The organism is Pantoea sp. Ft-CA_14, assembly GCF_024520875.1.
GTDB lineage: Bacteria > Pseudomonadota > Gammaproteobacteria > Enterobacterales > Enterobacteriaceae > Pantoea > Pantoea agglomerans.
Genome location: NZ_JALNPM010000002.1, coordinates 491980 through 549552 on the forward strand (window position 1 = coordinate 491980; position 57573 = coordinate 549552).

Sequence of the window (57573 nt, forward strand, 5' to 3'; positions counted from 1 at the left end):
TCAACGGGGCTGTAGGGAATTACAACGCCCACATTGCCGCCTATCCCGAAGTGGACTGGCATGCGCTGAGCGAGAACTTCGTCACCTCGCTGGGGATCACCTGGAACCCTTACACCACCCAGATTGAGCCGCACGACTATATTGCCGAAATGTTCGACTGCATCGCCCGCTTTAACACCATCCTGATCGATTTCGATCGCGATATCTGGGGTTATGTGGCGCTGAACCATTTCAAACAGAAGACCATTGCGGGCGAGATTGGCTCGTCGACCATGCCGCACAAAGTGAACCCAATTGACTTCGAAAACTCCGAAGGCAATCTGGGCCTGGCGAACGCGGTAATGCAGCATCTGGCCAGCAAACTGCCGGTCTCACGCTGGCAGCGCGATCTGACCGACTCCACCGTGCTGCGTAACCTCGGTGTGGGCGTCGGTTATGCGCTGATCGCCTATCAGGCGACGCTGAAAGGCATCTCGAAACTGGAAGTGAACCGCGATCGTCTGCTGGACGAACTGGATCACAATTGGGAAGTGCTGGCAGAACCGATCCAGACGGTAATGCGCCGTTACGGCATTGAGAAACCTTATGAGAAGCTGAAGGAGCTGACGCGCGGTAAACGCGTCGATGCCGCCGGCATGCAGGCCTTTATCGACAGCCTGGCGCTGCCAGAAGAGGAAAAAGTCCGTCTGAAGCAGATGACGCCTGCAAACTATATTGGTCGCGCTATCCAGATGGTTGACGATCTGAAATAATGCCCGCCGCAGACCGGCCCAGTCCGGTCTGCGTTAACATCTTGTTTAATACATTTCGCGTATACTTTCTGCAGGTTGACTCAAACAGAGTGTAAGGAATTTCTATGCGTGTTCTGGTTGTTGAAGACAATGCCCTGCTGCGCCATCATCTCGCCGTCCAGTTACGTGACATGGGCCATCAGGTCGATGCCGCCGAAGACGCCAAAGAAGCTGACTATTTTCTTCGGGAACATCTGCCCGATATCGCGCTGGTGGATCTCGGCCTGCCGGATGAAGATGGTATGTCTCTGATTCGCCGCTGGCGCAGCGATGCCGTGCGCCAGCCGATTCTGGTGCTGACCGCCCGTGAAGGCTGGCAGGCCAAAGTTGAGGCGCTGGAAGCCGGCGCGGATGACTACGTCACCAAACCGTTTCACATTGAAGAAGTCGCGGCACGCCTGCAGGCGCTGATGCGTCGTAACAGCGGACATGCCTCGCAAATCATCGATATGGCCCCGTTTCAGGTTGATCTCTCCCGCCGTGAACTGACGGTCAATGAAGAGCCAGTGAAGCTCACGGCCTTTGAGTACACCATTGTCGAAACGCTGATCCGTAACGCGGGCAAAGTGGTGAGCAAAGACTCGCTGATGCTGCAGCTCTATCCTGACGCCGAACTGCGTGAAAGCCACACCATCGACGTTCTTATGGGCCGTCTGCGCAAAAAAATTCTGGCGTTGCATCCTACTGACGTGATCGCCACCGTGCGTGGCCAGGGCTACCGCTTTGATCTCTGACCATGTCCTGGTTTAATCGTTATCGCCCTATTTCGCTGCGCGCCCGCTTTCTGCTGGCCTCCGCAGCGATCGTCCTCTTCCTCTCACTCTCCTACGGCATGGTGGCGGTGATTGGCTATGTGGTCAGTTTCGATAAAAACACCTATCGCGTGATGCGCGGCGAGAGCAACCTGTTCTTTACGCTGGCGCAATGGCATGACAACAAACTCACCATCGCCCAGCCGGAACGGATGACGCTCAACTTCCCGACGCTGGTGTTTATTTACGATGAGCACGGCAAGCTGTTGTGGCAGCAACGCGACGTGCCGGAGATCCGCAAGAAGATCCGCCGTGAATGGCTGCTGAAGCCTGACTTCTACGAGATTGATACCAGTAACCGTACCAGCATGGTGGCGATGGGCAATAACCTGAATGCTCAGCAACGACTCAACGACTGGGACAATGACAGCAACGATACCTTTACCCATTCGGTCGCCGTTAACCGTTACGATGCCACCACGAATCTGCCCGCGCTCACCATTGTGGTGGTCGACTCTATCCCGCAGGAGTTGCAGCATTCTGATGTGGTCTGGTCGTGGTTCAGCTATGTGCTGGCGGCCAACCTGATACTGATCATTCCGTTGCTGTGGCTGGCGGCGCACTGGAGTCTGCGGCCGATTGGCGCGCTGACGCAGCAGGTGCGCGAACTGGAGACCAGCCAGCGCGAAAATCTGGCGGATAATCCGCCGCAGGAACTGCGCAGTCTGGTGCGTAACCTCAATCTGCTGCTGACCAATGAGCGACAACGCTATACCCGCTATCGCACCACGCTTTCAGACCTGACCCACAGTCTGAAAACGCCGCTGGCCGTGTTGCAGAGCACCCTGCGCTCGCTGCGCAACGGCAAGGAACTGACGGTGGAACAGGCTGAGCCGGTGATGCTGGAGCAGATTAGTCGAATCTCGCAGCAGGTCGGTTATTATCTGCATCGCGCCAGTATGCAGGCCGATCACAATCCGCTGCAGCGCGATCTGCATTCCGTTTCCGGTCTGCTCGACAAGCTCTGCTCAGCCCTGAATAAAGTCTATCAGCGTAAAGGCGTGGCGATTTCGCTGGATATCTCACCGGAGCTGACCTTTGTTGGCGACCAGAATGACTTTATGGAAGTGCTGGGCAACGTGCTCGATAACGCCTGCAAGTACTGCCTGGAATTTATCGAAATCAGCGCTTTTCAGAGCGAAAATGCACTCCATCTCTATATTGACGATGATGGTCCGGGCATTCCCGAGAGCAAGCGCGATTTAGTGTTTGTCCGGGGTCAGCGCGCCGACACCCTGCGTCCCGGTCAGGGACTGGGTCTGGCGGTGGTGCGCGATATTCTTGAGCAATATGAGGGCAACGTCATCGCCTCCGGTAGCGCACTCGGCGGAACACGCATGGAAGTGGTCTTTCAGCGCCAGGAAGTCGAACATCGCCGCGAGTAGAAAACCCTCAGGGCTGTTATACTTGCTGGCATTTACAGCCCTAAGCGGAACCCTTTTATGGACTATCAGCTCGATATTAACTGGCCCGATTTTATTCAGCGTTACTGGCAGAAACGCCCGGTAGTGCTGAAGCGTGGTTTTAAAAACTTTGTCGATCCTCTTTCACCGGATGAACTGGCCGGTCTGGCGATGGAAAACGAGGTGGATAGCCGCCTGGTCAGCCATCAGGATGGCAAATGGCAGGTCAGCCACGGCCCGTTCGAGAGCTATGATCATCTGGGTGAAAACAACTGGTCGCTGCTGGTACAGGCGGTCAATCACTGGCATGAAGCCTCTGCCGCACTGATGCGCCCTTTCCGTTTCCTGCCTGACTGGCGTGTTGATGACCTGATGGTGTCGTTTGCCGTGCCTGGCGGCGGCGTCGGTCCTCATTTTGATCAGTATGATGTCTTTATTATTCAGGGTGCCGGTCGCCGTCGCTGGCGCGTCGGTGAAAAGGTGCCGCTGAAGCAGCACTGCCCGCACCCGGATCTGCTGCAGGTTGAGCCATTCGACGCCATCATCGATGAAGAGATGGAGCCGGGTGATATTCTCTATATTCCGCCAGGGTTCCCGCATGAAGGCTACTCGCTGGAAAACGCCCTGAACTACTCCGTGGGTTTCCGTGCCCCCAGCGGACGCGAGTTAATCAGCGGCTTTGCAGATTACGCGCTGGCTAATGAGCTGGGCAGCCTGCGCTTCAGCGATCCGGATGTCCCTGCACGTGATTGCCCGTCGCAGATTCTGCCGCAGGAGATTGAAGGCGTACGTCAGTTGATGCTGGATGTGGTCAATCAGCCGGAGCAGTTCGCTCAGTGGTTTGGCGAATTCATTTCCCAGTCACGCCACGAACTCGATGTCGCGCCGCCGGAACCGCCTTACCAGCCTGATGAAATTTATGATGCGCTGCAACAGGGCGATACCCTGAGCCGGTTAGGTGGCCTGCGTGTCCTGACGATTGGCGATGCGGTCTATGTCAACGGTGAGCGTGTTGAGTGTTCACATCCCGATGTGATGGCGGTACTGGCGCGCCACTATCGCATCACACTGGACGATCTGGGGGATGCGCTGGATGACCCGTCGGTACTGGCGCAGATCGCTGATCTGGTCAATGCCGGTTACTGGTACTTCGGCGACGAATAATCTGAGCTGATAATGAATCAGGCTCTCTTGCCACCGTGGCAGAGAGCCTTTTTTGTGTCTGCGGGTTAATTCTTCTTCTGCGCCGCCAGCTCTGACAGCCGCACAATCACTTCCACCGATTTCGCCATGATATTCAGCGAAGCAAGCTCATGCTTGCCGTGATAGTTATAGCCACCGGTGAAGATGTTCGGGCAAGGCAGCCCTTTCCAGGACAGCGCCGATCCATCCGTACCGCCGCGAATCGGTTTCACTACCGGCTCAATGCCGCAGTCACGCATCGCCTGTAAAGCCAGTTCGATGATGTGCGGGAACGGCTCAACCTTTTCACGCATGTTGCGATAGCTGTTGGTGATCTCGACGGTGACCGAACAGTCCGGGTGCAGGGTTTTGTTGATCTCTGCGGCAATCTGCAGCAGCGTCTGTTTACGCTGTTCAAAACTCTCCGTTTCGAAGTCACGAATGATATAGAGCATCTCGGCGTGTTCAACGCTGCCTTTGATCTGATGCAGATGATAGAAGCCCTGATAGCCGTCAGTATATTGCGGTTTTTCGCTGGCCGGGACCGCGGCATGAAACTGGTTTGCCAGATCCAGCGCATTGACCATCACCCCTTTGGCGGAGCCAGGGTGCACGTTGTTACCGACGATTTTGACGGTGGCCGAAGCAGCGTTGAAGTTCTCATACTCGAACTCCCCTAAATCACTGCCATCAATGGTGTAGGCCCAGTCAGCGGCAAAGCCTTCCACATCAAAGTGAGAAGTGCCGCGACCAATCTCTTCATCGGGCGTAAAGGCAACGCGGATCGCACCGTGCGGCGTATCGCTCGCAGCCAGTTGCGCCATCGCCGTCATGATCTCAGCGATACCCGCTTTATCATCCGCGCCCAGCAGGGTTTTGCCATCGGTGGTAATCAGCGTATGCCCAATCAGCTTGTGCAGCACCGGGAACATCACCGGCGAGAGAATTTCGTTGCCATTACCCAGCGCAATGTCTCCGCCGCGATAATTTTCAATGATCTGCGGATTCACATGTTTCGCCGTAAAGTCTGGCGAGGTATCCATGTGAGAGATGAAACCGATGACTGGCGTCGGCCAGTCAACATTGGCAGGCAGTGTGCCCATGACGCAACAGTGATCGCTTAAGGAGACATCGACAAAACCCAGTGCCAGCAACTCCTCCTGCAGCTGACGCGCCAGCGTCCACTGCCCTTCACTGCTGGGCACCTGGCGCGCCTGCGGCTTAGCCTGGGTCTCAACGGCCACATAACTTAAAAAGCGCTCAAGTAACTGTTCCATATCCCATCCTTTAAAAGTGCCATCCGGTATTATTAACAGACCAGCCGGTTACAACGTTGCGTAAAATCATTCGCAGACAGGTTAGCGCTGTCGATAACCTTTGGGAAAGCAATAAGCCCGAAAAAAACGGCTGATTACGAGATTGTTGCGGCAAACCTCGCAATGTTGATAAACACCGGGCGGCTGGAATCAGCATGACGGTCAAGAAACGGCGAGGCGGCCATAGCCGCCCCTGCTTACTTATAAAGCGCGCGCAGCAGCTTATGCACAAACTCCGGCACCACTTCGCTCGCCAGGCCGTAATGCCGCTCGGCAAATTCGTTGCCCACCTGGCTTGGCTCCAGGTTCAGCTCAACAGTATGCGCGCCCTGCAGTTTGGCTTCATGGACAAAACCCGCGGCCGGATAGACATGGCCTGAGGTGCCGATAGCGATAAAGTAATCGGCCTGTTCAAGCGCCTGATAAATCTGCTCCATGCCCAGCGGCATCTCACCGAACCACACTACGTGCGGCCGCAGCGCAGAGGGGAACTGGCAGCAGGTGCAGCGATCGTCCGGCGTGATATCACCGGTCCACTCAATGACCTGACCGCTGGTGACACAGCGCACTTTTAGCAGTTCACCGTGCATATGCAGCACCCGGCTGTTTCCGGCACGCTCATGCAGATTGTCGATGTTTTGCGTGACCAGCAAAAAGTTATCGCCTAATACCTGTTCCAGCTCCGCCAGCGCCAGATGGGCCGCGTTAGGCTGAATCTCTGCCTCCTGCAATTGCTGGCGGCGCGCATTGTAGAAGCGCTGCACCAGCGCGGGATCGCGCTGAAATCCTTCGGGCGTCGCAACATCTTCAACGTGGTGCTCTTCCCACAGGCCGTCAGCGGCGCGGAAGGTCCGGATGCCGGACTCCGCTGAGATGCCTGCGCCGGTCAGCACGACAACATGCGGCTGAGGATGGGCGGCCAGTTCGGCCTGACGATCGCGCTCAAATATGCGCTGGCGAAAGCGCTGATGCACTTTTCTCCGGGTTTTCTTCAGGCGGGCAAGTCGTATGCGGCGACGTGGTGTACGCATAAAATCTCCTGGCGTAGCAGCTGCGGCGAGCCGCTCTAAACAGATTCCGGGTTAACATCACCCGATAGTAACGGTTGCTGAGGGCCGCGCCCAACAGCAAAGGTCTTAAACAGATGCGGCGCGAAAGGATTCGCGCCGCATTTTTTCACTGACCGCTTAATACCCGAGCCGGGTCAATGCGGCTGGCGCGTCTGGCGGGATACCAGCTCGCCAGCAGGCTCAGCAGAATCGCGGTAATCAATACTGAGAACACATCAATCCAGTGCAGTTCCGACGGCAGGAAATCAATGAAGTAGATATCACCCGCCAGCAGATGATGACCGGTAACCGACTCCAGCCCGCGCACCAGTGAGGTCAGATTCAGCGCCACCAGCACGCCCGCGATCACGCCGCTGACGCTGCCCAGCAGGCCTGCCAGCAAACCGTACCAGATGAAGATGGCACGGATCAGCCGGTCTTTGGCACCGAGGGTACGAAGCACCGCAATGTCACTGCTCTTATCCTTCACCGCCATCACCAGCGTTGAGACGATGTTAAAGCAGGCGACGCCAATCACCAGCACCATCGCCAGATACATGATGGCGCGGATCATCTGAATGTCGCGGTACATATAGCCGTAGGTGCCAATCCAGCTCTTGATGTAGACGTAGGAACGGGTCGCTTCACCGGCATCCCGCACCAGTTTGACCGCCTGGAACGGGTCGGTCATCTTCAGGGCGATGCCGGACACGCTGTCACCCATCTCCAGATAGTGCTGCGCATCGGCGAGTGGCACCAGCGCCAGGCTGTGATCGAGCATGCCGCTGAGTTGTAGAATACCGCTGACCTGAAGCCGGATACGTTTAGGCTGAAGCAGTTTGTTATCACCATCGTTGTTGGGGATCATGATGGTGATCCAGTCGCCCTGCTTCACGTTCAGCGATTTAGCAATGCCGCCGCCCAGAATGATCTGCTGCTTACCGGCGGCAAAAGAGGACCAGCCGTTATCTGCCACAAACTGTGGCAGGGCGCTGAGGCGCGGCTCCTGTGCCGGATCAACGCCCTTTACCTGCAGCGCTTCCAGCCGGGCGCCGCTCTCAATCAGGCCGGTGAAGTTCACATAAGGCGCTGCCGCCGCAATGCCGGGCACCTTTTCAATCGGGGCAATCATCGACTGCCAGTGCTGGAACGGCTGATTGACCGCCTCGATCTCGCCATGCGGCACCACCGCCAGAATGCGGTTGTTCAGCTCACGCTCAAAACCATTCATGGCGCTCAGACCGATAATCAGCACCGCCACGCCCAGCGCAATACCGATGGTGGAGATCACTGAAATCAGCGACACCATGCCGCCACGACGGCGGCCACGACTAAAGCGCAGGCCCAGCAACAGGGATAACGACGAACCCATTACACCGCTCCTGCCATGGTGAGTTGATCGCTTAACTGACCATCACGCATCTCCATCTGACGCGTCATGCGTTTTGCCAGCATCAGATCGTGGGTCACCACCAGAAACGCGGTGCCCTGACGCACGTTCAGTTCGCCCAGTAATTCAAAAATGGCGTCGGCGTTGCGCGCATCAAGGTTACCGGTTGGCTCATCCGCCATCACCAGCCGTGGGCGGTTAACCAGCGCCCGGGCAATCGCCACGCGCTGGCGTTCGCCGCCTGACAGTTCTGAAGGCCGGTGCGCGGCGCGATGGTCCAGCCCGACCGCGGCCAGCATCTCACGGGCGCGATCCTGTGCTTCTGTTTTAGCCGTTTTGCCAATCAGCAGCGGCATCGCCACGTTCTCCAGCGCGCTGAAGTCCGGCAGCAGATGGTGGAACTGATAGATAAAGCCCAGCTCGCGGTTACGCAGCTCCGCTTTGGCCGACGAGGACATCGCATTCAGTGACTGGCCATCAAACACCACGTCGCCCGATGTCGGTGCATCCAGGCCGCCGAGCAGATGCAGCAGCGTACTTTTACCGGAACCGGAGCTGCCGACAATCGCTGTCAGTTCACCGGGCTGGAGGCTGAAAGCCACATTGCGCAGCACATCGGTCTGCACGCTGCCTTCCTGATAGCGTTTGCACAGGTCGCGGCACTGCAACAAAGGAGTGTTACTCATAACGTAAAGCCTCAGCAGGTTGAACGGCGGCAGCGCGCCACGAAGGATAGAGCGTAGACAACAGCGCCACAATCATGGCGCTGAGGGCGATGGTGACCACCTGCCACACATTAATATCAACCGGCAATGCGGCACCATCAAGGAACAGGCCAATCACCGGCATTAAGTTGTTGAGCTGGCTGGCCAGCAAGACACCGAGCAGCGTGCCGAGCAGCGTGCCGATAATCCCGGCGCTGGCACCCTGCACCATAAACACCGCCACTATTTGCTGGCGCGTCAGGCCCTGGGTTTGCAGGATCGCCACTTCGCCCTGCTTCTCCATGATCAGCAAGCCTAACGAGGTGATGATGTTAAAGGCAGCCACGGCGATGATCAGGCTTAGCAGCAGGCCCATCATGTTCTTCTCCATACGCACTGCCTGGAAGAGATCGCCTTTACGCTCACGCCAGTCTTTCCAGACCAGGCCCGCAGGCAGTGTCTGCTGACTCAAACTGTCGACCGACAGCGGTTTATCCAGCCACAGTCGCCAGCCGGTAATATTACCGGCCGGATAGCGCATCACGCGCGACGCATCCTGAAGATTGACCAGAATCTGATAACCATCGACTTCGCTGTTAGCGGCATAGGTGCCCGCTACGGTAAACAGACGCTGACTTGGCACGCGTCCCATCGGGGTGAACTGGCTGACCGACGGCACCATCAGACGCAGCTGATCGCCACGTTTTACGCCAAGCTGGGATGCCAGCTGTTCGCCGAGGATGACATTATACTGCCCGGCCTGCAGCACGCTCTGCCGGGTATTGACCAGGAAAGGGGTAAGCGGATCTTTTTCAGCCGGCTCAATGCCCAGCATCACGCCAACGGAGACGCTGTGCGGGCTTTGCAGCACCACATTGGCGGTGGTCAGCGGCGCGATACGGCTGACACCCTGCAGATTCAGCGAAGTGGCGGGTTGCTGTTGTGGATTGAGACTGCCTTTGTCGCTGGTGATCAGCGCCTGAGGCATCAGGCCAAGAATATTGCCTTCGAGTTCACGCTCAAAACCGTTCATCACCGATAACACGGTGACCATCGCCAGCACGCCGAGCGTAATGCCAATCGTTGAGAGCCAGGAGACAAAGCGACCGAAGCGATCCGATGCTCGTCCGCGCATATAACGCAGACCGATAAATAGCGCGACAGGTTGATACATGGAATCCAGTAAGCCGTTGCCTGAAAATAGGTAGTGGGATGATAAAGGAGCGGCTGGCTTTATGAAACCTCTAACCCTCTGAGTCGGCAGCAAAGTTGCATCCGGATGCGTCACATTCCGCGCCAAAGCCGTGGAATAACTGATAAAGCCGCCGCTTATTGGCTGATTATTCAGCGTCCAGGGGGGTAAACTACAATCAGTACCATGATCACGGGTGATTTATTGCCGGGCAGTATGAGGTAGCGACCATGTTGAAATTTCCCAAAGGCAGCATCGTTAAACATAAATCCGGGGAGATCAGAGGCGAAATCATCAACGTCTTTGAGCAGGGAAACGCACCAGCCGGCTACTACGTAAAGTGGGACGACGGTAACCTCAGCTATCATCCTGAGCAGGAGTTATCCTGGGCGAATATCGACCGCCCACGCATGCATTACACACAGCAATCCATAAAATAAAATGCCCGTTTAACCCCGTCGCTGCATGGCGACGGCGGTTTTTTCTGATCCCTTGCCAGACTCCGTCTATCCTCTCTTTATCCGCACGATTACCGCTGACGCCCGGTAATGGCTGACCTATCTCCTGGTTCAGCGCGGCGCGGCAGGAAAATTGTGCCGCAGAGGTGATCCCCCTGACATAATATGGAATGATTACGTCCTGGAAAAATGGAGCAACCCCGAGATCCCATGCCCGAACAGACTCGTTATACCCTGCCCGTTAAATCCGGCGATCACCGTCAGCTCGGCCAGCTCATAGGCGCGGCGCACGCGGTGGAGTGTGCCAGCATTACCGAACGACATGCTGGTCCGGTGTTAATGATTACACCCGATACCCAAACCGCTCTGCGTCTGCTGGATGAAATCCGCCAGTTTACCGATCTGCCGGTGGCGCACCTTGCCGACTGGGAAACGCTGCCCTACGACAGCTTTTCGCCGCATCAGGATATTATCTCCGCCCGCCTGTCGACCCTCTACCAGCTGCCGGTGATGCAGCGCGGTATGCTGATCATGCCGGTCAACACCCTGATGCAGCGCGTCTGCCCGCACAGTTTCCTGCACGGCCATGCGCTGGTGATGAAGCAGGGACAAAAACTGTCACGCGACCGGCTGCGCGACCAGCTTGAGCAGGCCGGTTATCGCCATGTCGATCAGGTGATGGAGCACGGTGAATACGCCACGCGCGGCGCCCTGCTCGATCTGTTCCCGATGGGCAGCGATCAGCCCTACCGCATCGACTTTTTCGATGATGAGATCGACAGCCTGCGCCTGTTCGACGTCGACAGTCAGCGCACGCTGGAAGCGGTCCCCGAAATTAACCTGCTGCCTGCGCATGAGTTTCCCAGCGACAAAGCCGCCATTGAGCTGTTCCGCAGCCGCTGGCGTGAAACGTTTGATGTGCGCCGTGAGTCGGAGCATGTCTATCAGCAGGTCAGCAAAGGCACGTTGCCAGCGGGCATCGAATACTGGCAGCCGCTGTTTTTTGAGCAGCCGTTACCCAGCCTGTTCAGCTATCTGCCCGACAATACCCTGATTGTGAACTGCGGCGATCTTGAAGGCAGCGCCAGCCGCTTCTGGCAGGATGCCGAGGCGCGTTATGAAAATCGCCGCGTTGATCCGATGCGCCCACTGCTGGAGCCGGTCACCCTGTGGCTGCGTCCCGATGCATTAATGGGAGAGCTGAAAGCCTGGCCGCGCATCCAGATGACCAATGAGGTGCTGCCCGCCAAAGCCGCGAATACCAACCTCGGTTATACCCCGCTGCCTGACCTGACCGTTCAGGCGCAGGCAAAAGCGCCACTCGATCATCTGCGTCAGTTTATTGAGACCTTCAGCGGCACCGTGGTCTTCTCGGTCGAAAGTGAAGGCCGCCGTGAAAGCCTGCAGGATCTGCTGGCCCGGATTAAACTGCGTCCTCAGCCGGTGCACCGCTTCGATGAGGTCGGCGAAGAGCGTTTCCGTCTGATGATCGGCGCCAGCGAGCGCGGTTTTATTGATACCCAGGGCAACCGGGCGCTGATTTGCGAAAGCGATTTGCTGGGCGAACGCGTCAGCCGTCGCCGTCAGGATACCCGTCGCACTATCAATCCGGACATTCTGATCCGTAACCTGGCGGAGCTGCATCCCGGCCAGCCGGTGGTGCATCTGGAACACGGTGTGGGTCGTTATATCGGCCTCACCACGCTGGAAGCCGGCGGCATTGAGGCGGAATATCTGATGCTCTCTTACGCCAACGACGCCAAACTTTATGTGCCGGTTTCATCGCTGCACCTGATCAGCCGCTACGCAGGCGGTGCCGACGATAATGCACCACTGCACAAACTGGGCAGCGATGCCTGGTCACGTGCACGGCAGAAAGCGGCTGAGAAAGTGCGTGATGTGGCAGCTGAACTGCTGGATATCTATGCTCAGCGCGCCGCCAAAACCGGCTTTGCCTTTAAGCATAATCGCGAGCAGTATCAGCTGTTCTGCGAAAGCTTCCCGTTTGAAACCACCCCGGACCAGGCGCAGGCGATCAACGCGGTGCTGAGTGATATGTGCGAGCCGCTGGCGATGGACCGTCTGGTGTGCGGCGACGTTGGTTTCGGTAAAACCGAAGTAGCCATGCGCGCGGCGTTTCTGGCGATTGAGAACCATAAACAGGTGGCCGTGCTGGTGCCGACCACCCTGCTGGCACAGCAGCATTACGACAACTTCCGCGATCGCTTCGCCAACTGGCCGGTTCGCATTGAGATGCTTTCCCGTTTCCGCACTGCCAAAGAGCAGACGCAGGTGCTGGAACAGGCCAGCGATGGCAAGATCGACATCTTAATCGGCACCCATAAGCTGCTGATGAGCGATCTCAAATGGCACGATCTTGGTCTGCTGATTGTCGATGAAGAGCACCGTTTCGGGGTGCGTCACAAAGAGCGCATCAAGGCGATGCGCGCCGATGTGGACATTCTGACGCTGACCGCAACGCCAATCCCTCGCACCCTGAATATGGCCATGAGCGGCATGCGCGATCTCTCGATCATCGCCACGCCGCCTGCCCGCCGTTTAGCGGTGAAAACTTTTGTCCGTGAATTTGACGATCTGGTTATCCGCGAAGCAATCCTGCGTGAGGTGCTGCGTGGCGGACAGGTCTACTACCTCTACAATGACGTTGAAAATATCGAGAAAGCGGCGCAGCGTCTCAGCGAACTGGTGCCGGAAGCGCGTGTCGCTATTGGCCATGGTCAGATGCGTGAGCGTGATCTGGAACGGGTGATGAACGATTTCCACCATCAGCGTTTTAACGTGCTGGTTTGTACCACCATTATCGAAACCGGTATCGACATACCGACCGCCAATACCATCATCATTGAGCGGGCCGATCACTTTGGCCTGGCGCAGTTGCATCAGCTGCGTGGTCGCGTCGGGCGTTCGCATCATCAGGCTTATGCCTGGCTGTTAACGCCGCATCCGAAGTCAATGACCGCCGATGCACATAAGCGGCTGGAGGCGATCGCTTCACTGGAAGATCTGGGAGCCGGTTTTGCCCTGGCAACGCATGACCTGGAGATTCGCGGTGCTGGCGAACTGCTGGGTGATGAGCAGAGCGGACAGATGGAGACGCTGGGCTTCACGCTTTATATGGAGCTGCTGGAGAATGCGGTCGAGGCGCTGAAAGCGGGTCGCGAGCCGTCACTGGAAGATCTCACCAGCAACCAGACCGAGGTGGAGCTGCGGATGCCCGCCCTGCTGCCCGAGACCTTTATCCCGGATGTCAGTACCCGTCTTTCACTCTATAAACGCATCGCCAGCGCGGAGGCTGAAGAGGAGCTGCAGGAGCTGAAGGTTGAGATGATCGACCGCTTTGGCCTGCTACCCGATCCGGCGCGTAATCTGCTGGATGTGGCGATTATCCGGCTGAAAGCCCGCGCTGTCGGTCTGCGTAAGATCGAAGCCAGCGACAAAGGCGGTTATTTCGATTTTGCGCCGAAGAACAACGTGGATCCGGCATGGCTGATAGGCCTGCTGCAGAAAGAGCCTCAGCAGTGGAAGCTGGATGGGCCGACGCGACTGCGGTTTACCCGTGAGCTATCGGAAAGAAAGGTGCGGCTTGAGTGGGTGCAGGGCTTCGTTTCGCAACTGGCTCAGCGGCAGGCGTAATACCCTGCCCGTGCGTTGCTAAGCTAACCGGTAAAGCGCCGGTTAGTTTGCCGCAAAAAAAGGCGCATCCTGAGATGCGCCTTTTTCATTACTGCTGTATTACGTTGTGCTGTGTGGCCGCGTGAGCGGCAAAGCTTTGCCCAATTACGCCTGATCGCCGTTGAGAACCAGCTGACCATTGCGATCCAGTGGAATACGCGTGCCGGGGTCATTTTCCATACGGATTTTACCCTGCTGATCGCCTATTTTATAGGTCACGTCATATCCCAGTTTTTTCTCTTGTTTGTCGTAAACTGTTTTGCAGCGCTGTTCGGTTGTGGTGTAGGTATCCCGATCCTGCAGTCCGCCCTGGACCTGATTACCGGCATAACCCCCCGCTACCGCACCTGCTACTGTCGCCACATCTCTGCCGCGACCGCCACCAAACTGGTGACCCAGCACTCCACCTGCCACTGCACCTAATACAGACCCGGCAAGACGGTTTTCATCCTGCACGGCCCGACGGTGAGTCAGAGTGACATTACGGCACTCCTGACGAGGCTGTTTAATGCTCTCTTTGATTGGCGTTGCAGACAGTACCTGAGCATATTGAGGACCGCGATCAAACACGTTCATGCCTGCTACGGCTGCAACACCCAGAGCTGCTGCCACACCAATACCGATACCCGCTAACATTGATTTATTCACAGGAAGTTCCTCCTGAAAAGTGTTACCGCGCAATCCTGCTGCTAAAGCATCCTCGTTAACTGAGGTATAACCGGCGTGCGCGACGCGCCGTGTTTGTTGAGATGAAGTTTTACAGATGGACCGAAAATGCAACATCAGATAAATGGAGGAAATTGGTCACTTTGCTATCAGGACCAGTTTTTAGGAGAGTTCTGAGGTGGGGAACGTTATTAATGATGCTTTTTCGCTAAGGAAATTAAACCAATTAAATCAAAGGCATATAATTTTATATGCCTTAAGCAAAGCCTGACTGCCCGTTATGGCAACGGCCTTTCCATCGTCACCCAAAAGTATCGTCTTTATGTACCGTTATCGGGAACATTCATTCCTGAAGCACTCAGGCTTCAGGAATGAAGAAAAAGGAAACTAATCAAAAATGCTCTCGGATGGGCATACCTTTATCTCGCCCCAGCCCACAATGGTGCCATTGGGGGTAAGGTCTTTGATGGAAACGCTATCGCCTGAATATTCGGACCCTCTGACTACAATATCGTAGTCATGGTTAGCCTGAGGAATAAATTCAACAGTGGCCGATTTTTGAGTGTTCTGATGGTATCCAGCCTGTGTCCAGTAGTGAATGACACGAATCATTTGTCCTGGCTTCAGGGTAAATTCATTGATGAAAGCACCCTTGTTTTCAGACGACGCTGGCATACCTATCCGTTTATTACCTGTAACGGGGATGCCCAGAATGGCAAAACCAGAAGTGATACGGCGTTCCAGCATTTTTTTATAGCAACCTGAACTCTGTTTTTCATAGAACTGAAGTGCCGTATTGCCCTCTGAACCCACCCGGATTCGGGCCGCATCCTGCCCTTTATAATCATCCAGTGAAGGTCTGAAGCCTGCCGTGCAGCCACTCAATAATAGTGCTATCAATCCGGTGATTAAAATTTTTGCAGCCATTCTTTATTATCCTTAATTTAACTGACACAGACTGGAACTGGTTATTTTATTGGTACTATAACGAGGCGGGTGTTGCGTTACCCATCGTTTATTTTGTGACAAAAAATATTGACCGTATTAATGCACAAAGACTTTATTAATCCTGCTGGAAAAAATAAAATATGGTACCCATATCAGACAACTGATTAAGGCCCGAGCCAGCATATTGATAGCAGGCTGCGTAATGTTTACGTGAAAAACCAAAGCAGGATAAAGCGTGCAAAAACTCGCAAAGATAAGACCGTATAAATAGTACGTTATCATCACGTATCTGGTTTTTACTTTCTTCCTAAAGAAGAACCAGCAAGCCAGCACTGTTACGGGAGCATTAATAATGGACAGCGCTAATAATAAAACACTAAAACCATTAACCACACCTTGTTTCTGATAAGTGTTGGCAATCAACGAAACAATACAAAAATCATTATACAGCATTGTAAAAAAACCAATAATCAAGCCTAAAGCTGGCAGATATAATAAGCCATTAATCCTGCCCTCTTCTTTTTTTTCACAATTATCACAAAAGCCTGATTCTTTATTCTCTTCTGCTTCCTGACATTTAATACATAACATTCTCGCCCCCTGAAGCTGTAATTATTTTTCTTTGTTTTAACAAAATTCAAACCGGTTAATTCAGAAGATCGACGTCTTTGGTCAGACAGGATCAGGTACTATTTTAAATGTATCGAAGAACTGCCTGATTCGACCTTTATAAAAAACGGTCCTTTCCAGAGTGCAAAAAAACAACCCTGACCAGATGACCAGGGTTGCGGTTTTTAGCGTTGAATCAGAAACGGTATCCGATGCCGATGTTAAAACCATTGATGGCAACATCTTCGTTATATTTTACGCGAGTACCTTCATAGCCAACACTCACAGAGAGGTTGCTGATAAGATTCACGACAACACCAGCGCCATAGGCAAAAGAGGTTTTATTTTCGCTATATTCTTCGGAGTAGACTCCGATATAAGTCACGTTCTCATCCACTTTGGTATGGGCAACACCAATTAATCCATAGAAGCTGATGTAGTCATTGATGCGATATGCAGGACCTGCCATCAGTGAGTAATATTTCACTTTGGTTTTTCCATCATATCCGCTGACATCGCCATAAAAATCTTCTCGCTCAGAAAAACTTTCATCGCCTTTCATGTAGCTGAATGAGCCAATCACACTGAGAGGAGACTCCCATTCATAGCGATACTGAACGTTGACGCCACGGATATTTTTAAAGTCTTCAACCTTGCTTTGTGCATATCCAACCGAGACGGTGTGATTATCAGCCAGCGCATTGCTGCCCACGAGAAGACCGCCACACAGTAATGCCAGCATCGTCATTTTAGAGGTCATGTAGTTAATTCCTTTTCATAATTTAACATTATTTCCCTGCGCTTAACGCAGGACTTCGTTCCCTGAATCACCAATACCCGACGGACAGGATAAATTTTTTATCTATCCGCCTGTATCGGACAGGAATTTTATGTAGCGCTCCGCGCCTGATGTTCAGATCGGTCGGAGAGCATCTATTCATACCCGGTTTTTTTAAACAAGCTGGCCTGAGTGAATGTGAAACTTAAACGCCAGCCTTATTAAATGGCACTTCGGCCATTTAATTTAGGTTAAGTAAAGAATTTAACCACAGGATTCATCCTGGCGATTAGTTATCAATCAATTCTTAATGGCACTATTAGACCAAAAAGAATTAGAGGTATCAAGACCGAGTTGCCATAAAAAAGCAAAAACCCCTGAAAACCATTACTGCACATAGATCCAGAAAACCATACTGCGTTATACAATCCATTAACGCAGATTATTAACTGACCTGTATATCCACAACCCATTAAAAGACTAAGTTACAGTTCTATTTAAACCCCTCTGAATAAATGAAAGCATTCGGAAAAATAATGCCTGTACTTTCCCAAAAAGCGTTATTTTCAAGCTGACTGCCAATGCTGCCGCCGGTGCTCATGCCCATCCTTTACCTGTGACTGATTCTACACATCAACACTGGTGATATTCAGCAAGCTGACGATCTGCCCGTAAGCATCCGGGGCTGGTAACCCTGCCATTACCACAGGCATCCATAACTTTCTTATCACTAATGATGTCATTCTCAGGCAGGTCGTTTATCAGACACTAGGTCTTTTGGCATGCTATCCGTAATAAAAACCTCGGTGAACATGCGCCGGGACAACCTAGCAGCTTAGCCTATATGAATGAAACTTTTGTAATTCGCCTGCATCTCTTTCAAGAATACCAATGTAATGCTGGTATGACCTAATTAACTCAAAATAACCTAAAATTGAGATAATCCCAAATGCGTCATACAAGTCAGAATAATCTATTGTTTTCTCGGTAATGATAAATCCCCAGTCAGGCGGCAACTTATCATCCAATACATTAAAGATATTTGAAGGTACCCATAATGGATTCTCACCTTCAGGACATAGCAAAAAATCTATTCGAGTCGTATAAAACATAATACCGTAGACTTTATACTCCATACCAGTTTTTAGCGGCTCAAATAATGTTTCGTCAGTTTCCCCCATGATTCTTGCATCATCGGGTAAGCTTTTTCCGGATATTGAATTGCATATAACTAACATTTATCACACCCTACTTAAATTTAAAATCGTCTACTTGGCCAGTTTTGGTATTACGAACATAGTGAACTTCAACACCATTAATATTTTGAGCCATTTTGACCCAACCATCTTCTCTAGGCCATCGTTTATCTGTCATTGGTATTGGTAGTTGACGTCCAGATTCTGGATTCGACTGTGCTTGTTCAATAGCCAGTTTTTCTTGCAAAGAATTAGGTTCCGTTCTACCAGTTGAACCACGGCCTAATTGTTTTTCTGACGAATAAGCTAAATCATCTTTATTATACTCAGGAGTCGGCGTAACCGTTGTATTGCCTCCTGTATCCGGCATACCATCAGTATTCCCGGTATTGCCTGGTGCCTGCTCACCAGACCGATCCGGCGTAACCAGTGACGTTCCTTTATTTTCATCATGAAAAGGATTAACCAGTTTTCCGCCGGTCAGATCATCATTCACCGGCACAGTTTCCGTTTTGTTACTACTGCCATCCTGATACTGCTGATTATGCGCCACATTCGGATCGCGGGATTTTGCAGCCTCATCACGCGCTTCAACGATTGCACGACCATCAGTGATCGGCGGCGTATCCGCCTCAGTTCCTGACCCTTTCAGAGTCTTATCCAGCTCCGATGCAATTTTGTTATTCGCATCCTGAACTACCTTGTCACCCGGACTCAATGGTAATCCCGGAACGGGTACCAGCACAGGCCTTGGCAAGAGAAGATTATTATTTTCCAATGCATTTTTACCCGCCTGCGCGCCCGCCACCGCACCGCCCGTGCTGTCTCCGGCCACGCCGCCCGCAAGGCCCGCCGCCAGCGTCCCCAGCGCGCTGATGGTCTGCCGCTGCTCCTCACTGAGGTCTTCGCGCTTAACCCCCGGATACATCTGCTGCGCGATGTACTCGCCCATCGCCGCGCCAGAAGCACCCGCAAGTGCAGGATTACCCGACGCGTATGACGTCACCGCGCCCACTACCGCGTGTGCAATCAGGTTCGCCTGAACGTTCACCACCTCTTTGCCGTCCGGGCCTTTCGTGGTCGTCAGCGTATGTATCTGCTCCGCCAGATAAGGTGCGGCCGCCCCGCTCACCGCCTGGGCAATGTTGCCGCCCGCCAGCCCCTGTATCGCCGCCGTCGCCGCGCTGATGCCCTGCTGCACCGGGCCGCCGGTTCCCATTCCGCCGGCCAGCATCTCCCGGTTGTACAGCGTCTGATAGACCTGTCCGGTGATGTCGGCCGCGGTCGGCTCCTGACCCGGATTCGCTTTGCGCCACTGCGCTTCGGCGTCCCTCTTCTGGTCCGGCGAGATGTTCTCCATCTTTTCCGTGGCCGCTCTGGTCGCCGCAATCTCGCCCTGCGTCCGCGCGATGTCGCCCGCCTGACTGCCGATTTCCGCCAGCAGCTGCGCCGTCTCCATCCGCCGCTGCTCTTTCTCCTTATCGAAGATTTTATCCAGCCCCGGATTCGCACCCGCCGCGTCGCGGCTCAGGTCCGCCACGTCCTGCGTCTGCTTCGCCTTATCCCGGATAATGAGGGTGCCGTCGCTCACCGCCGCCTTCGTCACCGACGAGGCGCTGCCGCTGCCGTTCAGCCCCGCCAGCAGGCCGTTCGCCATGTTGCCTTCGAACTGGCTGCCGATGCTGCCGCCGGTGCTCATGCCCACGCTCTGATGCTCGGTTTTATAGTCCGCGTGGTTCTCTATGTTGCTGAAGCCCAGCGTGCCGGTGTCAAGACGGTTCTTATCGGCGGTGGCGGTGGAACTGATGACCGCGCCGTTCAGTTGGGTGTGCTCACCCGCCGTCACGTCAAAGCCGCCCTTTCCGGCAAAGATGCCGGTCTGCTCGGCCACGCTCTGCCAGTTGCTGTGCATCTTATCCTGGCTGAGGTTGACGCTCGCGGAGCCGGTCATCGAGCCGAAGGTGAAGCTGCCGCCCGCGCTGGCGTTCTGCTGCTTACTGTCGTAGCGGTCGCTGTCCTGTTCTGAGGTCAGCGTCAGGTTGCGGCCGGTATCCACCTTCACGCTGTCCCCGCGCACCTGTGCGCCGGTCAGCGTGGTGTCGCGCCCGGCGTTCAGGCTCAGCCCGTTGCCCGCCGTGAGTGTAGTCTCGGTATGGGTCAGCCCGTTGCCGTTCTCCCGGCCTTTGCCCGCGTTGACGCTGGCTGAAACGCTGATGCCGTAGCCGCCCGACCCGGCGGTCAGGCCGATACCCAGGCTGCCGCCCTTGCTGCTGTTAGTGCTGTCGGTGCGCTCGCTGTTCTGCGCTGAAAGCAGGCTGATGTCGTTTTTCGCCGTCAGCCCGAGGTCGCCGCCCGCCTGAAGCTGGCTGCCCTGCACGAGGATGTCGCCCGCGCTGCCCGGCTGTGCGCCGGTGGCGGTGATGGCCAGGTTACCGCCCGCGCCCAGCGTGCTGCCCTGCGCTTCACGGCTTTCGGTGCGGGTCTCGCTTTTCGACGTCTGGCTGCCGTAAGAAAGACTGATGCCGATCGAGTTGGTGGAGCCTTCTTCATAACCTTTGTCGCCCGGCTTCAGGCCTGCGGCGGTGTTTCTGGCGTTCGCCGCGTCGGTCTGCGCGCCGTCCATCTGGTAAGCCTGCGCGGCCTGGGCCGCCGTCAGCGCCGCTTTGGTGCCCTGCAGCGCCTTCAGCCGGTCATCGCCGCTCTCATCGGCCGTGCGGGCGGTCTGCACTGCCGTGTTCAGCGCCGCGCCCACCGTGCCGGACAGCGCCAGCGTCAGCCCGCTCTGCTTCTGCTCGGTTTTCGTCAGTGCGGTGTGGCTGTTTTCGGCCGCACTGAGGGTCACGTCGCTGCCGCTCAGGGAGAGATCTTTACCGGCGATCACGTCGCTGCCGTGCACGTTAAGCTGGTTACCGGCACTGAGGATGACGCTTCCGTCGCTGCTGCCCACCGTGCTGCCGCGGCTGAGTGTGCCGCTGGCGTCGGTGCTGCTCTTCTGCATCGCCTGGCCCACGGTAAAACCGATGCCGCCAGTGCCCATCAGGCCAGATTTTTTCTCCTCGCGCTGATGCACTTCATCACGCGTTTCTGTGGCGGTCGTGATGCTGAGATCGCGGCCGGCGGCCAGGGCAACATCCTGCGTACCGGCGACGTTGCTGCCTTTTACTGCAATGTCGCGGCCCGCCTGAAGCCGGACGCTGTCGCCGCTCAGCGTGGTACTGAGCGCCTCGCTGCTGTGCAGTTCGTCGTGGGTCTCCAGACTGCTGCCCGACAGCAGCCCTTTGCTTGACTGCCTGCTGTGTTCGGTGAGATCGGTACGGCTGTTGCCCGCGCTGAGCACGATGTCGCGTCCGGCACTGGCGGTCAGTGCCCCGCCCGCCGTGACGTCCGCTGCCGTAGCGCGGATATCCTGTCCGGCACTCAGCTGCAGCGCGCCGCCGGTAGTGATGCGTGACCCGGCATCGCTCTGCTGTGACAGGCGACGGTAGTTGCTGCTGTTCCAGCTGTCATTTTCAGTGTGCTGCGTGCTGAGGGTGCCGAGCGTCAGGTCATTGCCCGCCTGAATCTTCGTGGTGCTCTTCTCTCCGGCGTTGCCGATATCGCTGGCGGCCAGGGTGATGTTGTTCAGCGCGCTCAGCGTCAGCGCACCGTCGGTGCCCTGCACGTAGATACCGGCCGGACGATCTATCCAGCGGTCGGTACCGTCACCGCGCAGCGTTGACTGGCTGGTAATATCCCGTCCGGCCAGCAGCGACACCTGCTTATCACCGCTGATGACGCCGCCCAGGTTAGTGATATCCTGACGGGCGGTGAGATTGATCGTGTTGCCGCTGATGTAGCCGCTGTTGGTCAGCGACTGCGCCGTCAGCTGCGTCACGTCGCGGCCCTTAATGGTCCCGCTATTAGTGATGTCGTTGCGGGCATTCAGCACCACGCTACCGCCCCCGATCAACGCGCCGTCGCCGGTTAAGTCACCCTGCTTCACTTTCGCATAAACCTGCGGTACCAGCACGGTCTGCTGTGTGCCATCCGGCAGCGTCACGGTCTGATTCACCAGCCAGACGATATCGCTGGTGAGCAGCGCCATCTGCGCCGGGGTCAGCGCCACACCGAGTTCCAGGTCGTAGGCTTTGCCGAAGGCTACCCCATTATTCATCAGTCCGCGATACTGATCTTCATCACTGCCATACCCGCTGATATAGCGGTTGCCGGTCAGCTGAATAATCTGATCGCGCACCAGTCGCTGCTCGTAATAACCATCGCCCAGCCGCTTCAGGATCCGGCTGCTTTCGGTGGTCAGAGCGTTCTGCATATAGTCGCTGCTGAGCCACTGCTTCTGATTTACAAAGCGCGGATCGGTCTCGACCAGGTAATGGCTGTCACTGCCAGGTTGCAGCTGGTAAAGGCTGTTATCCGGCAGCCGAATGTCAGGTGAGACGGCGAGGATCACCGGCGTAATCGTCTGTCCGTCGACGACCATTGCTGGCAGTGTCAGCGAGAATTGTTGCCCGGCAGGTAACAGTAGCGGCCGGTCTTTGAGGCTGCCGAGCTTGTCCAGCGTCAGCGCACTGTCATAGCGTAATCCGGCTGGCAGTAACGCACTGCCGCTATCCGTGGTACTCAGCGCCACGGCCGCAACCGTCTGCTGGAGAGCAGGTGTGCCGATGCGGTCAGCCTGCGCGGTGACGCCCTGCTGCTGGCGGTTGCCGGTCTGATAGCCATTTCCCTGCGGCGCAGCATTCGCCTGCCAGCTCAGCGTCTGCAGATCGATGGTTTCCGTCACGGGTGCCGGGCGGTAGTTTTTCTTATCTTTGCCCTGCGACGTTTTGGTACCACCCAGTTTCTTTTTCTTCTTCTTCGCGTACCAGCGAACCGATTTCCCGTCGTCTGTGGTAACGCGCGTTCCTTTTGTCGCCTGATTATTCAGCTCGCCTATCTGACCGCCCAGCACAGCCCCCGCGACAATCTGGCTGTCGTGGTTGTTAAGACGGCCGGCGCTAAAGGTCATGTTACCGCCCGACAGAATCTTGCCCGGATCGCTCTCTTTGATCTGGGTTTCCTTCACTATCCGCCGGTAGTCATACTCATAAAACTCGCTGCCGCTGGTGCCATCCGGCATTTTTGCCGTGTGCACGCCATATTTGTTTTTTTTGCTGGTATCCACGTCGGCCCAGTCAAAACGATCGGTGTGGCCTTTTAGCACCGCGTCGTGATGCTGGCTATCTTCGGTCGTAACGACCTGCGTGGTCAGGTGGCGGTTGGTATTGTTGATTTCCGCCATGCTGATCGCGGCATCCTGCCCGGCCTCAATTGTTGCCCCGTCATTGTTGAGCTGCTGCCCCTGTCCGGTGGCCTGATTATTCGTATCCAGCTGGCCGCCAATGTGCAGATCGCCATCACTGTAGATCAGCGCATGGTCGCGGTTGTTCAGCGTGCCAGCCGCAATATCCAGTCGCTGCCGCGCCGCAATCACCGCCGCTTTGCCCGCTTCGCTGAGGTTGTTGAGCAGCGTAGCCGCAATGGCAATGTGATCGCCATAGATACGGCCGGTGCCGCTGTTATTCAGGACGCCCGCCACCAGGTGTGTCAGTCCGCCGTCAATCAGACCGCGATTGTTCAGGGTGTCGGCTGCCGTAATTTCGGTCTGCCCGCCGCTGATCTCGCCATTTGCCTGATTACTGATATTTTGCGCGGTAAGGAATAGCGCCTGCTGAGCAGCAAGGGTGCCGTCGTTGGTCACGTTTCCGCCTGCCGTCAGGCGCAGCGTGCCGTTGGCTTTGACCTCTGAGAGGTTATGGAAATCACCTGCCAGCGTGATGCCAAGATTCCCCTGCGACAACACCTGTCCGTCGCCACTCAGGGAAGCTGCGTTGATCTGCGCCTCTTTATCAGCAATCAGCGTGCCCTGCTGATTGTTGATGGCGAGCGCCTGCCCCTGGGCTGCGTCCTGAATAATCAGCGTATCCGCTGACGAGATCAGCCCGCTGACGTTATCCAGTGCCTGTTGTACGGTAAGCGCCAGCCTCTGTTTTGCGCGCAGAGCACCCTGACTGTTGTCCAGCGTGCCGGTTTCGATGGTTAAACTGCCCGCTTCAATGCCTTTACCGCTCTGTCGTGTATCGCGGTTGATCAGCGATGGCGTGGTGATCGTCATCTGCTGGCCGCCCTGAATCATCCCGCTACGGTTATCCAGCTGCTGGCTCAGCGACAGGGTGCCGTTGCCGACGCTTTGCACCACCCCGTCATTGTTGTTCAACTGACCCGCCGTCAGCGATAGCGTACCTGCCGAAAGGAGTTTGCCCGCCTGATTAAGCAGCGCATTTTGTCCCGCATTGAGCGTCAGATCGGTGCCACCCTGGATCTGTCCCTGCTGGTTATCCAGCGCGCCACTTTCAATATTGAGGTTACCGGCACCGGCAATAAGTCCGCGCTGGTTAGTCAATGTCTGACCTGCCGTGGTGAGGGTGATATCCCCCGCCGACTGCAGTTTACCGTCACTGTTGTTCAGCGCCTGACCGTTGAAAGTCAGCCCGCCATTGCCTGCGACCTGCCCCTGGCTGTTGTTCAGTTCACTGGCGCTGAGTGATGCCTGCTGTCCGGCAGCAATGAAACCCGCCTGGTTATCAATTGCCCCGCTGTGCAGATCCAGACTGTTGAGGGCAACGATACCGCGCTGGTCACCACTGTCGCGATTGATCAGGGCGTGCCCCTGGGTGTCCAGCGTCATGTCGCTGCCAGCCTGTAACAGGCCACCCTGGTTTTGCAGCTCCCCGCTGGTGAGATCGAGCCGCCCTTTGCCGCCCGTCAGCGTGCCGGACTGGTTGTTGATATCGCCCGTCACAACCTGCGCGCCGCTATGACCGGTGATGAAGCCGCGCAGATTATCCAATGCGCCGCTGTAGAGCTTCAGCATGCCCGCACTGAACAGGCCGCCTGCGGCTCCGCTCTCACGATTGATCAGGCTGTTGCCGTGGGTGTCCAGTTGCAGATCGCCACCCGACTCAATCCTGCCTGCCCGGTTGTTGAGGAGTCCGCTATCCAGTTGCAGGGTGCCTTTAGCACCCAGTTGACCCTGTTGGTGGTCGAAGGTCTGCTGATGAGTATCGATGCGAATATTCTGTCCCAGCATCACCCCGCTACGGCCATCAATCTGGCCGCTGGAGAGCAGCAGATCGCCGCCTGCAACAATGCCACCGCGTTCGCCGCTGTCGCGGTTATTCAGTTCGCCGCCCTGGGTGTTGACGGACAGCGCCTCACCCGACTGAAGCAGGCCGCGCTGGTTATCCACGCTGCTGCTTTCCAGCGTTAATCCATGATCGGCATTAATAATCCCATCGACGTTGTTCAGTCCACCGCTGGTGAGCCGCATAGTGCCCGCCGAGACCAGCGAGCCCGTGCTGTTATCAAGATCACCACTGCTGATATGCAGATTAGCCCCCGCAATAACGCCGCCTGATGCCGCATTATTCAGCGCCTCTCCGTGTGTATTAAGCTGCATATCACCGCCGGACTGCAGTCGCCCGCCGCTGTTATCCAGCGCGCCACTGCTCAGCAATAGTTCGCCTCTGGCGCTGAGCAAAGCAGACCTGAAATCAGCGGACTGACCCTGCGTATCGATCACCAGGTTTTGTCCCTGAATGACGCCGTGATCACCGGCTAACTTTCCGGTTGAGAGTTGCAGATTGCCGCGCGCCACAATGCCCCCGCGATCGCCGCTGGCGCTGTTGTTCAGCTGCGCGCCGTGAGTATCCAGTGAGAGCGCCTGACCCGATTGTAATAAGCCTCGCTGATTGTCGAGCGCGCCGGTCTTCAGCGTCAGCGCCCCATCAGACATTAGTGTGCCGTCAATGTTGGTCAGCAGGCCGCTGGTGATGTTGGCCGCCGAGGCAGCGGCGATAACGCCGTTCTGGTTATCCAGGTCGCCACTGTTAAGGGCAAGTGCGCCACCGCTGATTATCCCTGCTTTACCGCTGTCACGGTTAATCAGCGCCTGTCCGTGGGTATCAAGTGTCAAATCGCCGCCTGACTGGATCAGACCGCTGTGATTGTCCGTTGTCCCGCTGGAAATGCTGAGATCGGTACGGGCGACCAGGTTGCCGCCAGTATTGTTCAGTTCACCCTGCTGCGTGTCGATGGTCACGCCGTGGCCAAGCAGGGTTCCACGCTGATTATCCAGCGCCTGGCTGCGCAAAGTGACCTGCTGACCCGCTTCGATGCGACCCTGGGTGTTATCAATAGCCTCACGGGTCATCAGCGTAGCGTCACCGCCAGTTGAAGCAATCAGGCCCTGCTGATTATTCAGGCTTGCGCTGGTGAGTTGCAGATTGTGACTGGCCTGCAGCGCACCCTGCGCGTTCGTCAGGGACTCCTGAACATCCAGTTGCAGATCGCCGCTGCCCGCAGCCAGCAGCGTGCCACCGCTGTTATCCAGGCTACCTGAGGCAAGATTCAGATTACCGCCGCTCTCAATCCGCCCATCGCGGTTGTCTGTGTCACCCGAAACCGCGATCGCCATCTCGCCAGCGCCACGCTGCGACAGCAGACCCTGACGGTGATCCAGCGTGCCCGCCGTCAGCGTCAGCGCCTCTGCCTGGGTGTGTGCCTGTGAGAGATCGAGCCTGTCGCCGCTGAGCGTTAACGCACCCGCTGACAGCAGATTGCCCTGATTGCCCTCCAGCCGGGTCGCATTAAGGTTCAGCGCGCCATTATTGCCCGCCAGCTGCACGGTGCCGCCCTGATTATCCAGCCATGGCGTATCCAGCTGCAGTAAGTCACCGTTACCTGCGATGAGCCCGCTGCGGTTTTCAATATGCTCTGCCTGCAGCCGGGTATCGCCTTCATTGCTCAGCGTGCCCTGATTGTTGAGCAACGACCCCGTGGAGATCGTCAGGGCTTCGCGGTTTTGCTGGCGCAGCAGGCCGCGATTGTTACTGACGTTTTGTGCCGCGACAGCGAGGCTGCCCGCCGCCAGTTTGCCGTCATCATTGTTAAGCGCCGTCGCAGCCTGAATCCCGAGTGTACGGCCCGCCACCGTGGCGCCCTGGGTGCTGATATCCGCCTGCGTAGAGGTCAGCGCGATGGCATCGGCTGAGGTCTGGCTCCCGGCAAGATCGACCCGGCTGCCCCGCGCCTGAATCTGGTCGTGCGCCAGGTTTTTACCCCGCGCCTTAAGCTCGCCCTGGCTGGTCAGCAGCAAATTACCGGGCTGGCTCAGCGTCTCATTGCCGCCAACGCCTGCAGCCAGCGTACTTTCAGCGGTGCTCTCAATGGTGCTGGCGGAGAGTGTCGCGTTACGGCCTGCGCTCACCAGCCCGCTGTTGCGCAGCGTGCCGCTGGAGGCCAGCGAGACATCCTGCTGTGACACGATGTTGCCGCGGTTCTCCTGGTCGCCAGTGCTGGCGATCTGCAGCGCAGCCTGACTTTGCAGCGTGCCGCTGTTCTCCAGTCTGCCATCCACGGTCAGGTGCAGCTCACCGGCACTGGCACCCAGTTCACCGGCATTACGCACGCCAACGCCCTTTTCAGTGCCGGTCAGGGTGATTTTATGGGCATACATGCCGCCAATTGCCGCGACGTCGAGCGCAAATTCAGGCCGTGTCGTCCCATTATCCGCTTTCACCGTAGTGACGTTACCTTCGGTCGCAACCTGGTTCCTGCCTGTGACCACATTGAGTTCGCGGGCATGAACTTTTGCGTTCACCGCTACCGACTGCGCAATGATCTGGGTGTAGTCAGCATCACTGTCATTCAGGCCCTGACCTTCGATATTGATTCGGCCGCCATTAACATCGAAGCCTTTGAGCTGGCCGTTTTCAATCAGCGCCTGTCCGGTGGTCAGCGTATTGCGGCTGGCGTTGATAAATCCGCAGCCGTTACAGGTAATGCCTGACGGGTTAGCAATGACTACCGCAGCCCGTTTACCGGCTACTTCGATAAACCCGTTAAGCTGGCTGGGATTACGGCTGTTGACTTCGTTGAGGATGACCGTGGCTTCCTGCTTTGACAGCCAGGGGTTAGCTGCCACCATGCCACCCAGTTGAGTAGCCGTGTTCTGATGGCTGTTGTTCAGGATTGCGCCGCGCGCGTCAACGTCGAGCTGGCTGTACTGATTGCGGGAAACACCCTGGCTATTGGGCGTCTGAATGTTGATTTGCGGCAGACCATTTGCGGTGGCCATGACGGTAGGCTGCTGGCTGCCCGGCGCGCTGCTGTCTGCCACAATGTTGGCCTGCACCGGCAGACTGACCACGCCCGCTGCCAGCCAGAGTGCAAAGCTGAGCGGTGAGATCCGCACCCTCGCCTCTGCATATGAGGTGCGCTTCGGGCTTCGGGCAACACGTGAATAGCCGCTACGGGTGATGTCAGACACCACCATTAGCATGCCGCGAACCCGGTTGAAGATAAGGCGATAGCAGAGTTTATTCATAATGCGCACAGTCCATTGTCAGCAATATCGATAAAAGGTTTAGTAGTTCCAGTTCACGCTGAAGCCATAGGTGACAGGATCGGTTTTGAAGCCGTCCGGTTTCGACAGAGGAATCCCGGCAAAAAAGTCGTAGCTCAGGCTGGCGGGCGTGATCGCGCCGCGCAATCCGATGACACCGCCCGCCAGATGTCGTCCCAGAGGTCCACCCTGGGAGGCGCTGTTGCCGCCCACCTCGCCATAGTCGGCACCCAGGTAAAGCTCCTGAGTGGGCAGCGGCGTCTGCCAGGCCAGCGTGTTCTGAACGGTCCAGCCGCGACTGGCACTGAGGGTACGTTCACCATCAAAACCACGCACGGTCCAGCGGTTGCCAATCGCGAACTCATCCTGCGGTGTCAGCGGGGTGTTGCTCATCTGGCGACGATATTGGATGTTGTAACTTAAACGCTGATTCCCCAGCGCGAATGGCGTGGTGAGTCCCGCCTGCCAGGTCAGGATTTTAGAGAGCGCGGTGGCATAGGTAGAGTCCTGATATGACTCCTCCCAGGCGGGCAGCGCACCGAACCAGCGTGTACCACGCTGATAGCTGACACCGGCGTCCAGCGTCGCCGGACCGATATAGTGCCGGTGTGACAGGCCGAGTCGCCATGCGCTGGTACGGCGCTGCTGGCTGCTGATTTCGGTGTCGTTGATGAAGTTGCGCGACTCTTTAACCAGCACATCGGCGCTGACGGTGGTTTTGGCGGCGGCATTGCGGTAGATCACCCGGCTGGCCTGCACATCCAGCGAGCGGCTCTTTCCGGCGTAAAGAAAATCACGGCTGTAACCGGCGACTGTCTGATGGTAGTCGTAGTCGCTGGCGGTAAGTCCAAACAGCCAGTAGCCCACAGGCACCGAGTAATGTCCCGACAGGCTTTTGCTGCTTTTTCTGCCAGCAAATCCCAGGTCGCGACTGGCGGTCAGGTAGAAGAGATCGCTGAGGGAGGTCGGGTTATCCAGCGCCAGCATCATCCCGCTCTGATAGCGCCCGGTACTTTCGGTGCCGGAATCATCCAGCCATGCGCCGAGTCGCCAGAAACGGCGCTGCGTGCGTTCAATCACGATGTCACTTTCACCCGGATTGAGGCCGGGACGGAGCGCCATATGCGCCTCTACCGTCGGCAGACGCTGCAGGTTTTCCAGCCCCTGTTCAATATCCCGTAAATCCAGCAGATTGCCTGCATGGGCGGGTAATGTCGGCCACAGGCTGACATAGCGGGATGATGAGGGTGACAATTCCACACTGCGGATTTTGCCAGGCACTATCAGAAGTTGCAGCACGCCCTGACGCAGATCCTGCTGCGGAGCCAGCACGCGCGTAGTGACCCAGCCATGATTGATCAGCCGGTTTTGCAGCGTGCTCATTAACTGGCTGATGCCTTTTACGCCGAGACAACGACCATTGGCCTGACTGGCCAGACGCTGCAGAGGCACCCAGTGCGGCAGCGCCTCCTGCCCGGACAGACTGACCTGCTGAATAACAAAACAGGGTGTTTCCTGCGGGAACGTCAGGTGGGAAGGTGCCGGAACCGTTTCTGAGAGACGCACATCAGGCACCTGTGGCATCAGCCGTTGCTGACGCGCTTTTTGTTGCTCCTGCTGATGCTGTAATTGCTCATCACCCGGTGCCGCCTGCACAGTGCAAACTGGCAGGGTGGTAATCAGCAGAGCGCAAAGCAGAGGTGCCAGCGTTATTAAAACTCCATTTTTTTGGGGCTGCATAACCGATCCGTGTGGTTAAGTTGTAACAAAATGTATATTACTGCTTTCCTGCGCACATTATGCCGCTGGAATCAAAAACCACAAGAAAAATTATAGAAAAACTTACACTAAACTTACAAAAGTTAGTGAGACAGGCCATTTAAAAAAGTACCAGTAATTATCCGTAGTTCAGGGGCTGCTGAGTCTGGCGAATCGCCGGGATTAGCTAAAGGCGCAGAGACGGATATTTTTAGCCAATGAATAACAAGGAATTAGCCATTCGTTCAGCGCGTCAGAGACCAGATTAGTAGCCGGGCTAACGACGGAACTGAAGTAGCCGAACTCGTTACCTGTAAAGTTTTCTGGCTATAGCAAATATTCTTACGGTTACTCTCTTGTTATTAATGGTACGCATTTCAGGCATCACCAACATACTACCCTGCCATGCTCATAAAATTTTACTTTAGTCAAAATTATGAATGCATTTTGCTTTAGTCGATATCGCACTCTCCTGCGCCAGCGTCTGTTTCAGGGGCTTCTCCAGGACATAAAAAAAGCCCCCTCATAAAGGAGGAGGCTTAACATTAATTAGCCAGCGTTATTGCTGTTGCTTAGTGCAGCTTCAGCCGGGGACGAATAACCCGGTTAATACTGCCGACCAGCATCATCAGACCGGTTTTAAAGTAGCCGTGCAGCGCGATCTGGTGCATACGATAGAGCGAGATGTAGACAAAGCGCGCGATGCGCCCTTCCACCATCATTGAGCCGCGCATCAGGTTGCCCATCAGGCTGCCGACCGTACTGAAGCGGGAGAGCGATACCAGCGAGCCATGATCTTTATAGACATAGGCTTTTAGCGGTTTACCGTCACGCTGCGCCAGAATGTTGTCCATGGCGCGTGAGGCCATCTGATGCGCTGACTGGGCGCGCGGTGGTACAAAACCGCCGCCCGGCAAGGCGCAGGAGGCGCAGTCGCCAATCGCGTAGATGTCATCGTCCAGCGTGGTTTGCAGCGTCTCTTTGACCACCAGCTGATTGATGCGGTTGGTTTCCAGTCCGCCAATCTCTTTCAGGAAGTCGGGTGCTTTAATCCCAGCCGCCCAGACCATCAGATCGGCTTCGATAAATTCACCGCCTTTGGTATTCAGGCCATTACGCTCGGCGCTGGTGACCATGGTCTGCGTCAGCACGCGAACGCCCAGCTTGGTCAGCTCCTGATGTGCCGCAGCAGAGATGCGTGGTGGCAGTGCAGGCAGGATACGTTCACCCGCTTCCACCAGCGTCACGTTCAGCGCTTCGCGTCCCAGGCCTTTGAAGCCGTAGCTGTGCAGCTGTTTCACCGCGTTGTGCAATTCAGCTGACAGCTCAACGCCTGTTGCCCCGCCGCCCACGATGGCGATGTTAACTTTCTCGACCCGGCCTTCGCTGGCGGAGAATTTCAGGAACAGGTTGAGCATTTCGTTATGGAAACGACGCGCCTGATGCGGATTATCCAGGAAGATGCAGTGATCTTTGACGCCCGGCGTACCGAAATCATTCGAGGTGCTGCCCAGCGCCATCACCAGCTGGTCGTAGGCCACTTCACGCTGTGGCACCAGCACTTCGCCCTGCGTATTCAGCACTTCGGCCAGGCGGATCACTTTTCGGGTGCGATCGATATCGGTGAGCGAACCCAGCTGGAACTCAAAACCGTGATTGCGGGCATGAGCCAGATAGCTCAATGCATCAATGCCTTCGTCCATTGAGCCGGTCGCCACTTCGTGCAGTAGCGGCTTCCACAAATGACTGTGGTTACGATCAACCAGGATAATCTCGGCCTTCTTTTTACGACCCAGTTTATGGCCCAGCTGTGTGGCCATTTCCAGGCCGCCCGCTCCCCCTCCGACAATAACAATTTTCTTAACAGACGTAGTCAACAAAGACCCCCTCAAATTGTGAACCAAAAGTTAACCAAAGGTTAAATTAAACCTTAAGAAACATAGGGTTGGCGAAGTTAAAATCGCAATCTGTTGGGAGAATAGCATGGCGGGAAGAGGAGAACATAAGAATATTGATATACATCAAAGCGGGAAAATAAAACTCAGATAATTACGTAATAAAAACAGGCACCTTGCGGTGCCTTTGCTGCTTAACCTAATGTTTTAAAAGCTTTTATCCGCTTAAGATGTGGGGATATATTTTTGAATTTATGCCCTTCCGTCTCATCCCAGACAATTTCATAAAACGGATGCAGCTGGTCAGCAATATGCTGGCTGTCGAGCGCCTCATCGTGACGGGAGAGAATGGCCAGGCAGCGGTCACGATTACGCTCGCGAAAATCGCTGACGCACTTCGTTGCGATATCCTGATACTCCTCCGGCCGGTCGATCTTCCCTTCCATATTCGCCTGCGGCGAGAGGTTGGGATTAAAAATCACCTGCCGGATGCCGCACAGAAATCCAATGCGCTCTGACCAGAAGCCGCCCAGTCCGACGCCGCAAATCAGCGGCCGGTCGTCGTCAGAAAGCGTCAGCATCTTATCGGTCTCTTTTAGCAGAAACTGCATGTCATGTTTGGGATGGCGGGTGCTGTAACTGATCAACCTGACATCAGGATCGATAAATTGCAGTTGCAGCACTTTTTCGTGATTGCCCGGACTGTTGGAATCAAAACCGTGCAGATAGATGATCATGATAATCCTCAAGGTAGTGATAGCGCCGGGCAGTCACTGCTTACCACGACGCCTTATGAGCCAGCCAGCGTTCCTGAAGCGCACTCAGTTGCTGAGCATTATTTTTCCAGCGATGCGTTCCCCGCAGTTCATCGCGGGTAAACCTGCCCTGATGATACAGCTGTGTAACCCGCTCTGACCCGACCGGGATCAGGTTATCCAGTACACTGATGGCACCCTGACGCTGATTGCAGACCAGAATCATGTCACAGCCCGCGGAAAGGGACTGCTGCGCCCGCTCAGGATAGCTGCCCATCACCGCTGCGCCCTCCATCGACAGATCGTCGGAGAAAATAATACCGTCAAAGCCCAGTTGCTCACGCAGCACGGTTTTAAGCCAGTATGGCGAACCACTGGCGGGCAGCGGATCAACTTCGGAGTAGATGACGTGTGCGGGCATGATGGCGTCCAGTGCCTGTTCGGTAATCAGCTTGCTGAAGATTGCCATGTCATGTTCACGCAGCGTCTTTTCGTCTCGCGGATCGCGTGGGGTCTCCTTATGCGAATCCGCACTCACCGCACCGTGACCCGGAAAATGTTTACCCGTAGTCTTCATGCCCGCCTCGTGCATCCCCGCAATAAAGCGGCGGGCGACGTCAAGGGCGATGGCCGGATCGGCATGGAAAGAACGGTCACCAATCGCGGCGCTGATATGACCAATATCGAGTACCGGCGCAAAGCTGATATCGATATCCATGGCGATCATCTCGGCCGCCATTTGCCATCCCGCCTGTTGCGCCAGTTCACCGGCGGTATCCAGGTCGTGCAACGCAGCAAAAGATTGCATGGCAGGCAGTTGGGTGAAGCCGTCACGGAAACGCTGCACGCGACCGCCCTCCTGATCCACCGCCACTACCAGCCGGGTGTGAGAGGCGGCACGGATCTGCCGCACCAGCTCAGCCAGCTGTGCGGGATCATGATAATTTCGGGCAAATAAAATTAAACCGCCCACCAGCGGATGCTGCAGGATGTCGCGCTCTTCGCCATCCAGTTCATAACCCTCGACGTCAAGCATCAGGGGGCCGGGTAAATCTGATCTCATATCATGAATCCTGTAGCGAAACGCACCTGCGTAACGCGATTAAATCTGTTCCCAGCTCTGTCGAGCCAGCTGTTGTAATGTGTCGTCATCACGCTGACCGGCACGGAGCTGATACCAGCTGGCCATCAGCAACTGCAGCCAGGGCTGCCAGCGTCTGACCTGATGCACCAGCGCGGTAAGCGGCAGCTGCATCGCCGCGGCATACTCAGCCAGCCAGTCGGCCTGGTGCTGCGGATCGCTGGCACAGACAGCCGCCAGCTCCAGCGCCACGTCGCCATCGGCGGCATACTCCCAGTCGATCAGACGCAGACCTTCGGGACCTTGTATGACATTTCCGGCATGCAGATCCATGTGCAGCGGAGCCAGCCGCAGCGGGTGAGGTTCACCCTGCTGCGTCAGACGTCTGAGCGCCCGCAACCAGCGGTGATGCCGCTGTGGAGTGAGCTGCCAGTAGCGCCATAACAGCGGCAACAACTGCAGACGATAGCCGGTCAGCGGCTGCTGATGCAGCTGCTGTAGCAGTGCCACGATCTGTGGACGCTGCTGGCTGAAACGGTGTTCATCCAGCGCTTCGCCTGCGCACCAGGTCAGGATAATCCCCTGACGATGGCCCGCCACGGGCTGCGGTGCCACTCCGCTGGCTTGCAGTTTGCGTAACAGACGGAATTCGCGCTGCCGATCCACAAACGGAATAGCCGGTTGCGGTGCCGCCCGCGCGATAAAAGTTCCGCGCGGGCTGACAATCTTCTGGCTGTGCCCGGTCAGACCGGCAAGCGGGATAAAGGATGTCTTTTCTGGTTCGCCGGTGACCTGCTGAATCATCCGCTGGAAAGCGGGATTAATTCTGTGCAATGCCGTTGCCGGACCAGATGATCTCGCCGGTCTGGACCAGCATTAGTTGCATTTGCAGCGTCGGCGCTTTGACATCGCCACGCGCGTTGCTGTAGAGCACATACTGAGCGTTAACGTTACGCGCCAGGCCAATCGCTTTACTGCGCGAGTTCAGGCTGTCATCCGGCGATAATCCCAGCGTCTGCTTGGCCTGCGCCAGTTGGTCAGCAGAAACCAGGGTGAATTTGCCGTTGTTATTCAGCGCATTCTGGATAGCTGCCGTCGCTTTCTCGCTTTGCAGCGCACCGTTGGTGCTGTTTTTAACGCGATCCACCAGCAACACGCTGCCCGGCTCGGCGCTGGCAGCCTGTAACATCTGCGCCACCAGCGGCTGAACGCTGGCATCCCAGTTGATAGTGACCAGTTTCGGTGGCTGCGGCACAGGCTGCGGTTGCGGCACCGGTTCAGGTTGTGGAACGGGCTGCACCGGCTCCACAGGCTGAGTCGGTTCAACCGGTGCAGGCTGCTGCTGTTTCACGACACAGCCGGTCAGAATGAGCGCCATCAGTAGCGCTCCGGTACGATTAACACTGCGTATCACGTAGAAAATCCTTAAAGATAGAGATAAAGACGAACCTTGCTGGCCGTCAGGTTACCCAGTTGCGAAGTGGCGATAATGCTGCCCTGCGCCGGAACGGTAACGGTCTGCGCCGGTTCCTGCGGGGTGATTTCCAGCCCTTTGTCGTCATACCAGTAGTAACGATAGTGCACAACAACCGGTGTTTCGCGCTGATTATAGAGCACGCTGGTGGCACGCTTTAGTCCATCGTTCTCATCCAGCGTCGGTTCATCGGTAATGATCCCTGCCGACAGCACAGAGGACTCCATCACCAGCGACTGTGACGTATTGATCATCGGTTTTTCACTGCTGCAGGCCGTCAGGCAGAGCAGGATCGGCAGGCCAGTCAGCCAGGATCGCATAGCACGCTTCCGTTATCAGGTCAGTTAGAGAGCATCGGTCCCAGCGGTTCACCGCCCAGCAGATGCATATGAATGTGATAAACCTCCTGACCACCATGTTGATTGCAGTTCACAATCAGACGATAACCATTTTGATCGATACCTTCCTGACGGGCGATTTTCGCCGCGGTAGTAAACATACGTCCCAGCGCATGCTCATGCGCCGCTTCCGCCTCGTTGACCGTTGGGATCAGCACATTCGGCACGATTAAAATATGGGTTGGCGCTTTGGGCGAAATGTCGCGGAAGGCAGTGACCAGCTCATCCTGATAAACCACATCAGCGGGGATTTCGCGGCGGATAATTTTACTAAAAATGGTTTCTTCTGCCATGGTGCAATTCCTTTAGCCTGAGTCTTAATCAATCAGTATGCGGGAGAAATTTGTTTTCTTTCAACCTCAGGACCACTTTTCTTGCATTGTTCGCCTGCCTTTGCAGCAGCCCCCTCTCTCCGTGACCCGCACGCTGTTCAGAATGCTGGCAACGCCCCTGCCACACCATAAAATGAAACGCTGTTTTATAAATTAGAATTTCGCCACCCTTTTCTTTGTATGACTGCCACTTCAGCGCCAGCACTTGCCAAATTGCGAAGGTTTAGCCGACCCGTCAGTTCTACTTTGCTAACCAGTCCGGGTGAGATGACCGGCGTCACCAGGGATAAACCGCCATAAACATCAAGGAGCATCAGACATGCGCTCACGTAAAATTGGTCTTGGCCACTATCTGGCCTACGGTTCCGGAGATTTTCTTGGAGCAGGCACCACGGCGCTGACCGCCGCCTGGTTGCTCTATTTTTACACCACCTTTTGTGGGTTAACCCCGATTCAGGCCACGCTGATCTTTGCCGCTGCCCGCGTGCTGGATGCGATAGTCAGTCCGCTGATGGGCTTTCTGACCGATAACTTCGGTTCGACCTGGCTGGGCAAACGCTTTGGCCGCCGCAAATTCTTTATCCTGCTCGGCATACCCTCTGTATTCAGTTATAGCCTGATGTGGCTCAGCGACATGAGTTTCTGGTGGTATCTCTGCACGTATCTGCTGTTTGATATCGTCTACACCATGATCCTGGTGCCGTATGAAACGCTGGTGCCGGAAATGACCGACGATTTCAAACAGAAAACCCGCTTCTCCGGTGCCCGCATCGGCCTGGCTCAGCTGTCGGCCATTCTGGCTGCCTTTTTACCCGGTATTTTGCTGGGTATGCTGGGCAAAGATAATCCTCTCTCCTTCTTCTACGCCAGCCTGGTGTTCTCGGTAATCTGCGCGCTGGTGCTGACGCTGGTGTGGTGCTTTACCTGGGAGCGTCACCCCGACGACTTTTCCGCCGAGTCACGCCGTGCAGAACAGGAAAAGCAGCAGCTGACGCTGATGCAGAATCTCAAGCGGCTCTATGTCGAGCTGGCTTCAACCTTACGCATCCGCATCTTCCGCCAGCACCTTGGCATGTACCTCGGCGGCTATATCGCCCAGGATGTGTTTAACGCCGTCTTTACCTGGTATGTGGTATTTGTGCTGATGCAGAGCGCTCAGGTCGCCTCCAGCCTGATGGGCACCATGGCGGTGCTGCAGTTTATTGCCGTGATGGCGATGATTCCGCTCTGCATCCGCATGGGACCCGCGCCCGCCTACCGTCTGGTGGCTGTGCTGTTTGGCCTGGCGGCGCTCTCCTACGCTGGATTGTGGTATGCCGGAATGAACGACAACATGTCACTGCTGTTGGTGATCTCCGCCCTGGCAGGTCTGGGACGTGGCGGCATCAACTATGTGCCATGGAACACCTATACCTATATCGCCGATGTGGACGAGGTGATCACCGGACAGCGCCGTGAAGGAATTTTTGCCGGCATCATGACCCTGACGCGAAAAGCGTCGCAGGCTGGGGCAGTCATGCTGGTCGGTATCGTGCTGCAGCTCTCCGGCTTTGTCTCTGGCCAGGCAACTCAGGTACCCGGCGTCAGCCACACTATCCTGGCGATTCTCAGCATTGGCACTGTGGCCGTACTGGCCTGCGGCTTTATCGTGTCACTGCGCTTTAAGCTTAATCTCCAGACCCACACTGTGCTGCGCCAGGAGACGCTGAAGATGCGCGACGCGGGCCGCATCGTGCCGGAAAACATCACGCCGGAAGCACGCGGAATTGTAGAAACGCTGGCTGGCATGCCTTACGAAAATCTTTGGGGCAACAACAACATTGGCTTCCTTAATCGTAATAAGCCAGCGCCGGAAAAATTGTCCGCACATCCCACTTTAAACCCTTCTTTAAACCCGACCTTAAAACGACAGGAATAAACCATGACTGTATTTCCCGTTAAACACAGCAAATTATTGTGCCAGCCCGAGCATCTGTTGCCACGCAGCGAACTGGTACAGCTGATTCAAAAGCTGACACAGAATCTGGTTAACATCACCGATGAGACAGGCGAATTTTTATTACGGCTGGACGATGGCCGGGTGATTGATACCAAAGGCTGGGCGGGTTGGGAATGGACACACGGCATCGGTCTGTATGGCATGCTGCACTACTATCAGCAGACCGGTGACCAGCAGACGCTGGCCATTATTGATGAGTGGTTTACGCAGCGTCTGGCGGAAGGCACGCCGACCAAAAATGTGAATACCGTTTGTCCTTTTCTGACGCTGGCCTACCGTTACGAAGAGACCGGGAACCCGGCCTGGGTGCCGGTGCTGGAGCGCTGGGCAGAATGGGTCATGTATGAGATGCCGCGTACCGAACAGGGCGGCCTGCAGCACATTGTCTATAACAACGAAAACCCGCAGCAGCTCTGGGACGATACGCTGATGATGAGCGTGATGGCGCTGGCTAAAATTGGCCAGTTGCTGAAGCGCGATGAGTGGATTGAAGAAGCGAGTTATCAGTTCCTGCTGCACACGCAGTATTTGATGGATCGCAAAACCGGCTTATGGTTCCACGGCTGGAACTTTGACGGCCGCCATAACTTTGCTGATGCACGCTGGGCGCGCGGTAACAGCTGGGTGACGATTGTTATTCCCGACTTCCTGGAGATGATGAACTGGCCTGAGCATCACGCTACCCGCCGTTTTCTGCAGCAGGTGCTGGAGACCCAGGTTAAAGCGCTCAGGGAGTGTCAGCACAGCAGCGGATTGTGGCACACCCTGCTTGATGATCCGCACAGCTACCCGGAAGCCTCCGCCACCGCCGGGTTTGCCTATGGCATTCTGAAAGGGGTTCGCAAGCGTTATCTGCCCGCGGAATATCTCGAGGTGGCAGAAAAAGCGTTGCGCGGCGTGATTGCCAATATTGATGACGAGGGCGAGTTAAAACAGGTCTCCTTTGGAACCGCAATGGGCAAGGATCTGGATTACTACCGCACGGTTCCTCTGACCTCGATGCCCTACGGCCAGGCGATGGCCCTGCTCTGCCTGACAGAGTATCTGCGCGTTTACCTCTGAATCCCGGCCAAAAAAAAGCCCCGCTTAGCGGGGCTTTTTCATCGCTGTAAATCATTACATGCTGCGGATGTAATCATCCATATCGGTTTTCAGGTTATCGGATTTAGTCCCGAAAATCGCCTGCACACCGGAACCGGCAACCACCACGCCACGGGCGCCGAGGTTTTTCAGTTCAGTCTGATCCACTTTCGCCACATCGGCGACGCTGACACGTAAACGGGTGATACAGGCATCCAGGTTGGTGATGTTCTCTTTACCACCAAACGCCGCCACCAGTTTGCCCGCCATCTCGGTACCGGTCGCGGTAGATTGCTCGCTGCTGCTGCTCTCTTCACGGCCAGGTGTTTTCAGATCCAGCTTCGCGATCAGTACACGGAATATGGTGTAGTAAACCAGACCATAGATGATACCAACAATCGGGAACAGCCAGATTTTACTGCTGTTGCCGCTCAGCACGATAAAGTCGATCAGACCGTGAGAGAAGCTGGTGCCATCACGCATCCCAAGCAGGATACAGATTGGGAATGCCAGACCCGCCAGCAGCGCATGGATCACATACAGGATCGGTGCCACGAACATGAATGAGAATTCAATCGGTTCAGTGATACCGGTCAGGAATGCGGTCAGCGCGGCGGAGATCATGATACCGCCCACTTTGGCGCGATTTTCAGGCTTCGCTGAATGCCAGATAGCAATCGCTGCCGCTGGCAGACCGTACATTTTGAACAGGAAGCCGCCAGAGAGTTTACCTGCGGTCGGGTCACCCGCCATATAGCGCGGGATATCACCGTGGAACACCTGACCTGCCGCATTGGTGTATTCACCGATCTGCATCTGGAAAGGAACGTTCCAGATGTGATGCAGACCAAAGGGCACCAACGCACGTTCAATTACGCCATAAATACCAAAGGCGACAACCGGGTTTTGATAGGCAGCCCACTGTGAGAACTCCTGAATCGCGGAACCTATCGGTGGCCAGATAAAGGAGAGCAGTACGCCGAGAATGATAGCTGCCAGACCGGAAATAATCGGCACAAAACGCTTACCGGCAAAGAAGCCCAGATATTCTGGCAGCTTGATGCGGTAGAAGCGATTAAACATGTACGCGGCAATAGAGCCGGCGATAATACCGCCCAGTACCCCGGTGTCGGCGAGGTGTTTAGCCTCGATCTCTGCCGCAGGCAGATGCAGCACCAGCGGGGCAACCACCGCCATGGTTTTCACCATGATGCCATAGGCAACAACCGCTGCCAGCGCCGAAACGCCGTCATTATTGGTAAAGCCCAGCGCCACACCAATAGCGAAAATCAGCGGCATGTTGGCGAACACCGATCCACCCGCTTCTGCCATCACATGCGAAACCACTGCAGGTAACCAGCTGAAATTGGCTGAACCGACCCCTAACAAAATACCGGCAATCGGCAGAACCGATACCGGCAGCATCAGCGATTTACCGACCTTTTGAAGGTTGGCAAAAGCATTTTTGAACATAGCGTGAAGCTCCTGAGTAAGAGTGCATATTTGCGCAGTGCGCGTGGCAAAGAGGGAGGATTCTTTGCCGGGCTGGCGGTGACCGCCTTTTGATTTATTACGAAGGGTAAAATAATTCCCGATTTGTTACTTTGACGGGTATCACGTTTCGACAATCACAAGGGCGCACTTTACGAAATTTCTTACTGATTCGCACCAGTAATCGGCGATAAAAAGCTGACCCTGTCTGAAAAAACAGGGTCATATACGCAGGTTACAGATTAATTACAGAGGCTGAAATAATAGCTGATCAGGCGCCCAGCTGGCTCATCGGGATATGAAACAGCGTTGAGAAGTTTTGGGTGGTGGTGGCTGCCAGCGTTTCTAAATCCACCCCTTTTAGTACAGCCAGATATTCGGCAACATCGCGCGTATAAGCGGGCTGATTCTCTTTACCACGGAAAGGCACCGGGGCCAGATAAGGCGAATCCGTTTCCACCAGCATCCGATCCAGCGGCACATAGCGTGCGGCTTCACGTAACTGCTCGGCATTGCGGAATGTGACGATGCCGGAAAAAGAGATGTAGAAGCCCATATCCAGCAGTTTTGCTGCGGTGGGCTGATCCTCAGTGAAGCAGTGCAGCACGCCGCCGCAACGTTCAACCTGCTCTTCACGCAGAATCGCCAGTGTATCTTCGCGGGCATCACGGGTGTGAACAATGATCGGTTTGTTCAGCGCAATACCGGTACGGATATGTTCCCGGAACGAGCGCTGCTGCTGATCTTTTGTTTCTGGCTGATAGTGATAATCCAGCCCGGTTTCCCCCAGAGCCACCACCTGAGGATCGGCAGAGAGCCGACGAAACTCCTCAACATCATAGGCCTCTTCCTGATTCAGCGGATGCACACCGCAGGAGAGCACTATATTTTTCCGTTCGCCGACCAGACTTTTAAGGGTATGAAAACCCGGCAGCGTGGTGGCGATTGCCAGCATAAATTTCACATCACGCGCCGCCGCTTTGGCGATCACATCATCCAGGTCACGATGGTTCTTTTCATAGTCCAGGCCATCAAGATGGCAATGGGAATCCACAATAAACATAATTACTCTCAGATAGGTTTAGCCGACAAGCGCGGGCTTCTGTTTGTCCGCCCAGCTCAGAAGCTGATCGGTCAGCAATAATTCGCGATTCACCGATGCCACATGCAGTAGCTGCTCGCGACAGCGCATCCAATCCTGGAGGCTGCTGTTGAGCGCGCTGGCAGAAAAGTATCCGGCCAGCAACTGCACCACATCCTGACGATCGATATTACTCAGCCACTGACCTGCATGTTGCTGCCACTTCATTGCATCCAGCAGCAAAGAGAGCAGCCAGCCGATACGCGCTGCCGCGTCGTCGGCGTTCAGCGCAGGCAGCAGTTGCAGGATGTCCTGCTGCAACGCAGCGGACAGCGCATCGCAGAGCTTCTGCCGGGCCTGCCACGGTCCGTTTTCCAGCAGGCTCAGCGCCGCACCGGGTGCACCTGCGCTCAGACGCAGAGCCGCCAGCAGCATCTGTTCGTCGTGCGCAGCGTGCTTCTTCAGCCAGAGCAGGCTTTGTCCTTCGTCCGGCGGCGTCAGATGCAGCGCCATGCAGCGGCTGCGCAGCGTAGCCAGCAGGCGCGAGGGATCCCGGCTGCTGAGGAAGAACCAGCTGTTGGCTGGCGGCTCTTCCAGCGTTTTCAGCAAGGCGTTGGCTGCCGCTTCCGAAAGCTGCGCGGCATCCGGCAGCCAGACCACTTTCGCGCCGCCCTGCTGACCAAAGTGGTACATTTTTTCAGTAACCTGCCGAACAGCATCGATGCCCAGGGTACTTTTGCCCTTCTCCGCCTCAAGCCGATACCAGTCAGGATGGGTATTGGCCTGCATCAGCTGGCAACCGTGACACTGCCCGCAACTTTTCAGTCCATCCCGCTGCTGGCACATCAGCCAGCGGCTCATCCCCCAGACCAGCGCCTCATCGCCCATACCTGCCATCGCCTGGATCAACAACGCATGGTGAGCGCGATTCTCCTGATGCTGGCCAATCACCTGGCGATAAGGCTGATTCAGCCACGGATACCAGTTCATCACGCCTGCTCCGCCAGCCAGCCATCCAGCGCCGCCTGAAGTGACGCTGTCACATCGCCCAGTGATTGTGTAGCATCTATGGTGATGATGGTGGGGTCCTCCGCTGCCAGCGCCAGATAGCGCGCGCGGGTGCGTTCAAAGAAGCGCAATGACTCCTGCTCAATGCGATCCAGCTCACCGCGCGCACGGGCGCGCTGCAGACCGATATCGGGTGTCACATCAAGATAGAGCGTGAGATCGGGGCGGAAATCGCCTAACACGGTATCGCGCAGCGTCTGCATCAGACCGGCATCAAGTCCACGTCCACCCCCCTGATAAGCCTGAGAGGAGAGATCATGACGATCGCCGATCACCCAGGCACCGCGCGCCAGCGCCGGTTTAATGACCGTTTCCACCAGCTGAACCCGTGCCGCATAGAGCATCAGCAGTTCCGCTTTATCTGTGGCCTGCTCGCCCTCAATACCCTGCTTAAACAGCACCCGCAGCTGTTCTGCCAGCGGCGTTCCGCCAGGCTCACGGGTAAAGACCAGATCGTGAATGCCACGGGCACGCAGCGTGGCGACGATGGCGTCACGCGCGGTGGTTTTGCCGGCACCTTCCAGGCCTTCAATGACGATAAACTTACTGTTCATTTTTTTCCTTTAGCGTCTGCCGGTAAACCTGCACCGCCTTGTTATGGCTGGCAAGATTAGTCGTAAAGGTATGGCCGCCCTTGCCGTCCGCAACAAAATAGAGATAGTTGGTTTTCTCGGGATGAGCCGCTGCCTGCAGAGAGGCTTTACCCGGCATGGCGATCGGACCCGGCGGCAGACCGTTAATGATATAGGTATTGTAAGCGCTGGCCGTCTCAAGATCTTTGCGGGTCAGCGTCCCGTTATAGCTGTCGCCCATGCCATAGATGACGGTGGGATCGGTCTGTAACCGCATACCGGTGCGCAGGCGATTGATAAACACCGAGGCTACGCGCGCGCGCTCTTCGCTGACGCCGGTCTCTTTCTCAATGATTGAGGCCATGGTCACCAGCTCCTGTGGGGTTTTATAGGGCAGATTATCCGCCCGTCCCTGCCACACCTCAGCAATGGTTTTTTTCATCCGCTCATGAGCGCGCTGCAGCAGCGCCATATCGGTGGTATTAGCCGTGTAGAGCCAGGTATCCGGGAAGAAGTTGCCCTCCAGCTGCTCAGGCTCCACTTTTAGTGCGCTGGCAAGGGTGGCGAACTGATCATCTTTCAGGGTATGCCGGATATAAGGCGCTTTGCGCAGCTCACTCAGCCACTCTTTCAGCCGCTGGCCTTCCACGAACCGCACCGGGAACTGCGCCTCTTTACCGCTGGCCAGCAGCTGTAACAGCGAGCGCACCGTCATGGTCGGCTCAAGGCGATAGGTACCCGCCTTGAAGGTCGCCAGTTCAGGTTCCAGACGCAGCAGCGCGCCAAACCAGATACTGTGCGGAATAATCTTCTGCTCTTCCAGCTGCGCTTCAAGTGCGACCCGGCCCGTGCCGGCAGGCAGCGTGTAGATCGTTTCCTGCTGCAGGGTTAACGGAGTAGCCGCAAACCGCTTAACCTGCCAGTAACTCAGCACAGCCGCGAGACCCACGATCGCCAGCAGGCTGACGACGATTTTTTTGCTTCGAATCATGATGCATCCATTATCTTTTCACAGCTTGCGCGCAACTGATTAAACAGCGAGCGCTCAGTAAACTCTACCGCTTCTATCTGTCGGACCGGCAGGACCGGCATCAGCGCGTTACATATCACCACTTCATCGGCGGCCAGCAGCTGCGCCGGTTCGCTTTTTATTACCTGGCAAGCCTGGCCTGCAGCAGCAAGTTGCGCCATCAGACTCCGCCGCATAATGCCATCCACGCCCGACGCTGACAGATCAGGCGTGAAAATTTGCGAGCCCTGACGCCAGAATAAATTGGCCGCACAGCATTCCACCACCCAACCTTCAGTGTCAAGCACCAGCGCCTCGTCGGCGTCTGTCTGGTCAAGATGAGCTCTGATCATCACCTGCTCCAGACGATTAAGGTGCTTGATTCCGGCAAACTGTGGATTACGTGCCAGACGGATCGGGCTGAGTCGGAGTGACGCGCCACACTGCTGTAAATCGGCGTAGTGTTGCGGCCAGGGTGCCAGCGAGACGATTCGCGTGGGTTCACCACAGCCGCGCCGGCTGTAGCCCCGTCCGCCGCTGCCGGCGCTGATAATCACTTTCAGCACCGCCTGGGTTTGTTGCTGCGCGGCCTGTCGCATTTCAGTCTCAAGCTGAAGCCAGTCGACGCCATCAATCCATAACCGCTCACAACCCTCTCTGAGGCGCTGAATGTGGCTCTCCAGCAGCACGATTTTACCCTGACGCACCGCGGCGGTAGTAAAACAGCCATCCCCAAACTGCAGGCCGCGGTCACTGGCGGCCTGCATCGATTGTTTTAACCCGTTAATCCACATGGTTCTCTCCTGAGCGTGACTCGTGATTTCAGCGCATTCTGCAGGATAAAAAAAGGCCCGCATCGCGGGCCTTTTTAGCAATCAACAACGATTACACTTTACGGAAGATCAACGAACCGTTGGTTCCGCCGAAACCGAAGGAGTTACACAGGGTGTACTCCAGACCGGGAACCTGACGCGCGGTGTGAGGCACGAAGTCGAGATCGCAGCCCTCATCCGGATTGTCGAGGTTAATGGTCGGTGGAACGGCCTGGTCGCGCAGCGCCAGAATCGAATAGATCGATTCAACCGCGCCTGCCGCACCCAGTAAGTGTCCGGTCATTGATTTGGTCGAGCTCACCATCACGCTGCTGGCTGCTGCCCCAAAGACCGATTTCACCGCCCGCGCTTCCGCTTTATCACCCGCTGGCGTGGAGGTGCCGTGCGCGTTGACATAGCCGATCTGCTCTGGCGTAAGCTGAGCATCGCGCAATGCGTTGATCATTGCCGCCGCGGCGCCTGATCCATCTTCTGGTGGTGAAGTCATGTGGTAGGCATCGCTGCTCATACCAAAACCTACGATTTCCGCGTAGATTTTCGCACCACGTTTCTTCGCATGTTCATACTCTTCGAGTACCACAATGCCAGCGCCGTCACCCAGCACAAAACCGTCACGATCTTTATCCCACGGGCGGCTCGCCGCTTGCGGGTTTTCATTACGGGTTGAGAGAGCACGTGCTGCACCAAAGCCACCGACGCCTAATGGCGTACTGGCTTTCTCTGTGCCACCCGCCAGCATCACATCAGCATCGTTATAGGCGATGATACGTGCGGCATGACCGATGTTATGCACACCAGAGGTACAGGCTGTCGCGATAGAGATGCTTGGACCTTTCAGGCCATACATGATGCTGAGATGACCCGCCACCATGTTAACGATGGTTGAAGGCACAAAAAATGGGCTGATTTTGCGCGGGCCGCCGTTGACCAGTGAAGTATGATTCTCTTCAATCAGACCTAAACCACCGATGCCGGAGCCAATTGCTGCGCCCATACGGCTTGCATTTTCGTCGGTAACAACCAGACCACTGTCCTGCATGGCCTGCATACCGGCCACAATGCCGTACTGGATGAAGGCATCCATCTTGCGCTGATCTTTGCGCGAGATGTAGTCATCACAATTAAAATCTCTTACCAGACCTGCAAAACGTGTTGCATAAGCACTGGTATCAAAATGGTCGATCAGGGTAATGCCGCTCTGACCGGCAAGGAGAGCACTCCAGGTAGACTCTACGGTATTGCCGACAGGAGACAACATGCCAAGACCAGTCACAACTACACGACGCTTAGACACGTTCGTCCTCCAGGGAGGGGAAATAGGGAACTATGTGGTACAAACAAAAAAATCAGGCGGTCGAGCGACCGCCTGAAGATATTCATTAGCCTTTATGGCTATTGATATAGTCGATCGCTGCCTGAACGGTAGTGATTTTCTCAGCTTCTTCGTCTGGAATCTCAGTATCAAACTCTTCTTCCAGAGCCATCACCAGCTCAACGGTATCAAGAGAATCGGCACCCAGGTCTTCTACGAAAGATGCAGAGTTGGTGACTTCTTCCTCTTTCACACCCAGCTGCTCACTGATGATTTTCTTAACGCGTTGTTCGATATCGCTCATACTATTTAATTTCCTATCAAAACTCGCTTTCGCGATGGTTTTCGTAGTGTATAAAATGGTGAAAAAGATGCAACAAAATCCCGGCTGGTCGAACCACGATTTTGCGTTATTTTGCGGTTCTAACCGCAAATAAAGCAAATCATTTCGTGATTTATCAGACCATGTACATTCCGCCATTGACGTGCAGCGTTTCACCTGTGATGTAGGCTGCTTCGTCAGAGGCTAAAAATGCCACAGCATTGGCGATTTCCTGAGCATCGCCTAAGCGACCCGCAGGAACTTCCGCCAAAATACCGGAACGTTGATCTTCGTTCAGTGCCCGCGTCATGTCAGTCTCAATAAAGCCTGGAGCCACGACGTTGACGGTAATGCCACGTGACGCGATTTCGCGCGCCAGTGATTTGCTAAAGCCAATCAAACCCGCTTTTGCTGCCGCATAGTTTGCCTGGCCCGCATTACCCATAGTTCCAACAACGGAACCAATGGTGATGATACGGCCCACGCGCTTTTTCATCATGGCACGCAGGACCGCCTTGGAAAGGCGGAATACCGATGTGAGGTTGGTATCCAGGATATCCTCCCACTCATCGTCCTTCATGCGCATGAGAAGATTATCACGCGTAATGCCTGCATTATTGACTAAAATATCCACTTCGCCAAATTCAGCACGAATATTCTCTAAAACAGTGCTGATTGAGTCAGCGTCAGTCACATTCAGTAACAGGCCTTTGCCCTTGTCGCCAAGGTAAGCACTGATGGCGTCGGCGCCACTCTGGCTGGTTGCAGTTCCTACCACTTTAGCACCGCGTGCCGCCAGTGTTTCTGCAATCGCACGACCAATGCCGCGACTCGCGCCGGTAACCAGCGCAACTTTACCTTCAAAGCTCATGATTTTCCTCTTATTCCTTACCGAGTGCAGCCGTCAGGGATGCAGTATCGTTAACGGCAGCCGCTGTCAGGCTATCGACAATACGTTTCGTCAGTCCGGTCAGGACTTTACCTGGCCCCATCTCCAGGAGCTGCGTCACGCCCTGTGCTGCCATCGCTTCCACGCTCTCGGTCCAGCGAACCGGGCTGTAGAGCTGACGGACCAGCGCATGGCGGATGGCCGCAGCGTCGGTTTCAGCTTTCACATCGACGTTGTTGATCACCGGTACCGCAGGCGCGTTAAAGGTGATGCTCTCCAGCGCCACCGCCAGTTTATCGGCCGCAGGCTTCATCAGTGCGCAGTGAGAAGGAACGCTGACCGGCAGTGGCAAGGCACGCTTAGCGCCCGCTGCTTTACAGGCGGCACCCGCACGTTCAACGGCTTCTTTGTTACCCGCAATAACCACCTGGCCCGGCGAGTTAAAGTTAACCGGTGAGACAACCTGGCCCTGCGCGCTCTCTTCACAGGCTTTACGGATAGCCGCGTCATCCAGGCCAATAATCGCCTGCATCGCGCCAGTGCCTTCAGGCACCGCTTCCTGCATCAGTTTGCCGCGCAGTTCAACCAGCTTCACTGCATCCGCAAAGTTAAGCACACCCGCGCAAACCAGCGCTGAATACTCACCCAGGCTGTGACCGGCCATCAGGGCTGGCTGTTCACCGCCCTGCTGCTGCCAGACACGGCAGATTGCCACGGAGGCAGCTAACAGTGCAGGCTGAGTCTGCCAGGTTTTGTTCAGCTCTTCAGCCGGACCCTGACTCACTAATTGCCACAGATCATATCCCAGCGCGTCAGAGGCTTCACGGAAGGTCTCTTCTACCAGCGGATAGGTTGCCGCTAATTCAGTCAGCATGCCCACGGTCTGTGAACCCTGACCGGGGAAAACAAATGCAAATTGCGTCATTTTTCGTTCCTGTCAATCAAAAGCGAACCAGCGCAGAACCCCAGGTGAATCCACCACCAAAGGCTTCCAGCAGAATAAGGTGTCCGGGTTTGATGCGGCCATCACGGACCGCTTCATCCAGTGCGCTTGGCACCGATGCGGCAGAGGTATTGCCATGACGATCCAGTGTGACGACCACTTTATCCATGGTCATGCCGAGTTTTTTCGCGGTGGCGCTGATAATGCGCAGGTTCGCCTGATGCGGCACCAGCCAGTCCAGCATTTCACGATCGAGATTATTGGCCTGCAGCGTTTCATCAACGATGTGAGCCAGCTCGGTGACGGCAACCTTGAAGACTTCGTTGCCTGACATGGTGACATAAGCGGGCTGATCCTGATGCGCACGATCCTGATAAGGCAGCGTCAGCAGCTGTGAATAGCGACCATCAGCATGAAGATGGGTAGAGATGATCCCCTGCTCTTCGCTCTGACCCAGCACGACCGCGCCTGCACCATCGCCAAACAGGATGATGGTACCGCGATCTTCCGGATCAAGTGCGCGTGCCAGGACATCAGCACCAATCACCAGCGCATGTTTCACCGCGCCATTTTTGATGTATTGATCGGCCACGCTCAGTGCATAGGTGAAACCTGCACAGGCGGCAGCGAGGTCAAACGCCGCGCAGTCTTTGATTTCCAGCATTTGCTGGATCATGCAGGCAGAGCTGGGGAAGGCATGGCTGGAAGAGGTTGTGGCGACAATAATCAGCCCAACATCGTTCGCTTCAATGCCTGCCATTTCAAGGGCGCGTTGCGCCGCGCTGAATCCCATGGTGGCGACGGTTTCGTCAGGCGCAGCAATACGGCGCTCGCGGATGCCGGTACGGGTAACAATCCACTCGTCCGACGTCTCCACCATTTTTTCCAGATCGGCATTGGTGCGGATCTGGCTTGGCAGATAACTGCCCGTACCGATAATTTTGGTATACATCTAGGCTTTGTCACTCCTGGCTAATACAGCATCAAGGCGCGCAGCAATTCGCTCGGGAATTTGCTGCCTCACCGCCTGCTCTGCCTGTTCTATCGCCACAGCGAAGGCGTGTTGATTTGCCGCACCGTGACTCTTGATCACTGTTCCGCGCAATCCTAACAGACAAGCGCCATTGTACTGGTCAGGGTGGAGATGCCCGAAGCGCTTCGTCAGACGTTTCTGAATCCAGCGTCCCAGCAACTGAAGCCACCATGACCGTTTTTTACCTTCCCCTGATGACTTCAGCAGAGAAAGAAACATTCTTACCACGCCTTCCATAGTCTTCAGCGTGACGTTTCCGACAAAACCGTCACAGACCATCACATCCGTTTTACCGGTGAGCAGTTCGTTACCTTCAAGGTAACCAATATAGTTGATTTGCGGTGATTCTCGCAGCACTGCCGCGGCGTCGCGGATCGTTTCCAGCCCTTTGGTCTCTTCATGACCAATATTGAGCAACGCGACACGGGGCCGTGCAATACCAAGCACATGCTCAGCCATTACCGACCCCATTACAGCAAACTGCACCAGCATCGCACTGTCTGAGCCCACATTTGCGCCCAGATCCAGCACCACGGTTTTACCCTGTTGCTGGTGCGGTAAAACGGACATCAGCGCCGGACGTTTAATGCCATCCAGCGGTTTTAATAAGAGTGTCGACAGCCCCATCAGCGCACCGGTATTCCCGGCGCTGATGCAGGCCTGCGCACGTCCCTCTTTAACCATCTCCAGTGCCACACGCATTGAGCTGCCGCGACTGTTGCGGATGGCCTGAGCGGGCCGCGCATCACTTGCAATAACCGATTCGGCAGGGATGACCTGCAAACGCCCCATCAGGGAGGAATCCGCTTTGGCAAGCAATGGCATGAGAGTGTCGGGGTGTCCGACCAGAAGAAGGAATAGTTCCGAATGAGAGGCCAGTGCCTGCAATGCTGCAGGCACTGTCACGCAGGGACCGAAGTCCCCGCCCATGGCATCAATCGCCAGGGTCAAACGTGTCAAGGTATCGCCTTGCTAAGCAAGAAACTTACTTAACGATAACCTTGCGACCGCGGTAGTAACCGTCCGCAGTGATGTGGTGACGCAGATGAGTTTCGCCAGAAACTTTATCTACTGACAGAGCAGCAGTGGTCAGCGCATCGTGTGAACGACGCATACCACGCTTAGAACGGGTGGGTTTATTCTGTTGTACGGCCATGGACCTTACTCCTATTACTTACGCTTTAAACTGGCTAATACGGCAAATGGATTTGGTTTCTCCACCTCTGCAGGCAGTTTACCAAAGACCATGTCCGCCTCGGACACTTCACAGTGTTCAGAATCGTGCACCGGAACGACCGGCAGCGCGAGAATAATTTCATCCTCGACAACCGCCAGCAGATCGATCTCACCAAACTCGTTGACATCGACCGGCTCGTACGCTTCCGGCAATGCCTCGGCCTGCTCTTCAGAAGAGACAGGGCTGAAGCAGTAACTCACTTTTACGTGATGAGGAAAGGTCTGGTTGCAGCGCTGGCAACGCAACGTCACTTGTACTTCAGCAGTACCCGTCAGTACTGCCAGACGTTGGTTATCAACCGCAAACGACATGGCACAATCCACATCACTGTCCACACTAACGACCGACTCGGCCACACGCTCCACCTGTACAGATGTGTAGACACCCTGATAATCAAGGCGCTTCTGAGCAGTGCGGACAGGGTCCAGCGTTAGGGGTAATTTTACCTTTTGCATAGGGCGCGCATATTAACTTTGTAATGTCATAGAGTCAAAGAAAAAGGCCGTTAAACAGCATCTTTCAACCACTATTCGCATCCAGTGCGGCGCACAGTTTAAAATGACTGTCACCAATTCGCTATCACTATTGAAAAAAAATGACGCCATCGATTCTTTTAGCTTCAACCTCGCCCTTTCGGCAGGCATTACTGCATAAACTCGGCCTGCCTTTTATTACCGCCGCGCCTGAGGTTGATGAGTCACCCCAGCCCGATGAAACCGCTGAAGCGCTGGTAACCCGTCTTGCCGTAGCTAAAGCGCAGGCACTGGCAAAAACGTATCCCAGCCACTGGATAATCGGCTCCGACCAGGTTTGCGTGCTGGATGGCGCTATCGCCGGTAAGCCTCACACGGCTGAGAATGCGCGGGCGCAACTGCGTGCCGCCAGCGGAAAAGCCATTACCTTTTATACCGGTCTGGCGCTATTTCATCCGGTCAGTGGCACGCTGCTGCACTGCTGTGAGCCCTTTGTGGTTCATTTCCGCACGTTGACTCACGCTGAAATCAGCGGCTATGTGGAAAAGGAGCAGCCGCTTCAGTGTGCGGGCAGTTTTAAGAGTGAAGGTCTGGGGATTTGTCTGTTTGATCGGCTGGAGGGACGCGATCCCAATACGCTGGTCGGGCTGCCGTTGATCGCGCTCAATGAGATGTTGCAGCAGGCCGGCATCAATCCTTTAACGAACTGATGCCGGAGAGATTACGCTTTCAGTTGACGCAGCTTAAGCAGGCATTGCTTCAGGCCATCATCCAGTGGCGCTTCGACCCGCATCACTTCGCCGGTGCCGGGATGCGTAAAGGTCAGCGCCGCAGCATGCAGGAACAGGCGTTTTAAACCGGTTGCCGCCAGCTGACTGTCAAACTCACGTTCTCCGTAGCGATCGTCGAAGGCAATGGGATGCCCGGCATGCAGCGTATGGACGCGAATCTGATGGGTACGACCGGTGACCGGGCTCGCTTTCACCAGCGTGGCAAACTCAAACCGCTCTTCTACTTTAAAGCGGGTTTCCGAGGCTTTGCCTTCGCTGCTGACGCGCACCACGCGCTCACCGCTTTGCAGGATGTTTTTCAGCAGCGGCGCCTGAACCACCTTCAGGTGTGACGGCCAGTTGCCGCGCACCAGGGCCAGATAGTCTTTCTGCATCCCCTTTTCACGCAGTTGCTCATGAAGAGAACGCAGCGCCGAACGCTTTTTAGCGACCAGCAGAATGCCGGAGGTGTCACGATCCAGGCGATGCACCAGCTCCAGAAAGCGCGCTTCCGGTCGCAGGGCACGTAACCCTTCAATCACCCCGAAGCTGAGTCCGCTACCGCCATGCACGGCTGTGCCGGAAGGCTTATTCATCACCAGCAGCGACTCATCCTCAAACAGGATGGCATCGGCCAGTGACGCCACTTTCGCCAGTTTGGGGGAAACGGCATCTTCATCGCGTTCCGCTACCCGAACCGGCGGAATGCGCACCTCATCGCCCTCCTCCAGCTTATATTCTGGCTTGACGCGCTTTTTATTCACCCGCACCTCGCCTTTGCGAACGATGCGATAAATCATGCTTTTGGGCACACCCTTGAGCTGGGTGCGCAAAAAGTTATCAATGCGTTGTCCGGCATTTTCAGCCGTGATGGCGACAAAATGTACGCCGGGATTCTCTGTTTTCATGGCGGCGATTCTAAATAGTGTCCCCTGATAGCGCCACCCCTTTTTCTGTGCTTAACTCTGGAGTTGATGTGACGGCAGGTCGCCTCTCTGCTGGCTTTTTCAGCAAAGCGCTGTTTTGTCCGACACATTAGCGATTTAAATGTAAAGAAACTTCACAAGCTGGCTAAAGTCGCCTTGCTATATGAAGGTTAGCAATGGAATAATGCTTGAGTTTCTTACCTGAACCATTTCAGGGCAGAAAAAGAGCGAAATTGTCATTTTGCCGGATTGAGCAGACACGCAGCAATGGCGTAAGACGTAATGCGAAATCAGGCACTTAGCGGGCTGCGGGTTGCGGCCTGGACAACAGTATGGGATGCACGGGTTTTCTTTATTCTCTCAGGCATTTCCACTATCTGGTGCTGTTTTCCCTTATGAAAAACAGGCCACCGACGTTATTTGCGCCCCTCGCGCGGTCGACAGCCGTGAGGTTGACGACATTGCACTAAGTCACGGGGCCATCGGTTGATACTCGTCCAGGGTAACTATGCCCGCAGCTGTAATCACTCATGAAAGAATAACGAGTAAGTCACGATGAAAAGAATGTTAATAAACGCAACTCAGCAGGAGGAGTTGCGCGTTGCCCTGGTTGACGGTCAGCGTCTGTACGATCTGGATATTGAAAGTCCTGGACACGAGCAGAAAAAAGCCAACATTTACAAAGGTAAAATCACTCGCATTGAACCCAGCCTTGAAGCTGCGTTTGTCGATTACGGAGCAGAACGTCACGGTTTCCTCCCGTTAAAAGAAATCTCCCGCGAATACTTCCCCTCCAGCTATAACGCGCATGGTCGTCCGAATATTAAAGACGTGCTGCGTGAAGGTCAGGAAGTCATTGTTCAGATCGATAAAGAAGAACGCGGCAATAAAGGCGCTGCGCTGACCACCTTTATATCTCTGGCGGGCAGCTATCTGGTACTGATGCCGAATAACCCACGTGCAGGCGGTATCTCTCGCCGTATCGAAGGTGACGATCGTACCGAGCTGAAAGAAGCCCTGTCGGCGCTGGAACTGCCGGAAGGCATGGGCCTGATTGTCCGTACTGCGGGCGTCGGTAAATCAGCCGAATCGCTGCAGTGGGATTTAAGCTTCCGTCTTAAACACTGGGAAGCGATCAAGAAAGCCGCTGAAAACCGCCCTGCTCCGTTCCTGATCCATCAGGAAAGTAACGTGATTGTGCGTGCCTTCCGCGACTATCTGCGTCAGGACATCGGTGAAATCCTTATCGATAACCCGAAAGTACTGGAACTGGCGCGTCAGCATATCGCTGCGCTGGGCCGTCCGGACTTCAGCAGCAAAATTAAGCTCTACACCGGTGAAATCCCGCTGTTCAGCCACTATCAGATCGAATCGCAAATCGAATCCGCTTTCCAGCGTGAAGTCCGCCTGCCTTCCGGTGGCTCGATTGTGATCGACAGTACCGAAGCGCTGACCGCTATCGATATCAACTCGGCACGTGCAACGCGCGGCGGTGATATCGAAGAGACGGCGTTCAACACCAACCTTGAAGCGGCCGATGAGATTGCTCGTCAGCTGCGTCTGCGTGACCTGGGCGGCCTGATCGTTATCGATTACATCGATATGACGCCGGTACGCCATCAGCGCGCGGTTGAGAATCGTCTGCGTGAAGCTGTTCGTCAGGACCGCGCCCGCATTCAGATCAGCCACATTTCACGTTTCGGCCTGCTGGAGATGTCCCGTCAGCGTCTGAGCCCGTCATTAGGTGAATCCAGCCATCACGTCTGCCCACGCTGTAGCGGCACCGGCACCATCCGTGATAACGAGTCACTGGCGCTGTCGATCCTGCGTCTGATTGAAGAAGAAGCGCTGAAAGACAACACCAAAGAAGTTCACGCCATTGTTCCGGTTCAGGTGGCCTCTTACCTGCTGAATGAAAAACGTGAAGCGGTTAACGCTATTGAAACACGCCAGGGTGGCGTGCGGGCTATCATCGTTCCTGATGACAAGATGCAGACCCCACACTACTCCGTGCTGCGCGTGCGCAAAGGCGAAGAGACGCAGACCCTGAGCTATCATCTGCCGAAGCTGCATGAAGCCGAAATGGCGATGCCGTCGGAAGAGGAACATGCTGAACGTCGTCGTCCTGAGCAGCCTGCTCTGGCCGCGTTTGTGATGCCTGATGCGCCTCCGGCACCGGTAGAAGTTGAGCCAGAAGCGCAGCGCGCTGAAGCCCAGCCAGCCGCAAAAGCAGCACCTGCTGTGGCTGCGCCTGCTACCGTCAGCACCGGCTTCTTTGGCCGTCTGCTTGGTGGCCTGAAAAAAATGTTCGCAGGCGAAGAAGCCCCTGCCGCCGCACCCGTGGCCACTGAGGTTGCAGAACCGCAGAAAGCGCCTGAAAGCGAGCAGGAAAACGGCAACGGCCGTGGCGAGCGCCGCAACAACAATAACAACCGTCGTAACAATAATCGTCGTGAGCGTACGCCGCGCAACGGAGATAACGCGCAGTCGCGTGAAGGCCGTGAACCACGCGAAAACCGTGAGCCTCGTGAAAACCGCGAACCTCGTGAAAGTCGTGAACCGCGCGAAAGTCGCGAGCCACGTGAAAATCGCGAGCCGCGCGAGGGTAACGATAATCGCCGCAACAAGCGTCAGTCCCAGTCTGGTGAAGTGCGTGAAGAGCGTCCGGCACTGAGCGAAGAAGCTCGCCAGCAGCGTGATGAGCAGCAGCAACAGCGCCGTGAACAGCGTGCTGAGCGTCAGCGTCGTCGTCAGGAAGAGAAACGCGCCGGTGAAGAAGCCGCCAAAGTGGCTGAGCAGCCGGTAGTGGTAGCCGACGTTCCGGACGTGACCGAGCCGCAGGATGATGAGCGCGTACAGGTTATGCCGCGTCGCAAGCCGCGTCAGCTGAACCAGAAGGTGCGTGTTGATGATAACCGTCCACCTATGCCAGCCGAAGCCAGCGACTTTGCCCAGCCAGCTGAAGTGCGTCAGCCTCAGCAGACAGACGTGGCTCAGCCGCAGCCTGAGTTCCAGGCAGCGCAGGGTGAAGAGCAGGATGACAACGACAACCGTGATAACGCCAATATGCCGCGTCGTTCACGTCGTTCGCCTCGTCATCTGCGCGTCAGCGGACAGCGTCGTCGTCGTTACCGTGATGAGCGTTATCCGACTCAGTCAGCAATGCCGCTGGCCGCTGCAGCTGCATCACCAGAGATGGCATCCGGTAAAGTCTGGATCCGTTACCCGGTGAGCCAGGCCAGCGAAGAGCAGGTTCAGAATGTGACTCACGAGACGCCAGCGTACAACCGCGAAGAGACAGCAGACGCCGCCAGTCCACTGCCTGTTGCTGCCGCTGTTGAGTCTGTTGCTCAGGAAGCGCCAGTGCAACAGGCCGAGCCGCAGGCAGAAACGCCAGTGCCGGTCGTGAACACTGACGATACCCGTGCTATCGACGCGCCGGTTGACGAGCAGCCTTCCGTTGTTCCGGCGGCAGATGAAGCAAAAGCGGAAGCGGTAGCAGCCGAAGCCGTGCCTGCTGAGCCTGTCACCGAAGCGCCGGTTGTGACACCTGCGGTTGAGACTGCACAGCCTGCAGCGGTTGCAGAAGAAGCACAGCCTGCGGAGGTTGCTGAGCAATCGGCTACCGACGTCAGCGAAGCGATCGCAGCAGAAGTTGAAGAAGTTCTGAATGCGCCGGTCGCTGCTGAAGCTGAAACAGCGCCAGTTCGTGAACCTCATGCTCCGGTGGCCGCACGCGATGTCGCCCCTGCAGCACCGGTGACTGCGGCCGAACCTGTTGCATCAGTGCCTGCAACGGCATCCGAGCCTGCAACTGCCTCAGTGCCGAATGACGGTACGCGCTGGAAGCATTTTGCCTCTGCGCCGATGACTAAAGCGCCTGCGCCAGTCTGGCAGTCAGAACCGGCACCGCACAGTGACTGGGTGCGTGCACCGTATGAGTTCGACGGTCGCGGTTCTGCGGGTGGTCATAGCGCCACACATCATGCCACTGCCCCGGCGACCAAGCCGTAACGCATAAGCTGTTGTGAACTGAACCCCGGCCTGCAAGCCGGGGTTTTTTTATGCCTGCGATTCTGCCCGCCAGCGGACAGAGGATAATTAACCTCCCCTCCTCGTTTATCAGGAATCTGGAAAGTGCATGTGTGCGTGTGTGCGTGTGTGCGTGTGTGCGTGTGTGCGTGTGTGCGTGTGTGCGTGTGTGCGTGTGTGCG

44 protein-coding genes (1 of these 44 only partly in view) are annotated in these 57573 nt (G+C 55.8%); 10 read left to right on the forward strand and 34 right to left on the reverse strand.

Annotation, left to right across the window (positions count from 1 at the left end; translation table 11 throughout):
* The 4 genes from purB to NR195_RS05630 form a co-directional block, all read left to right on the forward strand.
* A protein-coding gene (gene purB / locus NR195_RS05615; RefSeq protein WP_010246268.1) for an adenylosuccinate lyase crosses the window boundary here: on the forward strand, window positions 1-752 show its 3' portion. 619 nt of this gene lie to the left of the window's left edge; 752 of the gene's 1371 nt are visible here — the last part of the coding sequence; its start codon lies off the left edge, out of view; it ends in the stop codon at window positions 750-752.
* A 104-nt stretch (window positions 753-856) separates the two neighbouring features.
* Window positions 857-1525, forward strand: coding sequence for a two-component system response regulator PhoP (gene phoP, locus NR195_RS05620; RefSeq protein ID WP_003849836.1), 669 nt, complete (start codon window positions 857-859; stop codon window positions 1523-1525).
* A 2-nt stretch (window positions 1526-1527) separates the two neighbouring features.
* A complete protein-coding gene (phoQ, locus tag NR195_RS05625) occupies window positions 1528-2988 on the forward strand; it encodes a two-component system sensor histidine kinase PhoQ (RefSeq protein ID WP_010246272.1) in 1461 nt (486 codons plus the stop codon).
* A 57-nt stretch (window positions 2989-3045) separates the two neighbouring features.
* Window positions 3046-4170 carry a cupin domain-containing protein gene (locus tag NR195_RS05630; RefSeq protein WP_010246274.1) on the forward strand — a complete coding sequence of 375 codons (1125 nt, stop codon included), beginning with the start codon at window positions 3046-3048 and terminating at the stop codon, window positions 4168-4170.
* Window positions 4171-4235: 65 nt separating this feature from the next.
* Here the strand turns inward: NR195_RS05630 and pepT are convergent, their stop codons facing one another.
* From pepT to lolC, 5 genes are all read right to left on the reverse strand, one after another.
* Window positions 4236-5465: a peptidase T gene (pepT, locus tag NR195_RS05635; protein WP_256844265.1), complete on the reverse strand. Its 1230-nt coding sequence runs from the start codon at window positions 5463-5465 to the stop codon at window positions 4236-4238.
* Window positions 5466-5701: 236 nt separating this feature from the next.
* On the reverse strand, window positions 5702-6535 hold the full coding sequence (cobB, locus tag NR195_RS05640; RefSeq protein ID WP_010246278.1) for a Sir2 family NAD+-dependent deacetylase: 834 nt from the start codon (window positions 6533-6535) through the stop codon (window positions 5702-5704).
* A 145-nt stretch (window positions 6536-6680) separates the two neighbouring features.
* A complete protein-coding gene (lolE, locus tag NR195_RS05645) occupies window positions 6681-7925 on the reverse strand; it encodes a lipoprotein-releasing ABC transporter permease subunit LolE (RefSeq protein ID WP_022625849.1) in 1245 nt (414 codons plus the stop codon).
* The gene (gene lolD, locus NR195_RS05650) at window positions 7925-8629 is read right to left on the reverse strand and encodes a lipoprotein-releasing ABC transporter ATP-binding protein LolD (protein WP_010246282.1); all 705 of its coding nucleotides are present in this window, start codon (window positions 8627-8629) and stop codon (window positions 7925-7927) included. Before lolD ends, lolE begins: the two co-directional genes overlap by 1 nt.
* A complete protein-coding gene (gene lolC / locus NR195_RS05655) occupies window positions 8622-9821 on the reverse strand; it encodes a lipoprotein-releasing ABC transporter permease subunit LolC (protein WP_256844266.1) in 1200 nt (399 codons plus the stop codon). The genes lolD and lolC overlap by 8 nt, the downstream gene beginning before the upstream one ends.
* A gap of 248 nt (window positions 9822-10069) precedes the next feature.
* Between lolC and NR195_RS05660 the strand changes: the two genes are divergently transcribed.
* Window positions 10070-10279, forward strand: a complete 210-nt coding sequence (locus NR195_RS05660) for a hypothetical protein (RefSeq protein WP_003849845.1) — start codon at window positions 10070-10072, stop codon at window positions 10277-10279.
* A 228-nt stretch (window positions 10280-10507) separates the two neighbouring features.
* The gene (gene mfd / locus NR195_RS05665; RefSeq protein WP_182499939.1) at window positions 10508-13951 is read left to right on the forward strand and encodes a transcription-repair coupling factor; all 3444 of its coding nucleotides are present in this window, start codon (window positions 10508-10510) and stop codon (window positions 13949-13951) included.
* A 144-nt stretch (window positions 13952-14095) separates the two neighbouring features.
* Here the strand turns inward: mfd and NR195_RS05670 are convergent, their stop codons facing one another.
* The 14 genes from NR195_RS05670 to hinT form a co-directional block, all read right to left on the reverse strand.
* A complete protein-coding gene (locus NR195_RS05670) occupies window positions 14096-14638 on the reverse strand; it encodes a glycine zipper 2TM domain-containing protein (RefSeq protein ID WP_003849847.1) in 543 nt (180 codons plus the stop codon).
* A gap of 405 nt (window positions 14639-15043) precedes the next feature.
* Window positions 15044-15583, reverse strand: a complete 540-nt coding sequence (locus NR195_RS05675) for a hypothetical protein (protein ID WP_052270915.1) — start codon at window positions 15581-15583, stop codon at window positions 15044-15046.
* 117 nt (window positions 15584-15700) lie between these two features.
* A complete protein-coding gene (locus NR195_RS05680; protein ID WP_187507260.1) occupies window positions 15701-16195 on the reverse strand; it encodes a DUF2569 domain-containing protein in 495 nt (164 codons plus the stop codon).
* Between the two features lie 214 nt (window positions 16196-16409).
* Window positions 16410-16973, reverse strand: a complete 564-nt coding sequence (locus NR195_RS05685) for an Ail/Lom family outer membrane beta-barrel protein (RefSeq protein ID WP_256844267.1) — start codon at window positions 16971-16973, stop codon at window positions 16410-16412.
* A gap of 845 nt (window positions 16974-17818) precedes the next feature.
* Window positions 17819-18229: a hypothetical protein gene (locus NR195_RS05690; RefSeq protein ID WP_159226311.1), complete on the reverse strand. Its 411-nt coding sequence runs from the start codon at window positions 18227-18229 to the stop codon at window positions 17819-17821.
* Window positions 18230-18239: 10 nt separating this feature from the next.
* On the reverse strand, window positions 18240-28610 hold the full coding sequence (locus NR195_RS05695) for a hemagglutinin repeat-containing protein (RefSeq protein WP_256844268.1): 10371 nt from the start codon (window positions 28608-28610) through the stop codon (window positions 18240-18242).
* Between the two features lie 39 nt (window positions 28611-28649).
* A complete protein-coding gene (locus tag NR195_RS05700; protein WP_256844269.1) occupies window positions 28650-30368 on the reverse strand; it encodes a ShlB/FhaC/HecB family hemolysin secretion/activation protein in 1719 nt (572 codons plus the stop codon).
* Between the two features lie 590 nt (window positions 30369-30958).
* Window positions 30959-32263, reverse strand: a complete 1305-nt coding sequence (locus NR195_RS05705) for an NAD(P)/FAD-dependent oxidoreductase (RefSeq protein ID WP_031592482.1) — start codon at window positions 32261-32263, stop codon at window positions 30959-30961.
* 212 nt (window positions 32264-32475) lie between these two features.
* On the reverse strand, window positions 32476-33018 hold the full coding sequence (ycfP, locus tag NR195_RS05710; protein WP_010246299.1) for an alpha/beta hydrolase YcfP: 543 nt from the start codon (window positions 33016-33018) through the stop codon (window positions 32476-32478).
* A gap of 40 nt (window positions 33019-33058) precedes the next feature.
* The gene (nagZ, locus tag NR195_RS05715) at window positions 33059-34099 is read right to left on the reverse strand and encodes a beta-N-acetylhexosaminidase (RefSeq protein ID WP_022625859.1); all 1041 of its coding nucleotides are present in this window, start codon (window positions 34097-34099) and stop codon (window positions 33059-33061) included.
* A gap of 39 nt (window positions 34100-34138) precedes the next feature.
* Window positions 34139-34921, reverse strand: coding sequence for a thiamine kinase (gene thiK, locus NR195_RS05720; RefSeq protein WP_256844281.1), 783 nt, complete (start codon window positions 34919-34921; stop codon window positions 34139-34141).
* Between the two features lie 16 nt (window positions 34922-34937).
* A complete protein-coding gene (gene lpoB / locus NR195_RS05725; RefSeq protein WP_022625861.1) occupies window positions 34938-35531 on the reverse strand; it encodes a penicillin-binding protein activator LpoB in 594 nt (197 codons plus the stop codon).
* A gap of 11 nt (window positions 35532-35542) precedes the next feature.
* On the reverse strand, window positions 35543-35911 hold the full coding sequence (locus tag NR195_RS05730; protein WP_010246307.1) for a YcfL family protein: 369 nt from the start codon (window positions 35909-35911) through the stop codon (window positions 35543-35545).
* Between the two features lie 20 nt (window positions 35912-35931).
* A complete protein-coding gene (hinT, locus tag NR195_RS05735) occupies window positions 35932-36282 on the reverse strand; it encodes a purine nucleoside phosphoramidase (RefSeq protein WP_009090851.1) in 351 nt (116 codons plus the stop codon).
* A 358-nt stretch (window positions 36283-36640) separates the two neighbouring features.
* On the opposite strand from hinT, the gene NR195_RS05740 reads away from it, so the two are divergent.
* Together NR195_RS05740 and NR195_RS05745 are read left to right on the forward strand one after the other, a co-directional pair.
* Window positions 36641-38239, forward strand: coding sequence for an MFS transporter (locus NR195_RS05740; protein WP_256844270.1), 1599 nt, complete (start codon window positions 36641-36643; stop codon window positions 38237-38239).
* Between the two features lie 3 nt (window positions 38240-38242).
* Window positions 38243-39382 (forward strand): glycoside hydrolase family 105 protein, encoded by a 1140-nt coding sequence (locus NR195_RS05745; RefSeq protein WP_033766941.1) that lies wholly within the window; start codon window positions 38243-38245, stop codon window positions 39380-39382.
* Window positions 39383-39436: 54 nt separating this feature from the next.
* Here the strand turns inward: NR195_RS05745 and ptsG are convergent, their stop codons facing one another.
* From ptsG to yceD, 14 genes are all read right to left on the reverse strand, one after another.
* On the reverse strand, window positions 39437-40873 hold the full coding sequence (gene ptsG, locus NR195_RS05750) for a PTS glucose transporter subunit IIBC (RefSeq protein ID WP_010669858.1): 1437 nt from the start codon (window positions 40871-40873) through the stop codon (window positions 39437-39439).
* Window positions 40874-41162: 289 nt separating this feature from the next.
* Complete coding sequence (locus tag NR195_RS05755; protein ID WP_256844271.1) at window positions 41163-41954, reverse strand: metal-dependent hydrolase; 792 nt, start codon at window positions 41952-41954, stop codon at window positions 41163-41165.
* A gap of 18 nt (window positions 41955-41972) precedes the next feature.
* Window positions 41973-42962, reverse strand: a complete 990-nt coding sequence (holB, locus tag NR195_RS05760; protein ID WP_010669856.1) for a DNA polymerase III subunit delta' — start codon at window positions 42960-42962, stop codon at window positions 41973-41975.
* A complete protein-coding gene (gene tmk / locus NR195_RS05765) occupies window positions 42962-43594 on the reverse strand; it encodes a dTMP kinase (RefSeq protein ID WP_158131834.1) in 633 nt (210 codons plus the stop codon). Before tmk ends, holB begins: the two co-directional genes overlap by 1 nt.
* Entirely contained in the window at window positions 43584-44603 is a 1020-nt protein-coding gene (gene yceG, locus NR195_RS05770; RefSeq protein ID WP_158131835.1) for a cell division protein YceG, read from the reverse strand. Before yceG ends, tmk begins: the two co-directional genes overlap by 11 nt.
* Complete coding sequence (gene pabC / locus NR195_RS05775; protein WP_256844272.1) at window positions 44600-45415, reverse strand: aminodeoxychorismate lyase; 816 nt, start codon at window positions 45413-45415, stop codon at window positions 44600-44602. Before pabC ends, yceG begins: the two co-directional genes overlap by 4 nt.
* Window positions 45416-45506: 91 nt before the next feature.
* Complete coding sequence (gene fabF, locus NR195_RS05780) at window positions 45507-46748, reverse strand: beta-ketoacyl-ACP synthase II (protein ID WP_022625869.1); 1242 nt, start codon at window positions 46746-46748, stop codon at window positions 45507-45509.
* Between the two features lie 85 nt (window positions 46749-46833).
* On the reverse strand, window positions 46834-47070 hold the full coding sequence (acpP, locus tag NR195_RS05785; RefSeq protein WP_003849865.1) for an acyl carrier protein: 237 nt from the start codon (window positions 47068-47070) through the stop codon (window positions 46834-46836).
* Between the two features lie 154 nt (window positions 47071-47224).
* On the reverse strand, window positions 47225-47959 hold the full coding sequence (gene fabG, locus NR195_RS05790; protein WP_010246337.1) for a 3-oxoacyl-ACP reductase FabG: 735 nt from the start codon (window positions 47957-47959) through the stop codon (window positions 47225-47227).
* A gap of 10 nt (window positions 47960-47969) precedes the next feature.
* Window positions 47970-48902, reverse strand: a complete 933-nt coding sequence (gene fabD, locus NR195_RS05795) for an ACP S-malonyltransferase (RefSeq protein WP_256844273.1) — start codon at window positions 48900-48902, stop codon at window positions 47970-47972.
* 16 nt (window positions 48903-48918) lie between these two features.
* Window positions 48919-49872 carry a beta-ketoacyl-ACP synthase III gene (locus tag NR195_RS05800; RefSeq protein ID WP_010246341.1) on the reverse strand — a complete coding sequence of 318 codons (954 nt, stop codon included), beginning with the start codon at window positions 49870-49872 and terminating at the stop codon, window positions 48919-48921.
* Entirely contained in the window at window positions 49873-50913 is a 1041-nt protein-coding gene (gene plsX, locus NR195_RS05805; protein WP_022625870.1) for a phosphate acyltransferase PlsX, read from the reverse strand.
* 25 nt (window positions 50914-50938) lie between these two features.
* Window positions 50939-51109, reverse strand: coding sequence for a 50S ribosomal protein L32 (gene rpmF / locus NR195_RS05810; RefSeq protein WP_003849870.1), 171 nt, complete (start codon window positions 51107-51109; stop codon window positions 50939-50941).
* Between the two features lie 14 nt (window positions 51110-51123).
* Window positions 51124-51645 carry a 23S rRNA accumulation protein YceD gene (gene yceD, locus NR195_RS05815; protein ID WP_010246346.1) on the reverse strand — a complete coding sequence of 174 codons (522 nt, stop codon included), beginning with the start codon at window positions 51643-51645 and terminating at the stop codon, window positions 51124-51126.
* 140 nt (window positions 51646-51785) lie between these two features.
* Between yceD and NR195_RS05820 the strand changes: the two genes are divergently transcribed.
* Window positions 51786-52373 (forward strand): nucleoside triphosphate pyrophosphatase, encoded by a 588-nt coding sequence (locus NR195_RS05820; protein ID WP_256844274.1) that lies wholly within the window; start codon window positions 51786-51788, stop codon window positions 52371-52373.
* A gap of 11 nt (window positions 52374-52384) precedes the next feature.
* Here the strand turns inward: NR195_RS05820 and rluC are convergent, their stop codons facing one another.
* Window positions 52385-53341 (reverse strand): 23S rRNA pseudouridine(955/2504/2580) synthase RluC, encoded by a 957-nt coding sequence (gene rluC, locus NR195_RS05825; RefSeq protein ID WP_010246350.1) that lies wholly within the window; start codon window positions 53339-53341, stop codon window positions 52385-52387.
* 573 nt (window positions 53342-53914) lie between these two features.
* Here rluC and rne point away from each other — a divergent pair.
* Window positions 53915-57373: a ribonuclease E gene (gene rne, locus NR195_RS05830; protein ID WP_191913813.1), complete on the forward strand. Its 3459-nt coding sequence runs from the start codon at window positions 53915-53917 to the stop codon at window positions 57371-57373.
* The last annotated feature ends 200 nt before the right edge of the window (window positions 57374-57573 follow it).

What these genes read in the sequence shown, in the direction of transcription:
- lolD (WP_010246282.1), bottom strand. Translation starts at nt 8,629, where the DNA reads ATGAGTAACACTCCTTTGTTGCAGTGCCGCGACCTGTGCAAACGCTAT.
- NR195_RS05755 (WP_256844271.1), bottom strand. Translation starts at nt 41,954, where the DNA reads ATGTTTATTGTGGATTCCCATTGCCATCTTGATGGCCTGGACTATGAA.
- NR195_RS05690 (WP_159226311.1), bottom strand. Translation starts at nt 18,229, where the DNA reads ATGTTAGTTATATGCAATTCAATATCCGGAAAAAGCTTACCCGATGAT.
- NR195_RS05820 (WP_256844274.1), top strand. Translation starts at nt 51,786, where the DNA reads ATGACGCCATCGATTCTTTTAGCTTCAACCTCGCCCTTTCGGCAGGCA.
- holB (WP_010669856.1), bottom strand. Translation starts at nt 42,962, where the DNA reads ATGAACTGGTATCCGTGGCTGAATCAGCCTTATCGCCAGGTGATTGGC.
- phoQ (WP_010246272.1), top strand. Translation starts at nt 1,528, where the DNA reads ATGTCCTGGTTTAATCGTTATCGCCCTATTTCGCTGCGCGCCCGCTTT.
- NR195_RS05675 (WP_052270915.1), bottom strand. Translation starts at nt 15,583, where the DNA reads ATGGCTGCAAAAATTTTAATCACCGGATTGATAGCACTATTATTGAGT.
- yceG (WP_158131835.1), bottom strand. Translation starts at nt 44,603, where the DNA reads ATGATTCGAAGCAAAAAAATCGTCGTCAGCCTGCTGGCGATCGTGGGT.
- NR195_RS05660 (WP_003849845.1), top strand. Translation starts at nt 10,070, where the DNA reads ATGTTGAAATTTCCCAAAGGCAGCATCGTTAAACATAAATCCGGGGAG.
- fabG (WP_010246337.1), bottom strand. Translation starts at nt 47,959, where the DNA reads ATGAGCTTTGAAGGTAAAGTTGCGCTGGTTACCGGCGCGAGTCGCGGC.
- NR195_RS05630 (WP_010246274.1), top strand. Translation starts at nt 3,046, where the DNA reads ATGGACTATCAGCTCGATATTAACTGGCCCGATTTTATTCAGCGTTAC.
- NR195_RS05800 (WP_010246341.1), bottom strand. Translation starts at nt 49,872, where the DNA reads ATGTATACCAAAATTATCGGTACGGGCAGTTATCTGCCAAGCCAGATC.
- hinT (WP_009090851.1), bottom strand. Translation starts at nt 36,282, where the DNA reads ATGGCAGAAGAAACCATTTTTAGTAAAATTATCCGCCGCGAAATCCCC.
- NR195_RS05680 (WP_187507260.1), bottom strand. Translation starts at nt 16,195, where the DNA reads ATGTTATGTATTAAATGTCAGGAAGCAGAAGAGAATAAAGAATCAGGC.
- nagZ (WP_022625859.1), bottom strand. Translation starts at nt 34,099, where the DNA reads ATGAGATCAGATTTACCCGGCCCCCTGATGCTTGACGTCGAGGGTTAT.
- thiK (WP_256844281.1), bottom strand. Translation starts at nt 34,921, where the DNA reads ATGATTCAGCAGGTCACCGGCGAACCAGAAAAGACATCCTTTATCCCG.
- fabD (WP_256844273.1), bottom strand. Translation starts at nt 48,902, where the DNA reads ATGACGCAATTTGCATTTGTTTTCCCCGGTCAGGGTTCACAGACCGTG.
- NR195_RS05700 (WP_256844269.1), bottom strand. Translation starts at nt 30,368, where the DNA reads ATGCAGCCCCAAAAAAATGGAGTTTTAATAACGCTGGCACCTCTGCTT.
- mfd (WP_182499939.1), top strand. Translation starts at nt 10,508, where the DNA reads ATGCCCGAACAGACTCGTTATACCCTGCCCGTTAAATCCGGCGATCAC.
- cobB (WP_010246278.1), bottom strand. Translation starts at nt 6,535, where the DNA reads ATGCGTACACCACGTCGCCGCATACGACTTGCCCGCCTGAAGAAAACC.
- tmk (WP_158131834.1), bottom strand. Translation starts at nt 43,594, where the DNA reads ATGAACAGTAAGTTTATCGTCATTGAAGGCCTGGAAGGTGCCGGCAAA.
- rne (WP_191913813.1), top strand. Translation starts at nt 53,915, where the DNA reads ATGAAAAGAATGTTAATAAACGCAACTCAGCAGGAGGAGTTGCGCGTT.
- ptsG (WP_010669858.1), bottom strand. Translation starts at nt 40,873, where the DNA reads ATGTTCAAAAATGCTTTTGCCAACCTTCAAAAGGTCGGTAAATCGCTG.
- NR195_RS05745 (WP_033766941.1), top strand. Translation starts at nt 38,243, where the DNA reads ATGACTGTATTTCCCGTTAAACACAGCAAATTATTGTGCCAGCCCGAG.
- pabC (WP_256844272.1), bottom strand. Translation starts at nt 45,415, where the DNA reads ATGTGGATTAACGGGTTAAAACAATCGATGCAGGCCGCCAGTGACCGC.
- ycfP (WP_010246299.1), bottom strand. Translation starts at nt 33,018, where the DNA reads ATGATCATCTATCTGCACGGTTTTGATTCCAACAGTCCGGGCAATCAC.
- NR195_RS05685 (WP_256844267.1), bottom strand. Translation starts at nt 16,973, where the DNA reads ATGACCTCTAAAATGACGATGCTGGCATTACTGTGTGGCGGTCTTCTC.
- NR195_RS05740 (WP_256844270.1), top strand. Translation starts at nt 36,641, where the DNA reads ATGCGCTCACGTAAAATTGGTCTTGGCCACTATCTGGCCTACGGTTCC.
- acpP (WP_003849865.1), bottom strand. Translation starts at nt 47,070, where the DNA reads ATGAGCGATATCGAACAACGCGTTAAGAAAATCATCAGTGAGCAGCTG.
- yceD (WP_010246346.1), bottom strand. Translation starts at nt 51,645, where the DNA reads ATGCAAAAGGTAAAATTACCCCTAACGCTGGACCCTGTCCGCACTGCT.
- lolC (WP_256844266.1), bottom strand. Translation starts at nt 9,821, where the DNA reads ATGTATCAACCTGTCGCGCTATTTATCGGTCTGCGTTATATGCGCGGA.
- NR195_RS05730 (WP_010246307.1), bottom strand. Translation starts at nt 35,911, where the DNA reads ATGCGATCCTGGCTGACTGGCCTGCCGATCCTGCTCTGCCTGACGGCC.
- lolE (WP_022625849.1), bottom strand. Translation starts at nt 7,925, where the DNA reads ATGGGTTCGTCGTTATCCCTGTTGCTGGGCCTGCGCTTTAGTCGTGGC.
- NR195_RS05695 (WP_256844268.1), bottom strand. Translation starts at nt 28,610, where the DNA reads ATGAATAAACTCTGCTATCGCCTTATCTTCAACCGGGTTCGCGGCATG.
- rluC (WP_010246350.1), bottom strand. Translation starts at nt 53,341, where the DNA reads ATGAAAACAGAGAATCCCGGCGTACATTTTGTCGCCATCACGGCTGAA.
- rpmF (WP_003849870.1), bottom strand. Translation starts at nt 51,109, where the DNA reads ATGGCCGTACAACAGAATAAACCCACCCGTTCTAAGCGTGGTATGCGT.
- pepT (WP_256844265.1), bottom strand. Translation starts at nt 5,465, where the DNA reads ATGGAACAGTTACTTGAGCGCTTTTTAAGTTATGTGGCCGTTGAGACC.
- phoP (WP_003849836.1), top strand. Translation starts at nt 857, where the DNA reads ATGCGTGTTCTGGTTGTTGAAGACAATGCCCTGCTGCGCCATCATCTC.